The organism is Sphingopyxis sp. Geo48, from assembly GCF_949769155.1.
Lineage (GTDB): Bacteria > Pseudomonadota > Alphaproteobacteria > Sphingomonadales > Sphingomonadaceae > Sphingopyxis.
On the sequence record NZ_CATKPA010000002.1, the window covers coordinates 614,297 to 671,967 of the forward strand.

Annotated in this window: 51 protein-coding genes (2 of these 51 running past the window's edge); 21 read left to right on the forward strand and 30 right to left on the reverse strand. The window is 65.7% G+C overall.

All coding sequences use genetic code 11. From position 1 onward, the window contains the following. The 5 genes from topA to plsY all read right to left on the reverse strand — a co-directional run. Nucleotides 1–2,311 carry the 5' portion of a type I DNA topoisomerase gene (gene topA / locus QOL79_RS09750; protein ID WP_283419470.1) on the reverse strand. 242 nt of this gene lie to the left of the window's left edge, so the window shows 2,311 of its 2,553 coding nt (coding positions 1–2,311); it begins with the start codon at nucleotides 2,309–2,311; its stop codon lies off the left edge, out of view. Between the two features lie 98 nt (nucleotides 2,312–2,409). Next, nucleotides 2,410–3,402 (reverse strand): hypothetical protein, encoded by a 993-nt coding sequence (locus QOL79_RS09755; protein ID WP_283419471.1) that lies wholly within the window; start codon nucleotides 3,400–3,402, stop codon nucleotides 2,410–2,412. Between the two features lie 150 nt (nucleotides 3,403–3,552). After that, nucleotides 3,553–5,154: a vWA domain-containing protein gene (locus QOL79_RS09760; RefSeq protein WP_283419472.1), complete on the reverse strand. Its 1,602-nt coding sequence runs from the start codon at nucleotides 5,152–5,154 to the stop codon at nucleotides 3,553–3,555. Between the two features lie 115 nt (nucleotides 5,155–5,269). After that, nucleotides 5,270–6,355, reverse strand: coding sequence for a DNA-processing protein DprA (dprA, locus tag QOL79_RS09765; protein WP_283419473.1), 1,086 nt, complete (start codon nucleotides 6,353–6,355; stop codon nucleotides 5,270–5,272). Next, nucleotides 6,352–6,957: a glycerol-3-phosphate 1-O-acyltransferase PlsY gene (gene plsY, locus QOL79_RS09770; RefSeq protein WP_283419474.1), complete on the reverse strand. Its 606-nt coding sequence runs from the start codon at nucleotides 6,955–6,957 to the stop codon at nucleotides 6,352–6,354. The genes dprA and plsY overlap by 4 nt, the downstream gene beginning before the upstream one ends. 122 nt (nucleotides 6,958–7,079) lie before the next feature. Here plsY and murI point away from each other — a divergent pair, with 122 nt between their 5' ends. The 3 genes from murI (at nucleotide 7,080) to QOL79_RS09785 (ending at nucleotide 9,914) form a co-directional block, all read left to right on the forward strand. Then, nucleotides 7,080–7,889, forward strand: a complete 810-nt coding sequence (murI, locus tag QOL79_RS09775; RefSeq protein WP_283419475.1) for a glutamate racemase — start codon at nucleotides 7,080–7,082, stop codon at nucleotides 7,887–7,889. Between the two features lie 124 nt (nucleotides 7,890–8,013). Continuing rightward, the gene (gene hemA, locus QOL79_RS09780) at nucleotides 8,014–9,228 is read left to right on the forward strand and encodes a 5-aminolevulinate synthase (RefSeq protein WP_204992937.1); all 1,215 of its coding nucleotides are present in this window, start codon (nucleotides 8,014–8,016) and stop codon (nucleotides 9,226–9,228) included. Next, nucleotides 9,225–9,914, forward strand: a complete 690-nt coding sequence (locus QOL79_RS09785; RefSeq protein WP_283419476.1) for a nitroreductase — start codon at nucleotides 9,225–9,227, stop codon at nucleotides 9,912–9,914. The genes hemA and QOL79_RS09785 overlap by 4 nt, the downstream gene beginning before the upstream one ends. A gap of 3 nt (nucleotides 9,915–9,917) precedes the next feature. On the opposite strand, the gene QOL79_RS09790 is transcribed toward QOL79_RS09785, so the two are convergent. From QOL79_RS09790 to QOL79_RS09810, 5 genes are all read right to left on the reverse strand, one after another. Further along, nucleotides 9,918–10,508: a GNAT family N-acetyltransferase gene (locus QOL79_RS09790; protein WP_283419477.1), complete on the reverse strand. Its 591-nt coding sequence runs from the start codon at nucleotides 10,506–10,508 to the stop codon at nucleotides 9,918–9,920. Nucleotides 10,509–10,541: 33 nt separating this feature from the next. Beyond that, the gene (locus QOL79_RS09795; RefSeq protein ID WP_283419478.1) at nucleotides 10,542–11,180 is read right to left on the reverse strand and encodes a class I SAM-dependent methyltransferase; all 639 of its coding nucleotides are present in this window, start codon (nucleotides 11,178–11,180) and stop codon (nucleotides 10,542–10,544) included. A 2-nt stretch (nucleotides 11,181–11,182) separates the two neighbouring features. Further along, on the reverse strand, nucleotides 11,183–12,403 hold the full coding sequence (locus QOL79_RS09800; RefSeq protein ID WP_283419479.1) for a BtaA family protein: 1,221 nt from the start codon (nucleotides 12,401–12,403) through the stop codon (nucleotides 11,183–11,185). A gap of 125 nt (nucleotides 12,404–12,528) precedes the next feature. Beyond that, complete coding sequence (locus QOL79_RS09805; RefSeq protein WP_283419480.1) at nucleotides 12,529–12,981, reverse strand: hypothetical protein; 453 nt, start codon at nucleotides 12,979–12,981, stop codon at nucleotides 12,529–12,531. A 43-nt stretch (nucleotides 12,982–13,024) separates the two neighbouring features. Next, nucleotides 13,025–14,014, reverse strand: coding sequence for a threonine ammonia-lyase (locus tag QOL79_RS09810; protein WP_283419481.1), 990 nt, complete (start codon nucleotides 14,012–14,014; stop codon nucleotides 13,025–13,027). A gap of 65 nt (nucleotides 14,015–14,079) precedes the next feature. Between QOL79_RS09810 and QOL79_RS09815 the strand changes: the two genes are divergently transcribed. From QOL79_RS09815 to QOL79_RS09830, 4 genes are all read left to right on the forward strand, one after another. Continuing rightward, entirely contained in the window at nucleotides 14,080–15,288 is a 1,209-nt protein-coding gene (locus tag QOL79_RS09815; protein WP_283419482.1) for a saccharopine dehydrogenase family protein, read from the forward strand. Between the two features lie 53 nt (nucleotides 15,289–15,341). Then, complete coding sequence (locus QOL79_RS09820) at nucleotides 15,342–15,692, forward strand: DMT family protein (protein ID WP_204992944.1); 351 nt, start codon at nucleotides 15,342–15,344, stop codon at nucleotides 15,690–15,692. A 41-nt stretch (nucleotides 15,693–15,733) separates the two neighbouring features. Next, nucleotides 15,734–16,732 (forward strand): glycosylasparaginase, encoded by a 999-nt coding sequence (locus tag QOL79_RS09825; protein WP_283419483.1) that lies wholly within the window; start codon nucleotides 15,734–15,736, stop codon nucleotides 16,730–16,732. Nucleotides 16,733–16,814: 82 nt separating this feature from the next. Further along, nucleotides 16,815–17,987, forward strand: coding sequence for a carboxynorspermidine decarboxylase (locus tag QOL79_RS09830; protein ID WP_283419484.1), 1,173 nt, complete (start codon nucleotides 16,815–16,817; stop codon nucleotides 17,985–17,987). Here QOL79_RS09830 and QOL79_RS09835 read toward each other — a convergent pair. Beyond that, nucleotides 17,968–19,638, reverse strand: coding sequence for an FAD-dependent oxidoreductase (locus tag QOL79_RS09835; protein ID WP_283419485.1), 1,671 nt, complete (start codon nucleotides 19,636–19,638; stop codon nucleotides 17,968–17,970). The genes QOL79_RS09830 and QOL79_RS09835 overlap by 20 nt on opposite strands. A gap of 251 nt (nucleotides 19,639–19,889) precedes the next feature. Here QOL79_RS09835 and QOL79_RS09840 point away from each other — a divergent pair, with 251 nt between their 5' ends. The 4 genes from QOL79_RS09840 to QOL79_RS09855 all read left to right on the forward strand — a co-directional run bounded on the left by QOL79_RS09840 (nucleotide 19,890) and on the right by QOL79_RS09855 (nucleotide 23,335). Beyond that, nucleotides 19,890–21,083 (forward strand): type III PLP-dependent enzyme, encoded by a 1,194-nt coding sequence (locus QOL79_RS09840; RefSeq protein ID WP_283419486.1) that lies wholly within the window; start codon nucleotides 19,890–19,892, stop codon nucleotides 21,081–21,083. Nucleotides 21,084–21,214: 131 nt separating this feature from the next. Beyond that, nucleotides 21,215–22,372, forward strand: coding sequence for a CaiB/BaiF CoA transferase family protein (locus tag QOL79_RS09845; RefSeq protein ID WP_283419487.1), 1,158 nt, complete (start codon nucleotides 21,215–21,217; stop codon nucleotides 22,370–22,372). Between the two features lie 64 nt (nucleotides 22,373–22,436). After that, a complete protein-coding gene (locus tag QOL79_RS09850; protein ID WP_204992950.1) occupies nucleotides 22,437–22,868 on the forward strand; it encodes an MAPEG family protein in 432 nt (143 codons plus the stop codon). Between the two features lie 14 nt (nucleotides 22,869–22,882). Next, a complete protein-coding gene (locus QOL79_RS09855) occupies nucleotides 22,883–23,335 on the forward strand; it encodes an MAPEG family protein (protein ID WP_058456418.1) in 453 nt (150 codons plus the stop codon). On the opposite strand, the gene QOL79_RS09860 is transcribed toward QOL79_RS09855, so the two are convergent. The 8 genes from QOL79_RS09860 to QOL79_RS09895 form a co-directional block, all read right to left on the reverse strand. Then, on the reverse strand, nucleotides 23,332–24,531 hold the full coding sequence (locus tag QOL79_RS09860) for a class I SAM-dependent RNA methyltransferase (protein ID WP_283419488.1): 1,200 nt from the start codon (nucleotides 24,529–24,531) through the stop codon (nucleotides 23,332–23,334). The genes QOL79_RS09855 and QOL79_RS09860 overlap by 4 nt on opposite strands. A gap of 1 nt (nucleotide 24,532) precedes the next feature. Further along, the gene (locus QOL79_RS09865; protein ID WP_283419489.1) at nucleotides 24,533–25,885 is read right to left on the reverse strand and encodes an NAD(P)H-hydrate epimerase; all 1,353 of its coding nucleotides are present in this window, start codon (nucleotides 25,883–25,885) and stop codon (nucleotides 24,533–24,535) included. A gap of 37 nt (nucleotides 25,886–25,922) precedes the next feature. Beyond that, nucleotides 25,923–26,315 carry a hypothetical protein gene (locus QOL79_RS09870; RefSeq protein ID WP_283419490.1) on the reverse strand — a complete coding sequence of 131 codons (393 nt, stop codon included), beginning with the start codon at nucleotides 26,313–26,315 and terminating at the stop codon, nucleotides 25,923–25,925. Next, nucleotides 26,312–28,168, reverse strand: a complete 1,857-nt coding sequence (gene ilvD / locus QOL79_RS09875) for a dihydroxy-acid dehydratase (RefSeq protein ID WP_283419491.1) — start codon at nucleotides 28,166–28,168, stop codon at nucleotides 26,312–26,314. Before ilvD ends, QOL79_RS09870 begins: the two co-directional genes overlap by 4 nt. A 59-nt stretch (nucleotides 28,169–28,227) precedes the next feature. Further along, complete coding sequence (locus tag QOL79_RS09880) at nucleotides 28,228–28,959, reverse strand: N-formylglutamate amidohydrolase (RefSeq protein ID WP_283419492.1); 732 nt, start codon at nucleotides 28,957–28,959, stop codon at nucleotides 28,228–28,230. Beyond that, nucleotides 28,956–29,807 carry a 4-(cytidine 5'-diphospho)-2-C-methyl-D-erythritol kinase gene (locus QOL79_RS09885; protein WP_283419493.1) on the reverse strand — a complete coding sequence of 284 codons (852 nt, stop codon included), beginning with the start codon at nucleotides 29,805–29,807 and terminating at the stop codon, nucleotides 28,956–28,958. Before QOL79_RS09885 ends, QOL79_RS09880 begins: the two co-directional genes overlap by 4 nt. Further along, the gene (locus QOL79_RS09890) at nucleotides 29,804–31,369 is read right to left on the reverse strand and encodes a tetratricopeptide repeat protein (protein ID WP_283419494.1); all 1,566 of its coding nucleotides are present in this window, start codon (nucleotides 31,367–31,369) and stop codon (nucleotides 29,804–29,806) included. Before QOL79_RS09890 ends, QOL79_RS09885 begins: the two co-directional genes overlap by 4 nt. A 91-nt stretch (nucleotides 31,370–31,460) precedes the next feature. Beyond that, nucleotides 31,461–33,116, reverse strand: coding sequence for an electron transfer flavoprotein-ubiquinone oxidoreductase (locus QOL79_RS09895; protein WP_283419495.1), 1,656 nt, complete (start codon nucleotides 33,114–33,116; stop codon nucleotides 31,461–31,463). A 140-nt stretch (nucleotides 33,117–33,256) separates the two neighbouring features. Between QOL79_RS09895 and QOL79_RS09900 the strand changes: the two genes are divergently transcribed. The 5 genes from QOL79_RS09900 to QOL79_RS09920 all read left to right on the forward strand — a co-directional run bounded on the left by QOL79_RS09900 (nucleotide 33,257) and on the right by QOL79_RS09920 (nucleotide 37,854). Beyond that, nucleotides 33,257–34,021: a uracil-DNA glycosylase family protein gene (locus QOL79_RS09900; RefSeq protein ID WP_283419496.1), complete on the forward strand. Its 765-nt coding sequence runs from the start codon at nucleotides 33,257–33,259 to the stop codon at nucleotides 34,019–34,021. A 12-nt stretch (nucleotides 34,022–34,033) separates the two neighbouring features. Then, on the forward strand, nucleotides 34,034–35,791 hold the full coding sequence (locus tag QOL79_RS09905; protein WP_283419497.1) for a lytic transglycosylase domain-containing protein: 1,758 nt from the start codon (nucleotides 34,034–34,036) through the stop codon (nucleotides 35,789–35,791). After that, nucleotides 35,781–36,305 (forward strand): molybdenum cofactor biosynthesis protein B, encoded by a 525-nt coding sequence (gene moaB, locus QOL79_RS09910; RefSeq protein WP_204992960.1) that lies wholly within the window; start codon nucleotides 35,781–35,783, stop codon nucleotides 36,303–36,305. The genes QOL79_RS09905 and moaB overlap by 11 nt, the downstream gene beginning before the upstream one ends. Nucleotides 36,306–36,421: 116 nt before the next feature. Beyond that, nucleotides 36,422–37,510, forward strand: a complete 1,089-nt coding sequence (locus QOL79_RS09915) for a PA0069 family radical SAM protein (RefSeq protein ID WP_502957483.1) — start codon at nucleotides 36,422–36,424, stop codon at nucleotides 37,508–37,510. Between the two features lie 53 nt (nucleotides 37,511–37,563). Continuing rightward, entirely contained in the window at nucleotides 37,564–37,854 is a 291-nt protein-coding gene (locus tag QOL79_RS09920; protein ID WP_283419682.1) for a GIY-YIG nuclease family protein, read from the forward strand. 46 nt (nucleotides 37,855–37,900) lie between these two features. On the opposite strand, the gene QOL79_RS09925 is transcribed toward QOL79_RS09920, so the two are convergent. The 11 genes from QOL79_RS09925 to tpiA all read right to left on the reverse strand — a co-directional run bounded on the left by QOL79_RS09925 (nucleotide 37,901) and on the right by tpiA (nucleotide 51,259). Then, the gene (locus QOL79_RS09925) at nucleotides 37,901–39,505 is read right to left on the reverse strand and encodes a long-chain fatty acid--CoA ligase (RefSeq protein WP_283419498.1); all 1,605 of its coding nucleotides are present in this window, start codon (nucleotides 39,503–39,505) and stop codon (nucleotides 37,901–37,903) included. A gap of 73 nt (nucleotides 39,506–39,578) precedes the next feature. Further along, nucleotides 39,579–43,067: a DNA polymerase III subunit alpha gene (gene dnaE, locus QOL79_RS09930; protein ID WP_283419499.1), complete on the reverse strand. Its 3,489-nt coding sequence runs from the start codon at nucleotides 43,065–43,067 to the stop codon at nucleotides 39,579–39,581. Nucleotides 43,068–43,106: 39 nt separating this feature from the next. Then, nucleotides 43,107–43,583 carry a glutathione peroxidase gene (locus QOL79_RS09935; RefSeq protein WP_058456405.1) on the reverse strand — a complete coding sequence of 159 codons (477 nt, stop codon included), beginning with the start codon at nucleotides 43,581–43,583 and terminating at the stop codon, nucleotides 43,107–43,109. A gap of 1 nt (nucleotide 43,584) precedes the next feature. Then, nucleotides 43,585–44,187: a hypothetical protein gene (locus QOL79_RS09940; RefSeq protein ID WP_283419500.1), complete on the reverse strand. Its 603-nt coding sequence runs from the start codon at nucleotides 44,185–44,187 to the stop codon at nucleotides 43,585–43,587. A 26-nt stretch (nucleotides 44,188–44,213) separates the two neighbouring features. Next, a complete protein-coding gene (locus QOL79_RS09945; protein ID WP_283419501.1) occupies nucleotides 44,214–44,891 on the reverse strand; it encodes an ABC transporter ATP-binding protein in 678 nt (225 codons plus the stop codon). Further along, complete coding sequence (locus QOL79_RS09950) at nucleotides 44,884–46,134, reverse strand: lipoprotein-releasing ABC transporter permease subunit (RefSeq protein WP_282947886.1); 1,251 nt, start codon at nucleotides 46,132–46,134, stop codon at nucleotides 44,884–44,886. The genes QOL79_RS09945 and QOL79_RS09950 overlap by 8 nt, the downstream gene beginning before the upstream one ends. A 473-nt stretch (nucleotides 46,135–46,607) precedes the next feature. Then, nucleotides 46,608–47,237 (reverse strand): PEPxxWA-CTERM sorting domain-containing protein, encoded by a 630-nt coding sequence (locus tag QOL79_RS09955; RefSeq protein ID WP_283419502.1) that lies wholly within the window; start codon nucleotides 47,235–47,237, stop codon nucleotides 46,608–46,610. 227 nt (nucleotides 47,238–47,464) lie between these two features. Continuing rightward, nucleotides 47,465–48,151 (reverse strand): Crp/Fnr family transcriptional regulator, encoded by a 687-nt coding sequence (locus tag QOL79_RS09960; protein WP_058456400.1) that lies wholly within the window; start codon nucleotides 48,149–48,151, stop codon nucleotides 47,465–47,467. A gap of 39 nt (nucleotides 48,152–48,190) precedes the next feature. Beyond that, entirely contained in the window at nucleotides 48,191–49,822 is a 1,632-nt protein-coding gene (pyrG, locus tag QOL79_RS09965; protein ID WP_058456399.1) for a CTP synthase, read from the reverse strand. A gap of 110 nt (nucleotides 49,823–49,932) precedes the next feature. Next, nucleotides 49,933–50,391, reverse strand: coding sequence for a preprotein translocase subunit SecG (secG, locus tag QOL79_RS09970; RefSeq protein ID WP_283419503.1), 459 nt, complete (start codon nucleotides 50,389–50,391; stop codon nucleotides 49,933–49,935). A 118-nt stretch (nucleotides 50,392–50,509) separates the two neighbouring features. Continuing rightward, nucleotides 50,510–51,259, reverse strand: a complete 750-nt coding sequence (gene tpiA, locus QOL79_RS09975) for a triose-phosphate isomerase (protein WP_283419504.1) — start codon at nucleotides 51,257–51,259, stop codon at nucleotides 50,510–50,512. 170 nt (nucleotides 51,260–51,429) lie between these two features. Between tpiA and QOL79_RS09980 the strand changes: the two genes are divergently transcribed. From QOL79_RS09980 to QOL79_RS10000, 5 genes are all read left to right on the forward strand, one after another. Then, complete coding sequence (locus QOL79_RS09980) at nucleotides 51,430–53,376, forward strand: peptidylprolyl isomerase (protein WP_282947877.1); 1,947 nt, start codon at nucleotides 51,430–51,432, stop codon at nucleotides 53,374–53,376. 8 nt (nucleotides 53,377–53,384) lie between these two features. Next, complete coding sequence (gene trpE, locus QOL79_RS09985; RefSeq protein ID WP_283419505.1) at nucleotides 53,385–54,902, forward strand: anthranilate synthase component I; 1,518 nt, start codon at nucleotides 53,385–53,387, stop codon at nucleotides 54,900–54,902. 35 nt (nucleotides 54,903–54,937) lie between these two features. Continuing rightward, nucleotides 54,938–56,002 carry an alpha/beta fold hydrolase gene (locus tag QOL79_RS09990; RefSeq protein WP_283419506.1) on the forward strand — a complete coding sequence of 355 codons (1,065 nt, stop codon included), beginning with the start codon at nucleotides 54,938–54,940 and terminating at the stop codon, nucleotides 56,000–56,002. A 5-nt stretch (nucleotides 56,003–56,007) separates the two neighbouring features. Further along, nucleotides 56,008–57,015 carry an NADP-dependent oxidoreductase gene (locus QOL79_RS09995; RefSeq protein WP_283419507.1) on the forward strand — a complete coding sequence of 336 codons (1,008 nt, stop codon included), beginning with the start codon at nucleotides 56,008–56,010 and terminating at the stop codon, nucleotides 57,013–57,015. A gap of 69 nt (nucleotides 57,016–57,084) precedes the next feature. Continuing rightward, nucleotides 57,085–57,671 carry the 5' portion of an anthranilate synthase component II gene (locus QOL79_RS10000; protein ID WP_204992970.1) on the forward strand. It continues 4 nt past the right edge of the window, so 587 of the gene's 591 nt are visible here — the first part of the coding sequence; its start codon is at nucleotides 57,085–57,087; its stop codon lies off the right edge, out of view.

The following is a 57,671-nucleotide window of genomic DNA, read 5'->3' on the forward strand; positions in this document are numbered from 1 at the left end:
CGCCGCTCGTCGGATGCGGCCCGAAGGTCTTCAGCGGCTCGGCCTTACCTCGCGCGCCGCGCCCGCCGCCATTCGCAGCGTCAGCGATGCGCGCCACGGCAGCGTTCATGCCGATATCGAAGATTTCGGCGGTGCCCGTCAGCTTCGCATATTTGCCGTCGTGGAGCAGATAGGGGCCATAGCGACCCAGCCCGGCCATAATGACCTTGCCGCTCTCCGGATGCGTCCCGACTTCGCGCGGCAGGCTGAGCAGCCGCAGCGCATAGTCGAGGTCGAAATCCTCGGCCGGAATATCCTTCGGGATCGACGAGCGTTTCGCCTCTTTCCCGTCGCCGAGCTGGATGTACGGGCCGAAGCGCCCGCTGCGCTTCGACACTTCCAGCCCGCTTTCGGGGTCGGTACCCATCACCTCGGGGCCGCTGTCGCCAGCATCGGAACCGCCCGGCTGCGCAAATTTCCGCGTGAACTTGCAGTCGGGATAGTTGCTGCACGCGATGAACGGCCCGAACTTGCCGCCGCGCAGCGCGAGCCGCCCTGTGCCGCAATTGGGGCAGAGCCTGGGATCGCTGCCGTCGCCCTTGTCGGGGAAGAGGTACGGGCCGAGAAACTCGTCGAGCGCCGCGGTGATCTCCGACGGTTTCTGCTCCATCACCTCGCCGGTGCGCGGCTTGAAATCGCGCCAGAAACGCTCGAGCACCGCCTGCCACTGCGCGCGGCCACCCGACACGTCGTCGAGCTCTTCTTCAAGGCCCGCGGTAAAGTCATATTCAACGTAGCGATTGAAGAAACGCTCGAGGAACGCCGTCAGCAATCGCCCGCTCTCCTCGGGAATGAAGCGGTTCTTCTCGACGCGCACATAGGCGCGGTCCTTCAAGACCTGCAGGATCGCGGCATAGGTCGACGGGCGCCCGATGCCGAGCTCTTCCATCTTCTTGACGAGGCTCGCTTCCGAATAGCGCGGCGGCGGCTGGGTTTCGTGCTTCTCGACCTCGACCCCGGTCTTCGCGGGTGCGTCGCCCTTGCTCATTGCCGGAAGCAGGCGCGCATCTTCATCTTCGGCGTCGTCGCGGCCCTCGTCGTATAGCGCGAGGAAGCCAGGGAATTTCACCACCTGCCCCGTCGCGCGCAGCACGGTCTTCCCCGTGCCGTCGGAGAGATCGACGCTGGTGCGTTCGAGCCGCGCCGAGGCCATCTGGCTCGCAAGCGCGCGCTTCCAGATCAGTTCGTAGAGGCGCGCGTGATCGCCGCCGCCGACCTTGTCCTTCGAGAAATCGGTGGGACGGATCGCCTCGTGCGCTTCCTGCGCGTTCTTCGCCTTGGTCTGATATTGCCGCGGCTGGTCGGGAACATAGCCGCCGTCATAGCGATCGGCGATCGCCTTGCGCGCGGCGCTGATCGCGCTGCCGTCCATCTGGACGCCGTCGGTACGCATGTAGGTGATCGCGCCGTCCTCATAGAGATCCTGCGCGACGCGCATGGTATGGCTGGCGGAGAAGCCGAGCTTGCGTGCCGCTTCCTGCTGCAAGGTTGACGTCGTGAAGGGCGGCGGCGGGTTGCGCGTGAGCGGCTTGGTCTCGACCGTGTCGACGGTGAAATGCCCCGCCTTCACATCGGCTTCGGCGGCGCGCGCATCGGCCTCGGTGCCGATCGAAAGCCGCTCGATCTTGTTGCCCCGCCAGCGCGACAGGCGCGCCTTGAACGGCGTGCCCGCCATTTCGAACAGGCCGGTGACCGACCAATATTGCTGCGCAACAAAGGCCTCGATCTCGCGTTCGCGCTCGACGATCATGCGCAGCGTGACCGACTGGACGCGGCCCGCCGATTTTGCACCGGGGAGCTTGCGCCACAGCACCGGCGACAGGGTAAAGCCGACCAGATAGTCGAGGGCGCGGCGCGCGCGATACGCATCGATCAGGTCGGTATCGAGCTCGCGCGGGTGCGCCATCGCGTCGGTGACCGCCTGCTTGGTGATCGCGTTGAAGGTCACGCGGTCGACCGCCTGCGGCAGCGCCTTTTTCTGGCGCAACAGTTCCTGCACATGCCAGCTGATCGCCTCGCCCTCGCGATCGGGGTCGGTCGCGAGGATCAGGCGGTCGGCGCTCTTCGCCGCGTCCTGGATGTCCTTCATCCGCTTCGCCTTATCGGGATACATCTGCCACTGCATTGCGAAGCTGTCGTCCGGATCAACCGAGCCGTCTTTGGGCGGCAGGTCGCGGACATGGCCATAGCTGGCCAGAACCTTGAAATCGCGACCGAGATATTTCTCGATCGTCTTCGCCTTGGCGGGCGATTCCACAATCACCAATTGCATTGAAAAACCTGTTCCCCGATTACTCTCACGTACACGCGCGAGGGTGGCGGGCGCTCCGGCCCTCCGTCAAGCGGATTTAGGAAGCGCCCGCGCCGGGGTCAACGGAGAGCGCCCAGCCGTCCGATGAGGAGTTCGCTGGCAAGGCTCGCCGCCTTGGCTGCGCCCTCCTCATAATTGCCTGCCTTCGCCGTGAATTCGAACTTGCGCGTCTTTCCGAAGCGCAGGCCACCGAAGCCCATGACGGCCGCCACACCGCCCGCAACGTTGGCGCCCGATTGCAGCGCTTTGTCCGTTCCGCTCGACGCGTCGCTCTTCTCGACGAACTCGCCCTCGACAGCCACCGGCGCCTTGATCGTAATCACCGACTGCTTGCCGTTCGGCGCGATGAGCGTCATGCGCGAATAGTCGGCGCTGACCGACAGTGCGCTGTTCACCTGCAGCCCGCCAAAGCTGAACGCGCCGGGGCGCTTCTGCTGCGAAAAATCGATCAGATAGACGACATCGACGACGCCGACGCCGCTTTCGCGCGCATAATTGTTGAGCGCCATGCTCGCCTGCCCCGCAGACATGTTGATCCCCATGCTGCTCATCCCCGACCCGAGGAAGTCGCCCGGGATCATCAGCAGCGAGGGAAAAGCGGTCGGCTTGAAATAGGTCGCCTTGCCCTTGCTGCCCTTTTCGAGGGCGATATTGATGTCGAGCGGTACGTCCTGCGACTTGGTCTTGGCGAGCGCGCCGTGCCCGAACAGCTCGGCTGTCGGCTGCACCGTGTAGCCGCCTGCCGCGAGTTGCTGCACGAAGTCGGCATAGGCGGCGTCGGTCACCGCTTGCATCATCTCGGGTGTCACGCCGACGAGCGCGCTTTTGGCCTTTGTTGTCCCGCCGAACGCTCCCATCAGCCCGCCGCTTGCAGCGGTCTGGTCGATCGATTCAAAGATGAAGCCGACGTTGAAGGCGCCGATGGCGACTGTGGTAACGCCCTTCGCATTGGCCGGTCCCGAAATCTTGACCGGCTCGACATCCTTGGCGTTGGCGATGACAGGCTGAACCAGCAGCGCCGCGATCGCGGCAGCCGACAGCAATTTCCTCATGGGTCATATCCTCCGACCCCTCACTCCGCCAGCCGACCCCACCGACCGAAGAGAAAGGTTCATCGAAGCAACCCACGCCCCCGCATCGGTCAGATGTGGGGGCGTGTCAATGCCGGTATCGGAGCCGGCATCTCGACCGGCGTCGCTGCGTCAGCCGTTCTGCCATTTGAAGTCGGCCGGCAGGATGCATTTGCCCGCGTCATATTTGCCGACGCTGCGGATGATCTCCTTGTCGTCGGGCTCGATCCGCCGCCCGCTGATCTGGCTGTCGACAACACGCCGCACCAGCGCATCGAGCCGCGTGACGAGATAGCAATCGATCGCCGGCGGCGCGTGCGGATTGCCGACCCCGCTGTCGTCGGTCAGGAACAGGTAGCGCGACTGGGTTGCCGCGGCCATCGCGCGCATCGCATATTCGGCCTTGTCGGCGACACCCGACGCCGCGACCGGGGTGATGTGTATCCGTTTGGCGCGCGCGACTTCGGCGGCTTGCCAGGTTCGCCCGAACAGTTCGTCGTGCGGCGGCGCGTCGGCGACGAGCAGCAGCGATTTGACCGCATCGGGGCGCCAGTCCTGCCCGACCGCACGGATCAGCGCCTGGTCCATCGCCTCCGGATAGTCGCCGCCACCGGTCGCATATTGCTGCGCCAGCGAGCCTTGCGCCGCGCCGACGTCGCGAGTGAAAGCAACCGTGCGCGTGACATAATCGTCGCCCAGATCGCGGTAGAAAACGAAGCCGATCCGGATGTCGAGGTTGCGGTGCTTTTCGGTAATCGATGAAATGATGGAGCGCAGTTCGGACTGGAGATAGCGGATCTCGTCGCCCATGCTGCCGGTCGTATCGACGACGAGCATCAGGTCGAGCTTCGTCGCCTTCACCGCCATCTGGTTCGCGGTCAGGCCGACCATCTGACCACCCGCCGCGCCGCTGACGAGCACGGTGCGCGCGTCGGCGATCGTGCGCCCGGCCTTCCGCGCCGAAATGGTGATCCGTTCGCTGAGCCGGTCGAGGCCGGGGAAGAAGACCGCGCTGCCATCGGCCTGCGTCGCCATCGTTATGCTGTTGCCATCGCTGCAGGTCACGACGACATCCGCGAAGGGGATCGGCTGACCGCTGCGGTCGTTGACCTTGACCGTCACGACCCGCGTCGTGTCGACGCGCGGCACGGTCCGGATCTCCTGCCCCAGGTTGCTGCGGTTCACATAAGCGGCGTAGAGTTCGGGATTGAGCAGGTCGTCATGTTCGCCCGCGGTCAATATGCCCGACTGCGGTTGCGGATAGGGGCGCGGTGGGACTCTCGAAACCTCGCTCCGTCCCTCGAAATCGGCCGATGAGCCCGCGCTGATGCCTTCGACCGGCGGCGTGGCGCTGACCGGCGCCGACGCCGAACCGACCGCACTGCCGGTCACGACCATCTCGCGCGCCGCACCGTCGGCCATCGGCGATGGCGGCGCCATCGACGGCGGGGGTGGAGGTGGCGGGGGCGGCGGAGGCGGCGGTGCTTCAGGCATCGGCAGCGCCTCGGCCATATCGTGGGCGCGGTCGCGACCGCCGCGCGTTTTGTACGCCCCGTCATTCTGCTGCGGCTGCGGCCTCACTTCGGGGTCGAGACGCGGTAGCGGGCCGGCATTGCGGCAGAAGCCCTGCTGCGGATCGATGGTTCGGGCATTGGCGTTCGCGAGAGGCAGCGGAGCAGGCCCCGAAGCCAGCACCGCAAACATCGTGACACCCGTCAGTAATCGGCTTCGCATCGTCCAACTCCCCGGCATGAGATACAATATCATGAACCTGTCGGTCGGCCGCTGAACCGTGGCTGAACCGCGATGAGTTGTTAGAATAGAGGACGTTAGGCCGCTGTGCAGCCGATCACATCAACGAAACCCGTGCGCCGGCGTGGCGCGCGACGCGGCCCGCGAGTTCGAGTTCGAGCAGCACAAGTTGGACCGCAGCCGCAGGACGTCCGGATTGCCGCACGATCTCGTCCACCGCGACCGGCGTCGGGCCGAGAAGTCCGGCCACAGCATCGCGATCCCCGTCCCCCGTCTCGACCACCTGCGCCATCTCGAACGACGCGCGGCGCGGTTCGCGCGCCATGCGATCGTCGATCGGACCCAGCGCTTCGAGCACATCGTCGACGGTCTGCACCAGCGTTGCGCCCTCGCGGATCAATTGGTTGCACCCTTGCGCGCGCGGATCGAGCGGCGACCCCGGCACAGCCATGACCTCGCGCCCGAAATCGCCTGCGCGCCGCGCCGTGATCAACGACCCCGAACGCGGCGCCGCCTCGATCACCAGGGTTCCGTGCGCAAGGCCTGCGATGATGCGGTTGCGCGCGGGGAAGTGCCGCGCCAATGGTTCGGTGCCCGGCGGCTGCTCGGCGATCAGCAATTGGTCGCTCGCGATCTTTTCCTGCAACGCGGCATTTTCGGGCGGAAAAGCGATGTCGATCCCGCTCGCGATCACCGCCGCGGTCGATCCTCCCAGCGCACCGACATGCGCAGCGGTATCGACCCCTCGCGCCAGCCCGCTGACCACGGTCACCCCGCGCGCGGCAAGATCGGCCGCCATCTGCCGCGCAAAGCGGCACGCGACGGCCGAAGCGTTGCGCGCGCCGACGATCGCGACACACGGCCGCTGGAGCATCGCCATGTCGCCGCGCACGATGATGACGGGCGGCGCGCCCTCGGCCTCGCGCAGCAGCGCGGAATAGCCCGCGTCGTCGCTGAACACGTGCCGCGCGCCCAATTTGGAGACGCGCTCGATTTCGCGCTCTGCGAGTTCGGCGGAGGCGATGCGCGGTTTCCCTGCGCCGCCCCGAAGCACAAGGTCCGGCAACGCCTCGAGCGCCGCCTCGCCCGAACCGAAGCGCTGCATCAGATGGTGCCAGCTCACAGGACCGACATGCGGCGTGCGGATCAAGCGCAGCCGTGCCAGCCGTTCAGCAAGCGTCACGCGGCTGTGTCCTTCTTTGCGCCGATGCGCGGCTCGGTCCCGGCGCGCAGCCGCACGATATTTTCGCGGTGTCGCCACAGCACGACGACCGCCAGTCCCGCGAGACCGGTCGCATAGACCGGATAGCCGAGCGCCAGCGCGGCGACCGGCGCCGATACTGCCCCAACCATGCCGCCCAGCGACGATATGCGTGAAAGCAACGCCGCCGCAAGCCAGACGACTGCAAACACGACGCCGATCGGCCACGCGAGCGCGAGCGACAGGCCAAGCAGCGTCGCAACTCCTTTACCGCCGCGAAATTTGAGCCACACCGGATAACAATGGCCGATCATCGCTGCAGCGCCCGCGATCATCGCACCGTCCTGCCCCAACTCGGGTACGAAATGGCGCGCCAGGAACACCGCGACCGCGCCCTTTGCGCCGTCGAGGATCAGCGTTGCCGCCGCCAATTCCTTGCGGCCCGTCCGCAGCACATTGGTCGCGCCGATATTGCCCGACCCGATCTGGCGCAGGTCGCCCGCGCCGAACAGCCGCGTCAGGATGATCCCGAAGGGGATCGACCCCAGCAAATAGCCCATCACGGCCAAGGCGATGATCGTCACGCGGCGCTCCCCAGCTTGCCGGACTCGCCTCCGGCTGCGAGCGCCTTTTGGCGGCACCTGGGGCCGTGGGTCAACGCCAAGCTTGCCGTGCGGCGGGCGTTTGGCGTATCGCCGCGTCCGATATGGATCATTCCCCCGACCCGGACTCCCCCCTCCTCTTCTTCGACAGCGGTCTCGGCGGGCTATCCGTGCTCGGCCCGACGCGCGCGCTGCTTCCGACCGCACCGTTCGTCTATGCCGCCGACTATGCGGGCCTGCCCTATGGCAAGAAGACGAACGAGGAACTGGCCGCGCGCGTTCCGGCGCTGCTCGGCCGCCTTGTCGAACGCTACCAGCCGCGGCTCGCGGTGATCGCGTGCAACACTGCGTCTACGATTGCGCTGCCGCACGTTCGCGCGGCACTCGATCTGCCGATCGTAGGGACGGTCCCCGCAATCAAACCCGCTGCCGAGCTGACCGAAACCGGCGTGATAGGCGTCCTCGGCACCGAGGCGACGGTGCGCCAGCCCTATGTCGACGATCTCAGCGCCAAATTCGCGAGCGACAAGACGGTGCTGCGCCACGGCAGCCCCGGGCTGGTTACCGCGGCCGAAGCAAAGCTCAACGGCAAAGCCTATGACCCGGCAGCCATCGAGCGCGCGATCGCAGGATTGCGCGACCAGCCCGGCGGCGATGCGATGGACGTCATCGTCCTCGCTTGTACCCACTTCCCGCTGCTCGCCGAAGAACTGCAGGCGGTTGCCGGCCCCGGTGTTCGCCTGATCGACGGCGCGGCAGGGATCGCCCGGCGGGTCGCCTATCTGACCGACGGCCAGAAGTGGCCTGCCGAGCCCGCTCCTGGTATCGCGGTGTTCACGCGCAGCGGCGATCGTCCGCCCCCGCCACTCGCGGCGCTCGCGCCCTATGGCATCGGGTCGATCGAGACAATTTGACCCGGCTGCTGCGAATCGTTCGCACTGGATTTCGCGGCGTTTCGCGGTTATTGCGGCGCCGAAAACCGTCGCCGGAGGGAGCGGCGCCGAAAGCCGAACTGGCACCTGACTGCGGGGCTGAGACGTGAACTATAACGATATTTTCGCACGCGCGATCGACCGGCTGCACGAAGAAGGACGCTACCGCGTCTTCATCGATATTCTTCGCAACAAGGGCGCGTTCCCGAACGCGCGTTGCTTCGCGGGCCACAACGGGCCGAAGCCGATCACCGTCTGGTGCTCGAACGACTATCTCGCAATGGGCCAGCATCCCAAGGTCATCGAGGCGATGGAAGAGGCGCTGCACGACGTCGGCGCCGGATCGGGCGGCACCCGCAACATCGGCGGCAACACGCACTACCACATCGACCTCGAGCATGAGCTTGCCGACCTGCACGGCAAGGACGGCGCGCTGCTCTTCACTTCGGGCTATATCTCGAACGAGGCGACGCTCGGCACGCTCGGCAAGCTGCTGCCGAACTGCATCATCTATTCGGACGAGCTCAACCACGCCTCGATGATCGCGGGAATCCGCAACTCGGGCTGCGAAAAGCGCGTATGGCGTCACAACGACCTCGATCATCTCGAGGAACTGCTCGCCGCCGACGATCCAGAGGCGGCCAAGCTGATCGCGTTCGAGAGCGTCTATTCGATGGACGGCGATGTCGCGCCGATCCACGCAATCTGCGACCTCGCCGAGAAATATAATGCGCTCACCTATTGCGACGAAGTCCATGCCGTCGGCATGTACGGCCCGCGCGGCGGCGGCATCACCGACCGCGACGATGCGGCGAGCCGCGTGACGATCATCGAAGGCACGCTGGGCAAGGCATTCGGCGTGATGGGCGGCTATATCGCCGCCGACAAGAATATCGTCGACGTCATCCGCTCTTACGCGCCGGGCTTCATCTTCACCACCAGCCTGTCGCCGGTGCTCGTGGCCGGAGTCCTCGCTAGCGTCCGTCACCTCAAGGCGTCGAGCGTCGAGCGCGACGCGCAGCAGGCAGCCGCAGCCTATCTCAAGCAATGCTTCCGCGACGCGGGCCTGCCGGTGATGGATTCGACGACGCACATCGTGCCGCTGATGGTCGGCGACCCGGTTCGCGCGAAGAAGATCAGCGACATATTGCTCGCCGAATATGGCGTCTATGTGCAGCCGATCAATTTCCCGACCGTGCCGCGTGGCACCGAACGCTTGCGCTTTACGCCCGGCCCGGCGCATGACGAGGCGATGATGCGCGAACTGACCGACGCACTTGTCGAAATCTGGGATCGTCTCGAGCTGCGCAAGGCCGCGTGACGAGCGCCCCCGGTTATGACGCGGTCGTCCGGGGCCGCCGTTCGATCCGCGGCTTCCTCGACAAGCCCGTCCCGAAACAGCTGGTCGCCGAGATACTCGAAGTCGCGATGCGCGCGCCCTCGTCGTACAACAATCAGTGCTGGAATTTCTCGGTCGTAACGGGCGCGCCGCTCGATGCGATCCGGCGCGGCAATACCGAGGGTATCCTGGCTGGCAAGCCCGACAGCCGGGAATTTCGCCGGTTCGACGGCGGAGCGGACATGCACCGGGCGCGTCAGATCGAGGTTGCCAAGCAATTGTTCGGCGCGATGGGCATCGCGCGCGACGACAAGGACGCGCGGCAGGACTGGGTGCTGCGCGGCTTTCGCCAGTTCGACGCGCCGGTCAGCATCGTCGTGACCTATGACCGCGTCCTGCTCGGCAGCGACATCGCGCCCTTCGATTGCGGCGCCGTCACCAATGCGCTGGTCAACGCCGCCTGGTCGCGCGGGCTCGGCTGCGTGATCAACAGCCAGGGCATCATGCAAAGCCCCGTCGTGCGCGAACATGCGCGCATCCCCGACAACCAGGTGATCATGATTTGCGTCGCGATGGGCTGGCCCGACGAGAACTTCCCGGCCAACGCGGTTGTATCGAACCGCAAGAGCATCGAAGAAGCCGTCCGCTTCGTCGGCTTCGACGACTGAACATCAGGTCGGCTGCCGCATCATGCCCCAGAAATGCGGGCCGCCGGGTACGTCCCACTCGGCCTGTGTAACGAAGCCGAGCCGCTCGTAGAGCCCCACATTTTCCGGCGTCGCGGTTTCGAGCCAACAAGGCAGCCCTTCGCGGTCCGCCACCGCCGTCTGCGCGCGGATGATCCGCCCGCCATGGCCCTTGCCCTGATGCGCGGGCCGGACGCCGACATAGTGGAGATACCAGAACCGCCCCTTGGGCCGGTGCGCGTCGATGCTGCCCTGCACCTTCAGCCCGCGCGGCAGGGCCGTGCCGAAGGTCGCGATCAGCGGAAGGACGCTGCGCAGGAATTCGAGTGTGCCGCTGTGAGCCTGTCCGGGCGCGCGCCAGAGAGCGGCGGCCTCGTCGCCGTCCGACCGCAGCGCCACGCCCGCACGGAAATCGGCAGGCACGAGCACATGAAACAGGCTTCGTAGCGCCCGCGCGCGGTGATCGGGGTCGGGCAATATCCACGAGAGCGCCGGGTCGGTCTGGAATGCCTGCGCCAGCGTCTCCATCACCGCAGGGAGCTGCACCCGCTCCGCCTGTCCGATCGTCTCGCCCATTCGCCCCTCCTTTTCGAGGACGATAGCAGCAAATCAGCCGCGTGCGAGGCCGCCGCGGATCGCATAGCCGCGATAGAGGCTGCGGCAGTGGCCGACGCTGCCCGTTTCTTTCGCCAGCGCCGCGATGACCCGGCCGAGCTCGGCGCGCGGCGCGACATGGAATTGGGCGAGCCAGCCGAACAGCGCGCGCCGCCAGAGCCCGGGCAACCGGTCCTGCTGGCCGAAGTCGACGACCTCGAGCCGCCCGCCCGGCGCGACGCAGCTTGCGGCCTGTACCAGCGCCGCCTTCCAGTCGGGGATCATCGACAGCGCATAGCTGATGAACACGCGGTCGAAGGTCGCGCGGCCGAACAGCGCCTGCGCGTCGAAATCGCACGCGTCGCCCTGCGACAGCGTCGCGGTGACACCGGCCTTGGCCATCGAACCCCGCGCGGTCTCCAGCATCGCTTCCGAAATATCGATCCCGAACAGCTGCGCCCCCGGCCACGCCTTGCCCACCGCGATCAGGTTGCGCCCGGTGCCGCATCCGATTTCGAGCACGCTCCCGCCCGGCGGCGGCGCGAGATCGGCGATCAACCCGTCGCGGCCGAGCAGATAATATTTGCGGGTCAGGTCATAGATATGCCGCTGCGTGCGATAGACGCTGTCCATCAACTCGCCATGCGCCGCCACGCTCAGGCGTCTTTCAACACATAGAGATGAACCCCGCCGTAAATCGCCGAGCGATCGCGGCGCGTGTAATCGAGCGACGCGTCCTCGCGATAGTCCCAGCGGCGCAGCAGATCGTCGGGAAGGCGGCCGGGCAGCAGCGTGGGCTCGGCGGCAGTGCGGAAGAGAACCCGCGCACCCGGACGCGCCGTGCGCGTGACTTCGGTCCAGAGGGCGGCGAGTTGCGCGTCGCTCATCCAGTCCTGCGCGTCGAGGAAGATATAGCGATCGAAGCTCGCAGCATCGTTCGCGGCGAGCATGTCGGTCATGTTCGCGTGCAGCATTGTCACCCGCTCGGCGCGCGCGCGCACCGCGGCATAATGACCAGCCTGCAGATAGGGCGGCAGCGGCGCTGCCTTCCCCTTGCCATAGGCGCGCCCGAACGCCTGCCAGGCGAAATAATTCTCCTCGAGCGGAAAATCGCAGGCGAGCTTCTCGAGCCGACCGCGCAGCACATCGGCCATCGGCTTGCCGTCGGCAAGTGCATCATATTGGGCTGGCGGGATGCCGAGCCCGAAGAGCGACGAGCGCTGGTCGGTGATCCAGCGGATCAGCTTGCGGTCGAAGAAGGGCGCGAATTTCTCGTCGAAGATCGCGCGCTGCTCCTCGATCGTCTTCGCGTCCAGAAATTGCTTCAGATCGATCCGGTGCATCCGCGCTATCAGATGCGCGAGCCCGATGAAATTGCCGAGCAGTCCGCGCTTGTAGAGGCCACTGGCGAAGCCGTTGATCCGGCGGCGCCCGACGAGATCGCGGCCTTCCCAATAGCGGCGGCTCGTCTCGTCGAGATGCGGGCGGATGAAGGTGCGGTAGTCGGCGATATTGGCCACGCTGTCGGCTTCGGCGAAGAAGCGGCGGAAGCTCTCGTAATCGGGCAGCCGCTGCGCCGCGACGCGCTTCAGATTGTTGAGCGCGACATGCGCGGTGTTGAGGTCGACCGCGACGATCTCCGCCGGGTCGGCGGTCAGATAGGACAGCGCATTGCAACCGCCGCTCGCGATCGTCGCGATCCGGTTGCCGGGCTCGATCGCCAGCGCCTCCATGTCGACGACCGGATCTTCCCAGATCTGCGCATAGACCAGCCCCTTGAAAGCGAGCGCAAAAGCGCGGTCGAGCAAGCGCTGCTTCTGTTCGGCATCTTCGCGAACGACGGCGGCGGCGATCTTGCGATTGGGCTGGCTGGCCATAGGTCATGGTCTCCCGGAGAGAGGTGGATCCGGGGCCGCGCATGGCAGCGTTTGTTGCGATTCCCGCGTCGTTTCGATGACAAAACGGCGACAGTGTCAAAAAAGCCCTGTCGCCGTTTCGAAGATCAGTCGCGGCAGTAGCCCTCGCCCTCTTTGACGATCAGGCACTCCTTCTTGCCGGCGAGATATTTGAGGCCGGTTTCGTCACCGCTACCACGGCGGAGAGACAGCTCTTCGCTGCCGCGCTTGAACTTGATGCCATGCTCGCTGTCCTCGCCGTCGTAAGTGCCCTTGGTGTCGAGGTCCGACTGCATTTCCAGCTTGTACTTGCCAGGCTCGGTAGGAGTGATCGTCGCGTACATCCCCTCGACGCCGGTCCATTTCCCGGCCCAGTCGGCAAAGCGGTGGGGAGCAGTTGCGGGATCGGTCGCCTCGGCTCCCTCGGCCGGAACGGTTTCGACCGGCACTTCCTCGGTCGTCGTCTGGGTATCGGTGGGCGCCGGCGCTTCGGCCTTCTCGCATCCCGTCAACAGGACCAGCGCCATCGCGCTCGTCAGGATCATGCTCTTCTGCATCATACGTCTCCTTCTCCATCCCAACGCTTGCGCCGCGACAAGTTTCCTATTCGGTAATAATCTCCGCGAATTTCAGCGGGTCGACATTGCCGCCCGACAGCGTGACCAGCGTCGCATCGGTCACCGCGACCTTGCCCGCCACCACGGCCGCCAGCGCGGCGGCGCCACCGGGCTCGACGACGAGATGCAGTCTTTCGAAGGCGAGGCGCACGGCGTCGCGAACCTCGCTTCGCGTCACGACCACGCCCCGAACCCCACGCGCCTCAAGCACCGCAAAGTTGATCGGCCAGGTCTGGGGCGTCTGGAGCGCGTCGCATTCGGTCGGATAGGCAAGGTCTTCGACCGACAGGATTTCCCCCGCGGCGAGGCTGCGTGTGACGTCGTCCCAGCCCTCGGGCTCGACCGCCACAATCTCGGCATCGGGCAGCGCCAGCGCCAAACCCGCCGACAGCCCGCCGCCGCCGCAGCAGGCGATCACCTTGTCGGGTCCGTCAATCCCGCGCGCCTGCATCTGGGCTTTCGCTTCGATCCCCACGCTACCCTGCCCCTCGATGATCCACGGATCGCCATAGGCATGGACGAGCGTTCCACCGCGCTCGCGGAGCAACTTGGCGGCGACGACATCGCGCGATTCGGTCACGCGGTCATACAGAACGACCTCGGCCCCGAGTCTGCGCGTCGCTGCAAGTTTCATAGCGGGAGCATTGCTCGGCATGACGATCGTTGCCCGGATCCCCAGCCGCTTGGCCGCCCAGGCAACACCTTGGGCGTGGTTGCCGCTCGATACGCCGACAACGCCGGCGGCCGCCTCCTCAGGCGTGAGATCGCTCATCCGGTGCCACCCCCCGCGAATCTTGAACGAGCCGATCGGCTGCAGGCATTCGGCCTTGCACCACACGGTTTGGCCGTCGACTTCGAGCGGCAGCAGCGGGGTTTGCGGCAGCAAGGCAGCGACTTTCGCCGCCGCGCGTTCGACCCCTGCGAGCGTGGGCGCGCGATCCGGATCGATCAGGGCTTCGGGGCTTTGCTGTGTCATCGCTTCGTCCTATAGGCCGCGGCATACAACACAAGCCGCATAGCTAGGCGCAGGAGATTTTTCACATGAGCAAGGTTCTGGTGATCGGCGCAGGCGGCGTCGGTTCGGTCGCGGTGCACAAGATGGCGATGAACCCCGACATCTTTCCCGACATCACGCTCGCCAGCCGCCGCAAGTTCAAGTGCGACGCGATCGCCGAGTCGGTGAAGACGCGCACCGGCGTCACGATCAAGACCGCCGAGGTTGACGCCGACCATATCGATGCGACCGCGGCGCTGATCCGACAGGTCGGTGCGACGCACGTCGTCAACCTTGCGCTTCCCTATCAGGATCTCACGATCATGGAGGCGTGCCTGTCGACCGGCGCGCATTATCTCGACACCGCCAATTATGAACCGCGCGACGAGGCGAAGTTCGAATATCACTGGCAATGGGCCTACCACGACCGCTTTAAGGATGCGGGGCTGATGGCGCTGCTCGGTTCGGGCTTCGACCCCGGCGTCACCAGCGTGTTCACGACCTGGCTCAAGAAGCATCATTTCGATCGCATCGACACGCTCGACATTCTCGACTGCAACGGCGGCGACCACGGCCAGCATTTCGCGACCAACTTCAACCCCGAGATCAATATTCGCGAAGTGACCGCGGTCGCGCGTCACTGGGAAAATGGCGACTGGGTCGAAACCCCGCCGATGTCGGTGAAGCAGACCTTCGACTTCGAAGCTGTGGGACCCAAGAATATGTACCTCATGTATCATGAGGAGATCGAAAGCCTGAAGACCCACCTGCCCGAGATCAGGCGCATCCGCTTCTGGATGACCTTCGGCGACGCCTATATCCAGCATCTGACCGTGCTGCAGAATGTCGGCATGACGCGGATCGATCCGGTGATCTACGAAGGCAAGGAAATCATCCCGCTGCAATTCCTGAAGGCCGTTCTCCCCGAACCTTCGAGCCTCGGCGAGACGACCAAGGGCAAGACCAACATCGGCGTGATCGCAACCGGCCTCGGCAAGGATGGCAAGGAAAAAACGCTCTACCTCTACAATATCTGCGACCATGAGGACGCCTATGCCGAAACCGGCAATCAGGCGGTCAGCTACACGACCGGCGTCCCGGCGATGATTGGTGCCGCGATGATGGTAACCGGCACATGGTCAGGCGAGGGCGTGTTCAACATGGAGCAGATGGACCCCGATCCCTTCATGGACATGCTGAACAAGCATGGCCTGCCGTGGCAGGTGAAGGAACTGGACGCGCCGCTCGATTTCTGATTGCTGCTGCGGGTGCCGGCCAGTGTCGGCGCCCGCGTCTGCAAGGGAATCCCATGACGGCCTATATCCTGCCTATCGGGCTGCTGTTCGTCTCGAACATCTTCATGACCTTCGCCTGGTACGGGCATCTTGGCGACCTGTCGCGGCCGGTATGGCTGGCGGTCCTGGTCGCGTGGGGCATCGCCTTTTTCGAATATTGTCTTGCCGTCCCGGCGAACCGCGTCGGTCACGCAGTCTATACGACCGCGGAGCTCAAGACGATTCAGGAAGTCATTACCCTGATCGTCTTTGCCGGCTTCGCGACCTTCTGGCTCGGCGAGCGGCTGACGGTGAACCATCTGATCGGCTTCGCGCTGATCTGCGGCGGCGCCTTCTTCATCTTCAAGGCGCCGATTGCAGCCTGACGCCCCGCCCGCTAGCCTCGCCGCGAGCGAGAGGACAGGCGATGACGGATAAAGCGATTTCCAGACGGTTTTTCGGCGCGGCAGCAGCGGGGCTGGCCGCGCTGGGGATTACAGGCGCCGCGGCGAAATCCCCCGCGCCCAAGGCCATTCCAACCGGCAAGCCCTTCATCCTGACGACATGGGATTTCGGCCCTGGCGCCAACGCCGTCGGCTGGCCGATGCTCGCAAACGGCGCATCGGCGATCGACGCGGTCGAGGCGGCGATCAACCATGTCGAACTGCTCGGCGACTATTGGGTCGGCGCCGGCGGCGTCCCCAACGAGATCGGTGAAACGACGCTCGACGCGATGATCATGTGGGGACCGACGCATGATCTCGGCGCGGTCGGCTGCCTCAAGCGTGTCAAAAAGGCGATCTCGGTCGCGCGCAAGGTGATGGAGGAAACCCAGCACAGCCTGATCGTCGGCGACGATGCGACCCGCTTCGCCGCTCGCATGGGCTTCACCGAAACCTCGCTGACCAGCGTCGTGTCGCAGCAGGCGTGGGACAAGTGGGCCGCGAAGGGCGAAAAAACAGACGCCTTCGATCCCGAACCGATCCGCAAGGGAGACCAACTCGTCGGCCATGACACCGTCGGCAGCATCGCGCTCGACGCCGCTGGCAATCTCTGTGTCGGTTGTTCGACCAACGGACGCGAGTTCAAGATTCCCGGCCGCGTTGGCGACTCGCCGATCGCGGGAGCCGGCGCCTATGTCGATCAGGCAGTCGGCGGCGCGGTCGCGACCGGCAATGGCGACGTCATGATGCGCTTCCTGCCTACCTATCACGCCGTCGAACTGATGCGCGGCGGAATGACGCCCCAGGCCGCCGCCGAAGCGGCGATCAAGCGGATCGAGGATGCAGGCTACAGCATCGGGGGCGGCATCGCGGTGATCCGCCGCGATGGCGTGCATGGCGGCGCCAAAACCGGATGGGAGGACACACCTTTCAGCTATTCGGTGCAGACCGCGGCGGGCAACGTGAAAACCCCGGTGTCTTGAAAGCGGCCCGTCGCGCCCTCACCTTGCGCTCCGCGGATCCGATCCGCTTTCATCATCCCGCGAAACACTCTAGAGGCGCGCCATGGAAACCAGAGCCGGCGATCCCGGGGCCTTTGCCCATTTCGACCTGACCCGCGTCCCCTCGCCCGCTTTTGTGGTCGATGCTGCGAAAGTGCGCGCGAACCTTACCGTGCTGCGTCATATCGGCGACCAGTCGGGCGCGCGCGTACTCGCGGCGCTCAAGGCCTTTTCGATGTGGTCGCTGGGATCGACCGTCACCGACTATCTCGACGGCGTCTGTGCGTCAGGGCTCTACGAGGCCAAGCTGGGACGTGAAGCATATGGCGGGGAGGTCGCGACCTATTGCGCCGGCTACAAGGAAGCCGACCTCCCCGAAATCGCCCGCCTGTCGGATCATCTGATCTTCAATTCGCCCGGCCAGATCGCGCGCTTTCGTCCGCTGCTCGACGAGCTGCGCGCGAAAGGCGAGCGCTTCGACATCGGCCTGCGCATCAACCCGATGCACAGCGAGGGAGAGGTCGCGAAATACGACCCGGCCGCGCCGTGCAGCCGCCTCGGCTTCCCGGTCACCCAATTGCTCCCGGAGCATATGGCGGGCGTCGACGGCATCCATATGCACAGCCTCTGCGAACAGGATTTCCCGCCGCTTCAGCGCACTTGGGCGGCGGTGCAGCCAATGCTGCGCCCCTTCTTCGGCCAGCTCAAATGGATCAATTTCGGCGGCGGCCACCATGTTACCCGCGCCGACTACCAGACGGACGAGCTGATTGCATTCCTGAAGCAGGTTCGCGCCGCGACGAATTGCGACGTGATGATCGAACCCGGCGAAGCGGTCGCACTCGACGCGGGCATCCTCGTCGGCGAAGTGCTCGACCTGTTCGATAACGGTATGCCGATCGGCATTACCGACATCAGCGCGACCTGCCACATGCCCGACGTGATCGAAGCCCCCTATCGCCCCGCGATGCTGGGGGAGAGACCGGATGGAATGCCGACGCGCCTTGGCGGCCCGTCCTGCCTCGCCGGCGACGTCATCGGCGACTATCGTCTGCCCGGCGACGCGCATATCGGCCAGCGCTTCGCCTTCCTCGATCAGGCGCATTATTCGATGGTGAAGACCAACACCTTCAATGGCGTGCCGCTGCCATCGATCTGGCTGTGGGACAGCGAGAGTGACGACCTCAAGCTGGTCCGCGAGTTCGGCTACGAGGATTTCAAGACGCGCCTGAGCTGACGTCGGCAATCACCTCCGCAAGCGCCTGGTGGATATCGCTCACCACGACCGATCCTTCGCCGACCGACGAAGCAACGCGCTTCACCGATCCCTTGCGCACGTCGCCTACCGCATAAATGCGCGGCCAACTCGTCTCGAAGCGGCTCGGCATCCGGTCGAGCGACCAGCCTGCGCGTACGAGTTCGAGCGGAGCGATATCCGTGCCGGTCTTCACGAAGCCCTTTTCGTCGCAGACCATTTCCTTCGGCAACCACCCTGTGTTCGGGTTCGCGCCGAGGAAGAGGAACAGGAATTTGCAGTCGCAAAGATCCTCCGCGCCGGTCTCACGGCAGCGATAGGTCAGCCCGTCGAGCTGCCCCTCGCCGCGCAGTGCCACGACATCGGTCGATCCGATGATCTCGATATTCGGATGTTCCTCTAGTCGCTTGACCAGATATTCGGACATCGTCTCGCGCAGGCTCTTACGCCGGAAGATGACATAGACCTTCTTCGCGACGCCCGCGAGATAGATCGCCCCCTGCCCCGCCGAATTGCCCGACCCGACGACCGTCACTTCGGCGTTGCTGCACAGCTGCGCCTCCATCGGCGTCGCGCCATAATAGATGCCGCGACCCTCATAATTCTCGATCCCCTCGATCGGCAGGCGCTGATATTGCGCCCCGCTCGACACCACGACCGCGCGGCTACGCAGCTTGCGCCCGTCGGCGAGATGCAGGCAATAGGCATCGCCGTCGCGTCCGATCGATGCCGCACGCACCGGCGACACCAGCCGCGCGCCGAACTTCTGCGCCTGCACCGTCGCACGGCGTGCGAGCTCGTTGCCCGAAATGCCGGTCGGAAAGCCGAGATAATTTTCGATCTTCGAGGACGTCCCCGCCTGTCCGCCCGGCGCAAGCGCGTCGATGGCGATCACGGTCAGCCCTTCGGATGCGGCATAGACCGCCGCGGCGAGCCCGCCTGGCCCGCTGCCGACGACGAGCACGTCCGCGGTCGACCCGTCGGGGAGCAGGTCGAGCCCCAGTGCCTGCGCCAACTGTTCGGGCGTCGGCTGGATCAGCACTTCGGCGGCGCCCAGAATCGCCACCGGCAGCTGATCCTCGGTCAGCCCGCGCTCGGCGAGCAGATGCCCGGCGACAGGACCGTCGGCGGGGTCGAACCAGCGATGCGCGACGCCATGCTTCATCAGCAGGTCGCGCATCGCATAGACACTGCGATCCATCGCCGCGCCGATGATGATGGTGACCGCAAAGCCGCGATGCTTGCTGAACTCGCGCCGCGCCGAAAGCACGCGGACAAAAATGTCCGAATAATGCGAATTGCCGGCGATCAGCCGCTGGAAATCGGCGTGCGCAATGCGGATGATCTTGCCATCCGCCCCCATCTCGACACGCGACAAATGGCGCTGTCCGGTCAAGACCGACAGGTCGCCCGCGAACTGCCCGTGCTCCATCCACCCGACGCGTTTGCGCCCCTCGTCGGTCGAGGCAAAGATATCCGTGTGACCCGACAGGGTGATGATGCAATCGGGCGCCATCGCGCCCTCCTCGACCAGCACGTCGCCCGCCTTGTGCGACTCAACCGTCCCGAACGCCTTGAGTTCGTCGAGCTCCGCGTCGGTGAAATTGTGATTGACGTCGGCGCGGGAGGTCATGCGGGTCAGTCCTTTCGGCTATCATTGGCAAACAGGTCTAGCGCAGGCACGCGCATTTGTCTCGTTTTCGGCCCTTCGGCGCAGCCCTGCCCCGTTTCAGCGCGAGTGTTACCGTGGCGTTACAAAATTGCGCGATAGGGTCTTTACAGGGGGGACCCCCCTGCATATATCGCGCTCCGCTGCCCCAGGGGGACTTCCAATAACCGCAAGGCAGCCTTTGTGTTGAACGTTATTTTTGGGGGTCCCTTGAGTTGCACCAGCATCATAGCGCCCACGGGCTGATTCAGGCACTTTCGCCGGTCGAACCTGTTACGCTTGTCCGCCCGCACGCCGCGGCGCGCGCAGCGCGTTTCTTCATCGAGCGATTTCCCGGCACGACCATGTACGCGGTCAAGGCGAATCCCTCGCCCGACCTCTTGCGCGTGCTGTGGGATTCGGGCGTCACGCATTATGACGTCGCGTCGATCGCCGAGGTCCGCCTCGTCGCGCGCACGCTGCCCAAGGCAACACTCTGTTTCATGCATCCGGTGAAGGCCGAGGAAGCGATTTCCGAAGCCTATTGGAAGCATGGCGTGCGCACCTTCTCGCTCGACACGATGGACGAGCTCGAAAAGATCGTCCGTGCGACCGAGGGCGCGCAGGATCTGAACCTGCTCGTGCGCCTGCGCGTCTCGTCCGACCATTCGAAGCTCAGCCTCGCCGCAAAGTTCGGCGCCGAGCCCGAGGATGTTGCCGAACTGCTGATGGCGACCCGTCAGGCGGCCGACGCCCTCGGCATCTGCTTCCATGTGGGCAGCCAGGCGATGACGCCGCACGCCTACGCCCAGGCGATGGAGCGCGTCCGCGCCGCGATCGTGGCGGCTGCAGTCACCGTCGACATCGTAGATGTCGGCGGCGGCTTCCCGTCCTCCTATCCCGGCATGGAACCTCCGCCGCTGGGCGCCTATTTCGAGACGATCCACCGCAGCTTCGAAAGCCTGCCGATAAGCTATTCGGCCGAACTCTGGTGCGAGCCCGGCCGCGCGCTGTCGGCCGAATACAGCTCGCTGATCGTTCGCGTCGAAAAGCGCCGCGGCGAAGAGCTCTACATCAACGACGGTGCTTACGGGGCGCTGTTCGACGCCGCGCATGTCGGCTGGCGCTTCCCGGTGACGTTGCTGCGCGAGCCCGAAAGCAATGCGGAATTGGCCGCGTTCAGCTTCTACGGTCCGACGTGCGACGACCTCGACCATATGGCGGGGCCCTTCTTCCTGCCGGCGGATGTCAAGGCTGGCGATTTCATCGAGATCGGCATGCTCGGCGCCTATGGCTGCGCGATGCGCACCAGGTTCAACGGCTTTGGCGCGGAGGAAATCCACGTCGTCAGCGACGAGCCGATGGCGAGCCTGTACACCGGCGAAGCCGAACCCGAACGCCGCAGTGCGACGGTGACGAAGCTTTTCTGAACGAAGTAGAATGATCGATCCAGAGGCCGGTGCAGCGATGCGCCGGCCTTTTTCTTCGCGCGCAATTGCCTTTTCCGTTTTCTTCCGCAACGATTCTGTCGTGGCGCAAAGAGGAGAGGCACACCCACCGCATGACCATACTCGCCGGTATCCGCATCGTCGACCTGACCACGGTCATTTTCGGCCCTTATGCGACGCAGATGCTCGCCGATCTCGGCGCCGAGATCATCAAGGTCGAAGCCCCCGGCATCGGCGACATCTCGCGCTATCTCGGCTCGGGTGTTCCCGATCCGACGATGGGCTCGACGCACCTCACCGTGAACCGCGGCAAACGTTCGATCGCGCTCGATCTCAAAAACCCCGACGATGCCACGGTACTCCGCGACCTGATCGCGACCGCCGACGTCTTCTTCCACAATGTGCGCGGCAAGGCGATCGCGCGGCTCGGCTTCGATTACGAAGGCTGCAAGGCGATCAAACCCGACATCATCTATGTCCACGGCACGGGCTTCGGACAGGATGGCCCCTACGCCGATCTTCAGGCGTATGACGACGTCATCCAGGCGGCGACGGGTACGACCAGTCTGCTGCCCCGCGTCGACGGCGATCCGCGCCCGCGCTACCTGCCCTCGCTGATCGCAGACAAGATTGCCGGCCAGTTCGGCGCGCAGGCGATCCTCGCCGCGCTCGTGCACAAACTGCGTACCGGCGAGGGTCAGGCGGTCGAGGTCCCGATGTTCGAATGCTTCGCCGCCTTCATGCTCACCGAACATCTGCGCGACGCCACGCTCGATCCGCCAATAGGCCCCGCGGGCTATCCGCGTCAGCTCGATCCGACGCGCCAGCCCTTCCCGACCGCCGACGGCTATATCGCGGTCGTTCCCTACACGCCCGAATCCACGGCGCGGCTGATGTGTCTGCTCGGCAGCGAAACTTTGCTCGGTTCTGCCGAATTCGAGGCAGCGAAGGCCAAGGGCAAGCATATGCAGCTGGTCTATCGCGAGATCGCCCGGAAGACGCCAACGAACACCACCGCCGAATGGCTCGATCTCTTCGCCGCAAACGACATTCCCGCCATGCCGGTCCGCGATCTGCAAGATATCAAGGAGGATCCGCATCTGGTTGCCACCGGCTTCTTCCGCCACCGCGAGCATCCGCAGGTCGGCGGTTTCTGGGAAATGCAGCCGCCGGTCAGATATAGCGCCGCCCCGCCCCGCGACCTCGGCTTTGCGCCCACGGTCGGCGGCGACGGCGACGCGATCCGGGCGGAGATCGCCGACCGCCGGTAAACTTCGGCCGTTGCATTGTCGGCCGGGCACCTTAGCATGGCAGTAAATCATAAGGGGGAGCCATATGTCGGATAGTTTGCTCGCACCCGGTGCGGTGCTCGCGCTGTGGACGATCGTCATGCTGACCTGGGCCGGCGTGACGCGCTTTCAGGCCTTTTCAAAGATCGGCATCGACATCAAGGCGGCACCGCCGGGCGGCCGCGGCGTCGATCTGGAGGGCGTGCTGCCGCCGGAAACCAACTGGAAATCGCACAATTACACGCATCTTTGCGAACAGCCGACGATCTTTTACGCGGTCCTCGTCTTTCTGCAGCTGTCGGGCGGCAACACCGAGCTGACGCGCGGGCTCGCCTGGGCCTATGTCGTGCTGCGCATCGTCCACAGCCTGTGGCAGTCGACGGTGAACCGTATTCCGGTGCGCTTCGCCATCTTTTCAGTGGCAACGCTGTGCCTGCTGGCGCTGTCGTTGCTCGCGGTGATCGCGACTTTGGGTTGAGGGGGGAGACGATAATGGGAACGAATGCAATTTTAGGGCCGGTCGCGACGCTCGCGCTCTGGTCGATGGTCATGTGGATCTGGATGTATGCGACGCGCATCCCCGCGATGCAGCGTGCCAAGATCGATGCCAAGAATCTTGTCGGCACCACCGGCCGCGGCCTCGACGAGGTGCTGCCCGCCGAAGTGCAGTGGAAGGCCCACAATTATAACCATCTGATGGAACAGCCGACGGTCTTCTATGCCGTTGCGCTGGCATTGGCGGTCGGCGGCATGGGCGGCGGGCTCAACGCGCAGCTTGCCTGGGCCTATGTGGGCCTGCGCATCCTGCACAGCCTGATCCAGGCGACGGTCAACCGCGTCATGTGGCGCTTCGGCGTGTTCGCGCTCGCGAGCCTCGCGCTGATCGCGCTATGCGTCCATGCGTTCATGGGCTTCGTGCTCCACTCGGGAATGCTCGCCCACTAGCGTCTGAATCGCGCGGCCAGTTCCACATGGGTCGACCATCGGAACTGGCCGACGGGCTGCGCCCAGTCGAGGCGATAGCCGCCTGCGACGAGCAACCTGGCATCGCGCGCGAAGCTGGCGGGGTTGCAACTGACATAAGCAATGGCCGGCACAGTCGAGGCCGCAATCTGTTTCACCTGCTCCTCGGCGCCCGCGCGTGGCGGATCGAGGATCACCGCGCCGAACCGATTGAGCTCGGCGGGAACGAGCGGGCGGCGAAACAGATCGCGATGCTCGGTCGCGACCAGCGCCCGCGCGCGGTTTGCGGCACCGGTCAGCGCCGCGATCGCATCGCGCGCGCCCTCGGCGGCATAGACTTTCCGCCCCGCCTGCACCGACAGTGCGAAGGTTCCGACCCCAGCGAACAGGTCGGCCACCGCCGCCGCATCGCCGATCGCGCGCCGCACCGCGTCGACCAGCGCGGCCTGCCCCGTCGCGGTCGCCTGCAGGAAGGCGAAGGGCGGCACTTCGACCGCTATGTCGCCAAAGCGCACCGTCGGCGGCTCGGGTTGCCAGACCGTTTCCAGCCCGTCGCCCTGATCGATCGCCAGCCGCGCCAGCCGATGCTCTCCGGCGAAATCCTGCAGCGCCATCGCCGCGTCCAGCCCGGCGGCCTTTACGCCCTCGACGATGATTTCAGCGCCCTGGTCGAGCATCTGCAACTTGACCTTCACCGGGCGGCGCTGGGGCGCGATTGCGTCGAGCAGGGTGCGGACCGGCGCGACGAGCGCGAACAACTCGGGCAGCAGCAGCGGGCACATGCGCATGTCGACGATCTGGTTGCTCTGCGCGGCGTTGAAACCGAGGGCGACCTGCTTGCCGATCTTGAGTGCGGTCAGCGCCGCGCGCCGCCGACTCGCAGGCGGCGAGATCAACGCCGGCAGTATGTCGCCCGCCTCGACCTGCTGCCCTTCCAGAGCGCCGACGACGCGGTCACGCACAAAATCGGCGAGCGACCCCTCGGCGACATGCTGCAACTGGCAGCCGCCGCACTTTCCGAAATGGCGGCACACCGGCTCGGCGCGGTTCGGACCCGGCACCAGCGTCCCGTCGGCAGCAAGCCGGTCGCCCGGCACGCCGCCTGCAACATGGCGCCCGTCGGCAGTCACGCCATCGCCGCGCGCGGCAATGCGCTCGATCAGCCCACTGTCTATCATTCTATTCCCTAACCAGATCGTCGGCGACAAGGCCGGGGCCTATATGCGCCGCGCGCGCAATATGCCAGCCCACCGCGGCGACGGCCGCATCGAAGGGGTCGCCGCCGCGCGCCAGCATCGCCCCGCAGGCGCCCGCCAGCACGTCCCCGCTGCCCGCCGTCGCCAGCCACGGACTGCCCGGCCATGCCGCGACAACGCGGCCGTCGGGCGCGGCGATGACGGTATCGGCGCCCTTGTAGATGACGACCGATCCCGTTTCCTTGGCGGCGACCAACGCTCGGTCGATCTTGCTCCCCTCTGCGCCCGGAAACGCGCGCACAAACTCGCCCTCATGCGGCGTCAGAATAGCCGTCACCCCACCCCCGCGCAGGCGCGGCAGCGCGGCATCGATCGCCGCCGCATCGAGTACCAGCGGCTTGGCGCTGTCGATCGCGGACGCGACATCGCGATCGAGCGCCATGCCCGCCGGATAGCCCGGACCGATGACCACGGCCCCGACGCGTTTGTCGCCCAGCCGCTCTCGATAATTGGCGCCATCCTCGACGATGATCGCGAACAACGGCGCTGTATCCGCTCCGCTCAGCACCGCATAACCCGCCCCGGCGCGCAGGCCTGCAGCGGCAGCGAGCGCAGCGGCGCCCGGCATCGCCCCCGCGCGAACGAGCATCATCCCGCGATTGAACTTATGCGACGTCACGCCGGGCGCCGACGCGCGCGGGCGCGGCAGGCTGCGGATCGTCGCATCGCACGCGATCCCGATCCCGGCGAGCAGGACGCGTCCACAATGCTGCGCAGCGGGCAACAGGACGTGCGCGGGCTTCAGCGCACCCAGCGCCACCGTCACATGCGCGGGAAGCGGCGGCACCCAATCATGCTTGCCATCGGCATCGACCCCGCTTGGCACATCGACCGCGATCACGCGGCGAAAAGCCAGCGCTCGAAGCCGCCCGGTCAGGTCGGCCGCCAGCGGCCGCGTCAACCCGACGCCGAACAGGGCATCGACCACCACGGGCGCTGCGACAAGATTCTCGTCGATCGGCTCGACCGCCCCCGCCCACTTTGCCCGCGCCGCCTTCGCGAGATCGGTGGTCGGCGGCGCCAGTGCGGCGACGCGTACATTCGCCCCGCGCTCACTGAGCAGTCGTGCCGCGACATAGCCATCGCCGCCATTGTTGCCGGGGCCGCACAGGATCAGAACCGGCGCCGCCGCTGCCATCCGCCACGCGGTCTCGGCCACAGCAGCACCCGCACGGTCCATCAGCTCGGAAAGCGGGGTGCCCGACGCGGCACACGCCGCTTCGGCGTCACGCATCGCTCTGCTGGTCAGGATCGGGGCGTCGGCGGGAAGGGACATAGGACCCGACCCTAGCACGCCCGAACCAAAAGTCGCGCTACTTCGGCCCCTTCGTGTTCGCAGGCAGGCGATAACGGTCGCCGCCAACCGCGACCTCGATGACCCCGTCGCCGATGATCATGACCTTGGCGGGCTCCGACCCGTCGGCCGCTATCACGCCGCGCCCGTCGGTCGCGATCTGCAACCGGCGGTATCCCACGTCGGGCTTGCCCACGACCAGGATCGTCGCGTCGTCACCGCTCATCTCGTCGATGGTACAGGTGCGGTCGAATGCCTTCGCCCCTTCGAGCGCGCATTCGATGCGCCCATCCTTCAGGGCTTGGTTCGACCCGTGCGCCTCGGCTTCGGCCAGCGCGCCATTGTCGGGCGCACCGTTGCAGCCCGACGCCAGCAGCAATGCGCTGGCCGGACCGAAAAGGCGCCCGATCATTTGCGCCGAAGCTGCGACAAATCGCGCACCGCGCCGCGCGCCGCACTTGTCGTCATCGCGGCATAAGCCTCCAGCGCGACCGAAATCTTGCGCGGGCGCGGCTTCGCCGGCTGCCAGCCGGCCTCGCCCTTCGCATCCATCGCGGCGCGGCGTTCGGCCAGCACGCTGTCGCCGACCATCAGGTTGATCGCGCGCGCGGGAATGTCGATCTCGATCATGTCGCCATTCTCGACCAGCCCGATCGCGCCGCCCTCGGCCGCCTCGGGCGAGACATGGCCGATCGACAGGCCCGACGTGCCGCCCGAGAAGCGCCCGTCGGTGATCAGCGCGCAGGCTGCACCGAGCCCCTTCGATTTGAGGTAGCTCGTCGGATACAGCATTTCCTGCATCCCCGGCCCGCCCTTCGGCCCTTCGTAGCGGATGACGACGACGTCGCCGGCCTCGACCTGTCCGGTCAGGATGCCGGCCACTGCGGCGTCCTGGCTCTCATAGACTTTTGCCGGACCCGAAAATTTCAGGATGCTCTCATCCACGCCTGCGGTCTTCACGATGCAGCCGTCGAGCGCGATATTGCCCGACAGCACCGCAAGCCCGCCATCCTTGCTGAACGCATGATCCGCCGAACGGATCACCCCGCCCTCGCGATCCAGATCGAGCGAGTCCCAGCGCCGGTCCTGGCTGAACGCGGTCTGCGTCGGCACGCCGCCAGGCGCCGCGAGGAAGAATTTCTGCACGTCGGGATCGTTCGTCCGCGCGATATCCCATTTGCTCAGCGCATCGCCTAGCGTCGCGCTGTGCACCGTCGGCAAATGCGCGTGGAGCAACCCCGCGCGATCGAGTTCGCCGAGAATCGCCATAATCCCGCCCGCGCGGTGGACATCCTCCATATGCACGTCGCTTTTCGCGGGCGCGACCTTCGACAGGCACGGTACGCGGCGCGACAGGCGGTCGATATCTTTCATTGTGAAATCGACCCCTGCCTCGTGCGCGGCGGCGAGCAGGTGGAGCACCGTGTTCGTCGAACCGCCCATCGCGATGTCGAGGCTCATCGCATTCTCGAACGCCTCGAAGCTCGCGATCCTGCGCGGCAGGACGGCCTCGTCATCCTCTTCATAATAGCGGCGGCACATTTCGACGACGATCCGCCCCGCGCGCAGGAACAGCTCCTCGCGGTCGGCATGTGTTGCCAGCGTCGAACCATTGCCCGGCAGCGAAAGCCCCAATGCTTCGGTCAGGCAGTTCATCGAGTTCGCGGTGAACATCCCCGAGCAGCTGCCACACGTCGGGCACGCCGAACGCTCGATCGCCTGCACTTCCTCGTCGGTGTATTTTTCATCCGCGGCGGCGACCATTGCGTCGACGAGGTCCAGCGCGACCTCCTTGCCCTTCAGCACCACCTTGCCCGCCTCCATCGGTCCCCCCGAGACGAACACCACCGGGATGTTGATCCTGAGGGCCGCCATCAGCATCCCTGGCGTGATCTTGTCGCAGTTGGAGATGCACACCATCGCGTCGGCGCAATGCGCGTTGACCATATATTCGACGCTATCGGCGATCAGGTCGCGGCTCGGCAGCGAATAGAGCATCCCGTCATGCCCCATGGCGATGCCGTCATCCACCGCGATCGTGTTGAATTCCTTGGCGACGCCGCCAGCGGCCTCGATCTCGCGCGCGACCATCTGGCCGAGGTCTTTGAGATGCACATGGCCGGGCACGAACTGGGTAAAGCTGTTCACCACGGCGATGATCGGCTTGCCGAAGTCGCTGTCCTTCATCCCCGTCGCGCGCCAAAGCCCGCGTGCGCCCGCCATGTTGCGGCCGTGGGTGGTGGTTCGCGAACGATAAGAAGGCATCTTGGAACTTTCTGATAATTTTATTTCAAATATTCGTGGAGAAAGGCGCCATTACACGCCTATTCGGCGACATACAATGCCACTTTCTTGCACATGCGTCCCAATCGTTCGGCGAACCGCGCCTGACCCGCCGCATCGCGCACCAGATCCTGTCGCATCTCGATTCCCACATAAGGAATATCGTTTGCCTCGGCGTGCCGGTTCATCGTCGCGTTGAGCAGCTTGCCCGAATAGGGAAGCTGGTCGCCGACAGTCAGCCCCTCCTCGGTCAAGGCGGCGATCGCCGGACCCGCTAGCCGGTCGTCCTGATTGTAGAGAACACCGACGTGCCACGGGCGCGCGTGCGCCGGATCGCTCGCCAGCGCCGGCGTAAAGCTGTGCAGCGACAGGATCATCGCCGGACGATGCGCCGCGATCGTCGCCGCGATATGCGCATGATACGGCCGGAAGAAGCGCGCCAGCCGCGCCTCACGCCCCGCATGGTCGAGCGCATTGCCGGGAATGGCGTGGCCATCGCTGGCGATCGGAATGGCGCCGGGCACGTCCTCGTCACGATTGCAGTCGACGACCAGCCGCGACACGCCGCCGAGGATCGCCGTATCGACAACGCTCGCCTCGACGAGCAGCGCTGCCACTTCGGAAACGCCAAGATCGATCGCGATATGCTCGCGCAGCAACGCGCGATCGATGCCGAGATCGATATCCGGCGGCACATGCGCCGACGCATGATCGCCGATCAACAGGATACCGCCGGCACGCGGCGTCCCGAGCTGACGCCACGCCTCGCTCATCGCAGCGTCCCTGCCATCTGCCACCAATGCGGATGGCTCTCCGCGAGCCGCACCGCTGCGGCATCGCGCTCCGCAGGCGCGTCGAACAGCGCAAAACAGGTTGCGCCCGATCCCGACATGCGCGCCAGCCACGGCCTGAGCGCGCCAAGCTCGGTCAGCAAGTCGGTAATCGCCGGGCATTGCGCGATCGCCGCGCGCTGCAAATCATTGCGCGCCGCGAACAGCTGCGCGCGCATGTCGGCGCCGGTGAACAGCGGACCACGATCGACGCCGTCCCATGCCGCGAACACCGGCCCCGTCGATACCGGCTGACGCGGATTGACGAGCAGCACGGGGGTGCCGGTCAGGGCCAGCTCGGGGACCGGGCTCAATTCCTCGCCGACCCCGACGCCAAGGCATGTCGTGCTGGCGATGCAGGCGGCAATATCGGCGCCGAGCGGGCTCACCAGCCGCGCCAGCGTCGCGTCGCCCAGTTCGGGCAGGAAATGTCGCCGTACGAGCCGCGCCATCGCCGCCGCATCCGCCGACCCGCCGCCGATCCCCGCCGCGACGGGGAGCCTTTTGGTCAACGTCAACGCCAGCGGCGGCACGCGATCGCGTCCATAGCGCTCGCGAAGCAGCGCCAGCACGCGCAGCACCAGATTGTCGGCACCATTGCCTAGCCCCTCGGCAAACTCTCCGTCGATCGACAGACTGTCAGAGGAGGCCGGCGCCGCGGCGATCGTGTCGCCATGATCGACAAAGGCGAACAGCGTTTCGATCAGGTGATAGCCGTCGCTCCGCCGCGCGCGAACGTGGAGCGCGAGGTTGATCTTCGCCCAGCCGCTTTCCTGCATGTCGGCCATCATGGCGCCGTGGTGGCGGCGCTCAGCCCGTCGCGCAGCTTCGCCTCGATCCGCGCCGCCATGTCGGCCTCGGCCAACAGCGCGGCAGCGCGCCACGTATAGCGCGCCTGGAACCGACGCCCCGCCTGCCAATAGGCATCGCCCAGATGCTCGACGATCACGGCATTGCCCGGATCGCCGCGCTGCGCCAGTTCGAGCAAAGGCACCGCATCGTCGATGCGGCCGGTCAGGAAATAGGCCCAGCCGAGCGAGTCGGTGATGCTCGCGCTTTGCGGTTCGGCCTTCCACGCCGCCTCGATCCGCGCGAGCGACTGTTTTACGTTCTTGCGGCGCTCGAGCGCCGAATAGCCCGCGAAATTCAGGATCGTTGCATCGCCGGGGCGCAGGTTGACCGCCTTCTCCATCAGTGGCGCCGCGCCATCCCAATCCCCGGCCTGCAACTTCAACTCGGCGCGAGCAATCAGCAGCGAGCCACGCAGCGGTGCGTCGTCCGCGATATCTCCCAGCGTCGCTTCCAGACCCAAATAGGCGCGTTCCGCGGCAGCGGGATCGTTCGCACGGCGCGCGATATCGGCAAAGCGGATAAGCAGGCTGCGCGCCGCCGGCTCGCTACGCGCGGCAGCGTCGGCGAGTTTTACCGCGCTCGTCATATCGCCCGCCTCGGCCAGCAGTTCGGCATGACGCATCTGCAGCGCCGGCGGCTGCGCGGTCCGGCTGCCAGCCAGCAGCGCCATCGCATCGCGCTCCTGCCCGTTGCGATCGAGTGCCTCGACGAGCGCCGAGCGTACCGCCCAATCCTGATCGCTTAGCCAATAAGCCGCACGCGCGAACAACAGCGGCAGCTTCGGACTGCCATTTGGGGTCCGCGCCAGCCCGTCGGCAAGCAGCCCGAGCCAGTGCGCCGCACCACCGCGCGCCGTCGTCACCGGCTGGCCCGACAGCAGCAGCATCGGGTCTTCGCGCCCGCCCGCCGCCATCGCGGTCCGCCCGCGCAGCGCCTTCGCGGCGTCGGCCTGCCCCGCAGCATCGAGCGTCGCCGCCAGCCGCAGCGCGACGAGTTGGCTCGTGCGATCGCTCAGCACCGTGTCCGCCGCCAGCTTGGCCCCTTCGGTGGGCTGTTTCGCCGCGACCCTGACCAGCGCCGCTTCGAGCGCCAGCGTCGGTTCGAGCCGCCCGGGCGCCAGCGCCGCTATCAGGTGCCGCTCGGGTGCCTTCTCGCGCGCGCCGACGTCGATCCAGCTGTTCAGCGCCGGCGTCACCAGATTGGCGATCGCATCGCCGCCGGTCTTGTCGGGCCGCCCCCCCAGAAAGGCGCGCGCGCCCTTCCAGTCGGCCCGTTTCATCGCGTCGACGACAAGCACAAGCTGCGCGTCGAAGCGGCGCTCGCCGCTTGCCCAGAGCTGCGCAGCGGCGCCGCGCGCCGCGACCAGGTCGCCCGCCTGGATCGCCTGTTCCAAAATCCGCCCGCGAAGCCCCGGTAGGTCGGGCGCCGCGCTGGCGGCGCTGGTCAGGGCAGACAGCGCCGCGGCTGGATCGCCCGCATCCTCGGCCAGCCGCGCCCGCACCAGCGCATTGACCGCCGCGCCGCCTTCGCTCGCGGCTTCGGCCGGAACGGCCGCCGCAAGAAAGCCGACGGCCAGGAGCCAGCAAGCGGACTTACATGTTCGGGTAATTGGGGCCTCCGCCGCCTTCGGGAGTGACCCAGTTGATATTCTGGGTCGGATCCTTGATGTCGCACGTCTTGCAATGGACGCAATTCTGCGCGTTGATCACGAACTTCGGATCGCCCTCGTCCTGCCCGACGATCTCGTAAACGCCTGCCGGACAATAGCGCTGCGCCGGCTCGTCATACACCGGCAGATTATATTCGACCGGGATCGACGGATCCTTGAGCTGCAGGTGGACCGGCTGGTCCTCCTCATGATTGGTGTTCGACAGGAACACGGACGAGAGGCGGTCGAAGGTCAGCACGCCGTCGGGCTTTGGATAATCGGGCTTAGGCATCATATCGGCGCGGTAAAGCGTCGTATTGTCGGGATGATGCTTCATCGTGAAGGGGACGCGAATCCCCAGCGTTTCGAGCCACATCGTCATGCCTGACAGGATCGTGCCTGCAAGGTCGCCGAATTTCTCGACCAGCGGCAGCACGTTGCGGACGACGCTCAGTTCCTTCTTCACCCAGCTTTCGTCATAGGCCGCCTGATAGGCGTCGAGCGTGTCGGACCCGCGGCCCGCGCTTAACGCGGCGAATGCCGCTTCGGCCGCCATCATGCCCGACTTCATCGCGGTGTGCGTGCCCTTGATACGCGGGACGTTGAGGAAGCCCGCGGTGTCGCCGATCAATGCGCCGCCCGGAAATGCCAGCTTCGGCACCGATTGCCAGCCGCCGTCGCTGATAGCGCGCGCGCCATAGGAGACGCGTTTGCCGCCCTTCAGGATCTTTGCGATCTCGGGATGCGTCTTCCACTTCTGCATCTCCTGAAAGGGGGAGATGTGCGGGTTGCGATAGTTGAGCCAGGTCACGAAACCCAGCGCGACCTGCCCGTTTGCCTGGTGATAAAGGAAACCGCCACCGTTGGCATGCGCGTCGAGCGGCCAGCCCTGCGTGTGGATGACGCGACCCTGCGCATGATTCTCGGGCCTGATGTCCCAGAGTTCCTTGATCCCGATGCCATAAACCTGCGGCTCGCACTCGGCGTCGAGCGCGAATTGCGGCTTGAGCATCTTGGTCAGGTGCCCGCGCACGCCCTCGGCAAAGAAAGTATATTTCGCATGGAGTTCGAGGCCGGGCGCATAGTCGGGTTTGTGGCTGCCGTCGCGCGCGATCCCCATGTCGCCGGTCGCGACGCCTTTTACCGAGCCGTCCTCGTAATAGAGGATTTCGGCGGCCGCGAAGCCGGGGAAGATTTCGACGCCCAGCCCCTCGGCCTGCTCGGCGAGCCAGCGGCAGAGATTGCCCAGGCTGCCCGTATAGGTCCCCTTGTTGTGCATGAATCCGGGGGTGATGAAGTGCGGAACGCCGAACTTCTTGTTCTTCGTGAGCACCCAATGCTGGTTGTCGTTGACCGCGACTTCTGCGAGCGGGCAGCCCTGCGTCCGCCAATCGGGGATCAGCTCGTCGAGCGATTTGGGATCGATCACCGCGCCCGACAGGATATGCGCGCCGACTTCGGAACCCTTTTCGAGGACGCAAACCGACAGCTCGCTGCCCGCCTCGTTCGCCAGCTGCTTCAATCGGATCGCCGCCGAAAGCCCTGCAGGCCCCGCCCCGACGATCACGACGTCATAGGGCATCGATTCCCGTTCGCTCACCGCAATCACCTTTCTGCCGTCCCCGCGCCGATCATTCATCGTGTCCGGCGCTCATTCTGTCACGAAACGCGATGCCCGCCAATTGACGCGCCCGTCAACTGTCTGTTTGAAACAAATTCATGGGTGGGCGAAATTCAGCCTTGCTGGCCGAAAGCTATCATGACTGGTGGTCGCTGGCCGGGGTGGACGTGCTCGTCGGCGAGGCGCCGGCGGGCTGGCTCGATGTGCCTGCCGCGAATGACGCCGCGGCAAAGCCCAAAGCCTCACCGATTGCGGGGCCCGAGCCCGCCCCCCTGCCCGCCGCGCTCCAGCGCCCGGAAGCGCCCGCAGAGGCCGGAGCAAAGGGTCCGGTTGCCCTTCCCGACGCGTGGGACGAGTTCCAGAGCTGGCTCGCGTCAAACCCCGATGTTCCCGGCAGCCAGTGGGACGCGCGCCGCGTGCTGCCCGTCGGCAACGCCGGGGCGCCATTGATGCTCCTTACGGCGTGGCCCGAAATCGACGACCAGCGGGACGGAGCGCTCTTCACCGGTCCCGCCGGCCAATTGCTCGATGCCATGCTCGGCGCGGTCGGCGCGACGCGCGGCGACTGCTATCTCGCCAGCCTCGCGATTACCCGGCCACCGGGCGGCCGCATCGACGAGCGCGACGCCGCCGAACTCGACCGGCTGCTGTGGCACCATCTGCGCCTCGCGAGGCCCGGCCGCCTCCTGCTCATCGGCAGCGACATCGTCCGGATGGCGGCGAAACTCCAGCTTGCCGACGCGCGCGGAAAGTTACTCGATATTAACCAAGATGGCGGCAAATTGGAGGCGGTGGCAGTCGCGCATCCCGCGATGCTGCTTGCCCGGCCCGCCCAGAAGGCGGCCGCCTGGGACAGTCTGAAACTGTTCAACCGGGGACGTTGACAGATGAGGAATATGACCGCGAAACTCCTGTCCTGTGCCGTCGTCGCGCTTGCGGCCGGCTCGGTGCCCGCGCTTGCCGCCGATGCGAGCCCGTCCGATTTCCGGGCCGCTCCGCAAACGGTGCCCGACATCCTCTCCGCCAAACAGAAGCAGCTCTACACGCAGGTGCTCGCCGCGATCCGCGGCCAGCGGTGGGCCGAGGCGAAGGCGCTGATCGGCGACGACAATGGTCCGCTTGCGGACTTTCTGCGCGCCGAACTGCTGACCGCCGCGAACAGCCCGCGCGCCGAGGTCGCGGACATCATGCCGATCCTTTCGCGTTCGCCGCAATTGCCGCAGGCCGACCAGCTCGGCCGTCTTGCGGCGAAACGCGGCGCGACCGACATTCCGACGCTGCCTTCGCAGGCGCGGCTCGCCTGGGCAGGCAGCGCGCCGCGCCGCGTCGGCGCGGACAGCATCGGCGATCCGTCGGCGTCGGGCCTGGCGCGTTCGATTCCCGACCGGATCAAGAACGACGACCCCGCCGGGGCCGAGGCGCTTTACAGTGCCGCGGCCGACAAGCTGACGCCCGAGGCGCGCGACGAATGGCAACAGAAGATCGCCTGGTCCTATTATATCGAAAATGACGATGCGAACGCGCTTCGCCTCGCGATCGCCTCGGCGCAGGGCCGCAGTGCTTGGGCGACGCAGGCCGCATGGGTGCAGGGTCTCGCCGCGTGGCGCCTTCGCGATTATCGCACCTCGCTCGTCGCCTTCGATCGCGTCGCCAAGGAAGCGCCCGACAGCGAGTTGCGCGCCGCGGCCTATTATTGGGCCGCGCGCGCCGCGATCGCCTCGGGCGAACCGGCATCGGTTCAGCCGCGTCTCCGCGCCGCCGCGGCGAACGAGGAAACGCTTTACGGCCTGCTCGCCGCCGAGACCCTGGGGGTCGAAACCGATCGCCAGCGCGAGAATGTCCGCCCCGATCGCAGCGCCTGGCGCGCGCTCGAGGATCTGCCCAACGTCCGCGCCGCGATGGCCTTTGCCGAAATCGGCGAGGATGGATATTCGGACGAACTGCTCCGCCATCAGGCCCGCATCGGCGACCCGCGCCAGCACGAACAACTGATCGGCATGGCGCAGGCGCTCAGCTTGCCCGAAACGCAACTTTACCTGGCGCACAACACGCCGCAGGGGCGCAAGCTTTCGGCCGCGACGCGCTATCCGCAGCCGAGGTGGGAGCCCAATGGCGGCTGGCGCGTCGATCCGGCGCTGGTGTTCGCCCACACGCTCCAGGAATCGCGGTTCCAGCGCAAGGCGGTCAGCCCCGCAGGCGCGACCGGGCTGATGCAGGTGCGTCCCGGGACCGCATCGGACCTTGCGCGCTGGAACGGCGACGGCCGCGCGCCCGGCGACCTCAAGATTCCCGCCGTGAACATGGACTTCGGCCAGCGCTATCTGCAATATCTCAGCAAGGACAGCTCGACCGGCGGCCAGCTTCCGAAAGTCATCGCTGCGTATAACGCCGGCCCCGCGCCGATCGCACGCTGGCAGACCGAGATCCGCGATGGCGGCGACCCCCTGCTCTACATCGAATCGATCCCCTATTGGGAAACGCGCGGCTATGTCGGCATCGTGCTCCGCAATTACTGGATGTACGAAGCGCAGCAGGGCAAGCCCTCGGTCAGCCGCGCCGCGCTCGCACAGGGCAAATGGCCGCGCTTTCCCGACAGCAAGGACCGCGTGCGGCTGACCTGGGCCGGACCCGCTGGCCTCGCCAATGCCGATTGACGAAAGCCTGCCGTTCAGGCCGGTCCGCATCGCCGTTCTGACCGTGTCGGACAGCCGCAGCGCGGCCGACGACAAGTCGGGCGACAAACTCGAAGAACTGCTGACGGCGGCGGGCCATGTCCTCGCCGATCGCGCCATCGTCCGCGACGACCGCGACCAGATCGTCTCGCGCCTCCACAACTGGATCGACAATCCCGAGGTCGATGTCGTCCTCACGACCGGCGGCACCGGCGTCACCGGCCGCGACGTCACGCCCGAGGCGCTGCACCGGCTCGACGGCAAGGATATCCCCGGCTTCGGCGAGCTGTTTCGCTGGATCAGCTTTCAGAAGATCGGCACTTCGACGATCCAGTCGCGTGCCTGCGCCATCGTCGCGCGCGGCACCTACATCTTTGCCCTTCCCGGCTCGACCGGCGCCGTCACCGACGCATGGGAGGGGATTTTGTCGACCCAGCTCGACAGCCGCCACAAGCCTTGCAACTTCGTCGAGCTGATGCCGCGGCTGACCGAATAGATCCGACCTTTATGCCTCCCCCGCGCGACCGCGTCTGAAATGAGGAGCCATACGGATCATTCGGCGATCGCGGAATTGTTCTTTATTTGTTCTCGCGGGTTCACTATCCTGCGACGGTGGAACCAACCAAGCCCCTGCCTCCCATTTCGGGCCGCGGCGCGCCGACCAATTTGCGCCCGACCCGCACCGGATCGCTCGACCGTTCGCCCGATGGCGACTGGCTCGACGTGGCCGAGGACGTCGATGGCGCGCCCCCGCCGCTGCGCACGACGGTCACCGTCGAGCGCCCCCGGACGATCATTTCGCGCAACAACTCGCCCGACATTGGCTTCGACCGTTCGATCAACCCCTATCGCGGTTGCGAACATGGCTGCATCTATTGCTTCGCGCGGCCGACGCACGCCTTTCACGATCTGTCGCCCGGTCTCGACTTCGAAAGCCGGCTGTTCGCCAAGCCCGACGCCGCGAAGCTGCTGCGCGCCGAACTCGCCAAACGCAACTACAAGGTCGCGCCGCTCGCGATCGGCACCAACACCGACGGCTATCAACCGATCGAGCGCGAATGGGGAATTACCCGGTCGATCGTCGAGGTGCTTGCCGAAACACGGCACCCGCTGCTGATCACGACCAAGTCCGACCGCCTGCTTCGCGACATCGACCTGCTCGCCGCTATGGCGCGCGACAATCTGGTCGGCGTCGCGATTTCGGTGACGACGCTCGATCCCGGGGTCGCACGGACGCTCGAGCCGCGCGCGCCGCACCCGCGCCGACGCGTGGCTGCGATCCGCAAGTTGATCGACGCCGGCGTGCCGACGCAGGTTAATATCTCGCCGATCATCCCCGCGATCACCGATCACGAGATCGAGGCGATCATGGCGGCCGCGGCGGAGGCGGGAGCGATCCGCGCCTCCTACATCCTGATGCGCCTGCCGTTCGAGGTCGCGCCGCTATTCCGCGCCTGGCTCGCGGCGCACTATCCAGATCGCGCCGACAAGGTCATGCATATGGTGCAGGACATTCGCGGCGGGCGCGACAACGACCCCGATTTCTTCACGCGGATGAAAGGACAAGGCGTCTGGCCGCAGCTCATCCGCCAGCGCGTCAAGCGTGCCGCGCGCGAACATGGCATGGACAAGAGCTTCCCGCCGCTCCGCAGCGACCTGTTCCGTCCGCCCGAACGAGACGGGCAGATGGAATTATTTTGAAGCCCGTCGCCCCCGCGAAGGCGGGGGCCGCCGACGTCATGGAGCAATGGCCGATGAGAAACGCCTATGTTTACATCATGACAAACAAACCGATGGGCATCCTCTACGTCGGCGTCACCGACAATTTGCCGGCCCGGATCTTTGCTCACCGATCGGGAGCGGGATCGGAATTCTGCAGAAGATGGAACTTGAAGCGGCTGGTTTATGCCGAACCGTTTAGCCGCATTGACGAGGCAATCTCCAGAGAGAAAGCCCTGAAGAAATGGAATCGCCTTTGGAAATTGCGCCTGATTTCGGAAGCCAATCCGGAATGGACTGACCTGTTCGAAAGGCTCAACGCTTGAGCGAAGAACACAACGGCCCCCGCCTTCGCGGGGGCGACGATCTTGTTTACGCCGCAGTCAGCGACTTCAGCTTGTAGTCCTTGAAATCGTCGCGGATCTGGCGCTTCAACAGCTTGCCCGTCGCGGTGTGCGGCAGTTCATCGACAAACACGACCTCGTCGGGCAGCCACCATTTGGCGACCTTGTCCTTGAGGTAATCGACGACACTCGCCTCGGTCACATCGGCACCGGGCTTCTTCACGATCAGCAGGATCGGCCGCTCGTCCCACTTGGGATGAAATACGCCGACCGCTGCCGCTTCTTGTACCCCCGGCGCGCCGACCGCGGCGTTTTCGAGTTCGATCGACGAAATCCATTCACCGCCCGACTTGATGACATCCTTCGCGCGGTCGGTGATCTGCATCACGCCGTCGGGATGGATGACCGACACGTCGCCGGTGTCGAACCAGCCGTCGTCGTCGGCGGCATCCTCGCCTGCCTTGAAATAGCGCTGGATGATCCACGGCCCGCGAATCTGTAACCGCCCACTCGTCACTCCGTCGCGCGGAAGTTCCTTGCCCTCGTCATCGACGACGCGCAGTTCGACCCCGAATGGAGGACAGCCTTGGCGGCAGACGATATCGACGCGCTCGTCGAAGGCCATCTCGTCCCAGTTCCACGGGCGCTTGCCCATCGTACCGATCGGCGAGGTTTCGGTCATTCCCCACGCGTGACCGACGTCGACCCCGGCCTTCATGAAGCGTTCGATCATTGCGCGCGGCGCCGCCGATCCGCCGATGATCACGCGATACAACTTCCCATAGTCGATGCCGGTCGCGTCCATATGCGCGAACATGGCCAGCCACACCGTCGGCACGCCCGCGCTGTGCGTCACGCCCTCGGCGTGGATCAGGTCGCAAAGCACCTGCGCCTCGTTGGTCGCCGAAAACACCAGCTTTGCGCCGACCGTCGCCGCCGCGAAGGGAATGCCCCAGCTGTTCGCATGGAACATCGGCACGATCGGCAGGATCACGCTGCGGTTCGACATGTCGAAAACGTCGGGCTGGATTTCGGTGATCGCGTGGATGACGTTCGAGCGATGCTCGTAGAGAACGCCTTTGGGATTGCCCGTCGTGCCGCTGGTGTAGCAAAGCCCGACCGGATCGCGCTCGTCCAGTTCCACCCACTCGAAGCGCCCGTCCTCGGCGCCGATCAGATCGCGGTAGGATGTATAGTCGCCCTGCGCAGGCGCATCGAACAGCACGAAATGTTCGACCGTGGGAAGCTGGTCGCGAAGCCGCTCGACGATCGGCAGGAACATCGCGTCAAACAGCAACACGCGGTCCTCCGCATGATTGACGATATAAACGAGCTGCTCGTCGAACAGCCGCGGGTTCACGGTGTGCAATACCCCGCCCATTCCCGCGGTGCCGTACCAGCTGACGAGATGGTGACCATGGTTCATCGCCAGCGTCGCGATGCGGTCGCCTTTCTGCATTCCCAGCCTGACCATCGCGGCGGCAAAGCGGCGGGCGTCCGCGCCCACCTCGCCCCATGTCGAGCGCGTGATGCTGCCATCGGCCCAGCGCGAGACGATCTCGCGCTCCGCATGTTCGCGCGCGGCATGGTCGATCAGGCTAGTGACGAGCAGCGGCTGACCCTGCATTCCCATTTTCGGCATCCTCGATTATCGTTGCCGCCTAGGGATAGGGCGGGAATCGAGCGCTATGCAAGGGTGAAGCGGACTATCGCGCCCTGAAATCGCGCGGCGCGACCAGCGAAAGAGCGGGTTCGGTCACGCCTGCGATCATTTCAAGCCGCGAGACGGTGTCGGGGCCGAGGGCGAAGCTCCGGCCAAGCTCCACCCGGACATCCTCATCGGTCAGCGGATCGCGCGTTGCGATGACCACCTTGCCGCGCGCATCGTCGCGACGCTCCAGCAGTTTAGCGATTTCCGCGACCGCATCGGCCAGTTCGACCCGGCAGGTCAGCTGCAACGCCGCCGTCGCCGCGATTTCGGCGAGCGACTGCGCCCCGCGCACGGTAACACGCGGCGTCTCCTCGCCTTCGAGCAGGTCGAGCTCGACGGACAGGATCGCGCAGCCGCCGTCAGCCGCCAGCGCCTCGAGCACCCTCCCCGCCTGCTCGTCGAAACAGCTCGACTGGAATTGCCCGCTGCGGTCGGACAGGGTCAAATTGAGGAAGCGGTTGCCACGCTGCGACACGCGCGGGCGCGCGCTTTCGACCATTGCCGCCATCACCATCGGGATGCGCGTTCCCGGCGTCATTTCGACATTTTCGCAAATGTCGCCGTAGGAGCGCGCGCCGCGTGCCGCGACGATCGCCTCATATTGCTCGACCGGGTGGGCCGAGAAGTAAAAACCGAACGCCTCCTTCTCGCGCGTCATGCGCTCCGCGAGCGTCCAGGGCTCGGCCGCCGACAGCTGAAGCACCGGCGCGATCGCGACATCGCCGCCGAACAGGCCGCCCTGCCCCGTCGAGCGCTCGTGCGCCGAGCTGTTCGCACAGGCGAGCAGCGCCTCGGCGCCGGCGAAGGCGGTGGGCCGGTCAGGCTCGACGCAATCGAACGCGCCGCCGGCGGCCAGCGCCTCGATCTGCCGCCGGTTGAGCAGCTTGGGATCGATGCGCGCCGCGAAATCGTCGAGGCTCGCAAAATCGCCCTTCGCATGGCGCTCGGCGACCAGTGCCTCCATCGCCTTCTCGCCAACGCCTTTCAGCGCGCCGAGTGCGTAGCGCACGGTCAGCCCATCCTCGCCGCGCCCGACCGAGAAATCGGCTTCGCTCTCGTTGATCGAGGGCGGCGACACCTCGACCCCCAGCCGCCGCATATCGTCGATGAAAATCGACAGCTTGTCGGTCTGGTGGCTATCGAACGACATCGACGCCGCAAAAAACTCGTGCGGATAATGGGCTTTCAGCCAAGCCGTCTGATACGACAGCAAGGCGTAAGCCGCCGCGTGGCTCTTGTTGAATCCATAGCCTGCGAATTTGTCGATCAAGTCGAACAGCTCGTTCGCGGCCTTGGCGTCGATGCCGTTGTGCTCGCCGCAGCCCTTGACGAAGGTGTCGCGCTGCGCGTCCATCTCCGCCTGCACCTTCTTGCCCATCGCGCGGCGCAAGAGGTCGGCGCCGCCGAGGCTGTAGCCGGCGAGAATCTGCGCCGCCTGCATCACCTGTTCCTGATAGACGAAGATGCCATAGGTTTCGGCAAGGATGCCTTCGAGCAGCGGGTGCGGATAGGCGATCGGCTCGCGGCCGTTCTTGCGCGCCCCGAACAGCGGGATATTGTCCATCGGACCCGGCCGATAGAGCGCGACGAGCGCGATGATGTCGCCGAAGTTGGTCGGCTTCACCGCCGACAGCGTGCGCCGCATTCCTTCGGATTCCAGCTGGAACACCCCAACGGTCTCGCCGCGCTGGAGCAGTTCGTAAACCGCCGGATCGTCCCAGCCGAGCGCGTCGAGGTCGACATCGACCCCGCGCAGCGCGAGCAGCCGTTTGGCTTCCTTGAGCACCGACAGCGTCTTGAGGCCGAGGAAATCGAACTTCACCAGCCCCGCGGTCTCGACATATTTCATGTCGAACTGCGTCACCGGCATGTCCGAGCGCGGGTCGCGATATAGCGGAACGAGTTGGTCGAGCGGCCGGTCACCGATCACCACGCCCGCCGCGTGGGTCGAACTGTGCCGCGGCAGGCCTTCCAGCTGGCGCGCCATGTCGAACAGGCGCCGCACCCCGTCGTCCTGCTTATATTCGGTCATCAGCTCGCTGACGCCATTCAGCGCGCGTTCGAGCGTCCAGGGATCGGTGGGATGGTTCGGCACCAGCTTCGCCAGCCGGTCGACCTGGCCATAGCTCATCTGGAGCACACGCCCGGTGTCCTTGAGCACCGCGCGCGCCTTCAGCTTACCGAAGGTGATGATCTGCGCGACCGTGTCGCGGCCGTATTTTTCCTGCACGTAGCGGATCACTTCGCCGCGCCGCGTTTCGCAGAAGTCGATGTCGAAGTCGGGCATCGACACGCGCTCGGGATTGAGGAAGCGTTCGAACAGCAGGCCGAGCTTCAAGGGATCGAGGTCGGTGATCGTCAACGCCCAGGCGACGACGCTGCCCGCACCCGACCCGCGCCCCGGCCCAACCGGAATATCGTGCGCCTTTGCCCATTTGATGAAGTCGGCAACGATCAGGAAATAGCCGGGAAAACCCATCTGGGTAATGACGTCGACCTCGAAATCGAGGCGCTCGACATAGGCTTCGCGTTCCTCGGCGGAAAGGTCGGGATAATGCGCGAGCCGCGCCTCCAGCCCCGCATGGGCGTCGGCCTTGAGCTGCGCCGCCTCACCCTCGCGGTCGCCTGCAAGACTGGGCAGGATCGGCTTGCGCTTGGGCGCCATGAAGGCGCAGCGCTGCGCGACGACGAGCGTATTGTGCATCGCCTCGGGCAGGTCGCTGAACGCATCCTCCATTGCCTCGGCGGGCTTCAGCCACGCCTCCGGATTCGACACGCGCCGATCCTCGCTCTCGACATAGGCCGATTGCGCGATGCACAGCATCGCGTCGTGCGCAGCGTGGAATTGCGGCTCGACGAAGTTGGCGGGATTGGTCGCGACGATCGGCAGCGCCCGGGCATAGGCCAGATCGATCAGCGCGTTCTCGGCGGCCATTTCGGTTGCGTCGTTTCGCCGCGACAGCTCGATATAGAGCCGCCCCCCGAACAGCGCTTCCAATTGCTCGACATAATCGTCGGCCGCCATTTTCTGCTCGCCCGCAAGCAACCGCGCGAGCGCCCCTTCGCCGCCCCCGGTCAGGCAAATGAGGCCGTCGGTCTTCCCTGCCATGTCGGCGAGCGTGACATGCGGATCCTGCTCGACCGGACGGCCGAGATGCGCCGCCGACACCAGCGCGCAGAGATTGTTGTAGCCCGTGTCGTCCTGTGCGTAGAGCGCGAGCCAGTCGATCATCGGGGCGCCGTTCGCCAGCCGCTGTCCCGGCCGCGCAACGCTCAGGAAGGCGCCGACGATCGGCTGCACCCCTGCGGCCTTGCACGCCTCGCCGAACGCCATGACCCCGTAGAGCCCGTTGCGATCGGCGACCGCGATCGCAGGAAATCCTCGCTCGCGTGCGGCTTTTGCAATCGCCTTGGGCTCGATCGCCCCCTCCAGCATCGTGAAACTGGAAAAGACGCGCAGGGGAACGAAGGGGCTGTAGGCCATCGGATGACGCTACAGTGACAGCGGCGATTCTGCCAACGGTTAACCCAACAATTCCTCAATCTCTTTGCGCAGCTGCTCGGGCTTGGTCGTCGGCGCGTGGCGCGACACCACCTTGCCGTCGCGATCGACGAGGAATTTGGTGAAGTTCCACTTGATGCCGCTACCCAGCAGCCCGGTCTGCTCGTCCTTCAGATGTTTGAAGATCGGATCGGCGTTCGATCCGTTGACGTCGATCTTCGCCATCAGCGGGAAGGTCACATCATAGGTCAGCGAACAGAAATTCGCGATCTCCTCTGCATTGCCCGGTTCCTGCGCGCCGAACTGGTTGCACGGAAAGCCCAGCACCTCGAACCCGCGATCCTTGTAATCGCGGTACAGCTCTTCCAGCCCCTCATATTGCGGGGTGAAGCCGCATTTCGACGCGGTGTTGACGATCAGCAGCACCTTGCCCTTGTAATCGGCCAACGGCTGCTCGCCGCCGCCCGGCAGCTTCGCCGAAAGATCATAGAGGCCCATATTATTTCTCCCCCGCCCTGCGCGGTCTGTAAATGAAGTCGAAGCTCGTCGTCCATGTCAGCCCGTGGTCGGTCGATTGCTCGCCATGCTGGCGCACCGATCCGTCGGGCTGTTTCGAATAGGTCATACGAATAAGGCCGTCCTGACCCTTGGCAACGACATTCGCCCAATGGCCGGTCAGCACCATCCTGCCATCGACCGGACCGCCATCGAAATCGACCCGCGCGCCGGTCGCGTCGACCCACGCCTGCCGCCAGTAGCGGCGCTCGGCATCATAGTGGCTGAACGAGCCGCCGCCCCCGCCTTTCAGCGGTTTCCAAGTCTCGCGGATCGCGCAGCCGAGAAACATCGATTCGATGCTGCTCGTCGCGACCTGCGTGCTGCTGCCGTTCGGGAATACATCCCATTCGCCGACCCAGAAATCGAAGGCATGATAGTCCGTGCCCGCGCACGGAAGCTGGACCAGCGGCGCGGGTTGCGACGGAATAGCCGGCGGCGGTGGCGGAAGCTGGACCGGCGGAGGCGGCGGAGGAGGAGACTGAAATCCGGCGTGCGCCGGGGCGGCCATAAGAGCCAGTGCCGCAAATGATAGCGAACGGATCATTCGTCCCCTCCCGCAGAATCGCAACGCTACGCCTCGATATGCCCCTCATGCAAGCGCAACACCCGGTCCATCCGCGCCGCCAGCCGTTCGTTATGCGTCGCGACCAGCGCCGCCGAGCCATGGTCGCGCACCAGCTGCACGAACTGTTCGAACACGCGGTCGGCGGTGGCCTCGTCAAGATTGCCCGTCGGCTCGTCGGCGAGCACGAGCAGAGGCCGGTTCGCGAGCGCGCGCGCCACCGCGACGCGCTGCTGCTCGCCGCCCGACAGCTTGCTCGGCTTGTGATGCAGCCGCTCGGCGAGCCCCAGCCGCCCGAGCAGTTCGGTCGCGCGGGCCTCGGCATCGGCCTGGCTGGCGCCGCGGATCAGCTGCGGCAGCACGACATTTTCGATCGCGGTAAAGTCCGGCAGCAGATGGTGGAACTGATAGACGAAGCCGATCTTCTCGCGCCGCGTCCTCGTCCGCTCCCCCTGGTCGATGCGCGTCACATCCTCGCCGTCGATACGGATCGTGCCGCCGAAGCCGCCTTCGAGCAGGCCGACGGCCTGCAGCATCGTCGACTTGCCCGACCCCGACGGCCCGAGCAGCGCGACGATTTCGCCGCGTTTCAGGTTCGCATCGACGCCGCGCAGCACCTCGATGGTGACGTCGGCCTGGGTGAAGCTGCGCTTCAGGCCGGCGAGTTCAAGGACCACATCACTCATAGCGCAGCACCTGCACCGGATCGGTATTCGCGGCCTTGTACGCGGGATAGAGCGTGGCGAGGAAACTGAAAACGATCGTCATGACCGCGATCCCCGTGATCTCGAACGGATCGGGCTTCGACGGCAATTCGGTGAGGAAGCGGATCGAGGGATCCCACAGCGATTGCCCGGTAAGGATCTCGAAGCCGCGCAGGACATTCTGGCGGAAGAAAAGCAGCCCGAACCCGATCGCCATACCCGCGACCGTGCCTGCAACGCCGATCGAAAGCCCGATCGCGATGAAAATCCGCATCACCGAATCGCGCGGGGCGCCCATCGTGCGCAAGATCGCCATGTCGCGCGTCTTCGCTCGCACCAGCATGATCAGCGACGAAATGATGTTGAACGCGGCGACAAGGATGATCAGCGACAGGATCACGAACATCGCGACGCGCTCGATCGACAAAGCCTCGAACAGGCTCGCGTTCATCGATCGCCAGTCGGAAATGACCGCTTTCGCCGCGACCTTCTCCGCCAGCGGCTGCAGCGTTTCGCCGACCCGGTCGGGATCGGTCACCTTGACCTCGATCATCCCCACCTGATCGCCGATCAGCAGCAACAGTTGCGCATCCTCCATCGGCATCACGACATAGGCCTTGTCGAAATCATACACCCCGATCTCGAAGATCGCCGACACCCGATAGGCAATCTCGCGCGGCACGGTGCCAAAGGGCGTTGCCCGTCCCTGCGGATTGATGATCGTGACGGTCGATCCGACCGTCGCGCCCAGATTGCGCGCCAATTCGCTGCCGAGCGCAATATTGCCCGAATTGGGGGTCAGCGCGTTCAGGCTGCCTTGCAGCACCTTTCCGCCAAGCACGTCATTCTTGCGAATGTCCTGCACGGTCATCCCCCGCACCAGCACGCCCTCGACACGCCCGCTGAAGCTCGCCAGCAACGGTTGTTCGATCAGCGGCGTCGCCGACACCACGCCGGGGGTCGCCTTCGCCTGCTTCAGCACATCCTGCCAGTCGTCGAGCCGCCCGCCGAAGCCCTGCACGACGGCATGGCCGTTGAGCCCCACGATCTTGTCGAACAGGTCGGAGCGGACGCCGTTCATCACGCTCATCACGATCACCAGCGCCGCGACGCCGAGCGTCACCGCAATGAAGCTGAAGGCCGCGGCGACGAAGATGAAGCCCTCGCCGCGCTGCGGCAGAAGATAGCGTTTGAAGATGGCGCGTTCGTAAGGACGCAGGATCATCGGGCGGGCGGCCTTGGAAGCGCGATACGCGGTGCGGTCATGCCGTCGCTTTAGGGAGCGCGGGCGATGCTGGCAATGGTCACGAATTCACGCAGTACTTGCGAACGATTCGCACAATATGTTGCCCAACGGCCACAGGGCGGACGCAAAAGAAGGCGTCATCGCGCGCGGAGGGTGACAAAGCGCCGCCTTCGACCTACCCACATGGCTTCTGGTTCAACGCGGCCAAACGGCCCGGCTCCAGGGAGTGCAGATCCTTCGCCGGTCTGCGCACAAGGGGGATGGCGAGTGTTCGTCACAGGCGCCCGGGTCTCGGAAGAGGCCCGGGCGTTGTGATTCCGGCCCCACGACGCATCTCCGTTTAGCACTGGGGCCGGAACGAAGGCGTTTGGGGCAAAATGGCTGGGACGAATAAGAAAGGGCGCCCCGGCCAAAAACCGGGGCGCCCTGTCGCGCGCTGAAACGAAACCGGATCAGGCGGTCGCGTAGCTCGTCGTGAAATGCCGCTTGCGACGCATCGCAAAACCGACGGCGCCGAAACCGAGAAGCATCATCGCCCAGGTGGCGGGCTCGGGAACAGCCGAGGTGGTCGGGAAGTTCGCGGTCCAATAGCCGGCCGTCGGGAACCCTGCATAAGGCGATCCCATCTTCAGTGCGTTGAACTGATCGGCAACGCCCGTGAAGCTCGAGTTGGGATTCCCGACCGTGATCGACAGAAAGCTGTCCGAAAACAAACCGCCCTCATATCCGATCACCGCGAGACCCTGATTGACATTGTTAAAGATGAACGCCCCGGTCGCGGGATCCACATAGGATGCGAAATCCAGCCCGGTTGAGCTCGCCGCATAGGCATTGAACGTCAATCCGGGGTAAGCAAACTGAATATTGCTGATATCCGAATAGTTGATCTTTCCTGCAAGCACGGAGGACAGCGGCACTTGGAACGTCGCCGATGTCGGCTGCGACACATGCGACCCAAAGCCCGCATTGGTGGTCGTCCAGCTATAGGTCACGAGTTCGGCGGCCGCCGCTGGCGATAGCCCGATCGCGCATGCCGCAACGAGCGACAGCCAGAACCGTCCGAATAGCTTGAAAATCAACATCGCCTTACCCCCAAAATGCAGCAGATATCGTTACGGCCTCCCATGCACGGTTAATTTGGTCAACCAAATGTTAATTGGCCCCATGTGTGTTTTCGATATCGTCTTGATATGGCACAGGCACCGTCGAAGTCATGCTCCTGTCACGAATCATCCGGCTGGCATCACTCATGTTGACGACGTCGGTGGTGGCATAGACGCTCGCGAGCGAGGGGCGTTTTGCGGCGCCCCTACCCCTCGCACTCGCTGATATCCTCCAGCATATCCGCATCGAGCACGCGCACGCGGCCCTGCTCCAGCGAGATCACACCCGACTCTTCCCAGCTCTTGAGCTGGCGGTTGATATGCTCGCGGCTCATCCCGGCGAAATTGCCGAGTTCGGTCTGACTGAGTTCGACACGGTGCGACTTTTCGGCACTGTCCTTGCGGATCAGGCGCTTGAGGTAACGCGCGAGCCGCGGGCCCGAGGCATAGGCGCGGTCGCTTTCGATCGTCTGGTCGGCGGTGCGCAGCCGCCGCGCGAGCTGCTGCATCAGCGACCAGGTGAATTCGGGATGGCTCGCCGCGAAATCCTTGAGCGCGTTACGGCCGAGCTGGAGCGCACTCCCGGCGCTCGTTGCAGTCACCGACGCCGTGCGCTCGCCGCCGTCGAGCAGCGCAATCTCGCCCAGCACCGCGCCGGGTTCGGCATAGGCGAGCACGATCTCGCGCCCGCCCGCGGTCAACATCGACACGCGCGCCGTGCCTTCGGTCAGGATCAGCATCATGTCGCCCGGATCGCCCTGGACGAGCAACTCCTTGCCCTTCACGAAGCTGATCTGCACCGACCGGCTGGCGATTTCGGCCCAGTCCTCGACGCTCAGACCGGAAAAGATGCTGTCGGGGCCCTGAAGCTCGGCGAGTCTCGCGTGATCCATGCCCCTGTCGTCCCTTTCCTGTCGTCCGCCCCGCAGATCTCAGACGAGCCGGCTCTGTTTCACCGCCGCTTCGATGAATCCCCGGAACAGGGGATGCGGATCGAAGGGTTTGGATTTCAGTTCGGGGTGGAATTGCACCCCGATGAACCACGGATGGTCCGGCCGCTCGACGATCTCGGGTAACATGCCATCGGGAGACATGCCAGAAAAGACAAGTCCGCCCTTTTCAAGGCTGTCGCGATAGGCGCCGTTCACCTCGTAGCGGTGGCGGTGACGCTCGCTGATGTCGTTCGCGCCGTAAATCGCCGCGACATGGCTGTTCGGCGACAGCTTCGCCTCATAGGCGCCAAGCCGCATCGTACCGCCCATGTCGGTGTTCGCGCCGCGCTGCTGCAACCCCTCGGCACTCATCCATTCGGTGATCAGGCCAACGACCGGCTCGCTCGTCGGGCCGAATTCGGTGCTCGACGCCTTTTCGATGCCGCTCGTGTTCCGCGCGCCCTCGATACACGCCATCTGCATTCCGAGGCAGATGCCGAAGAAGGGCACATTGCGCTCGCGCGCGAAGCGGACGCTCTCGATCTTGCCCTCCGACCCGCGTTCGCCGAAGCCGCCGGGGACGAGAATGCCGTGCATCGGCTCGAGTTCGTTCGCGAGGTCGTCGCCGCGCTCGAACATTTCGGCGTCGAGCCAGCGGATATTGACCTTGACCCGGTTCGCCATGCCGCCGTGGACGAGCGCCTCGTTGAGCGACTTGTACGCATCGGGCAGCGAGACATATTTGCCGACGACGCCGATCGTGACCTCGCCCTCGGGGTGCTGCTTGCGGTCCATGATGTCGTACCACGCCGACAGGTCGGGATCGGGCGCGTCATGGATGCCGAAGGCGCGCAGGACTTCGCTGTCGAGCCCCTCGCCATGATATTGCACCGGGACCGAATAGATGCTGTCGGCGTCGAGCGCCGGGATCACCGCTTCCTTCCGCACGTTGCAGAATTGCGCGATCTTGGCGCGCTCGCCTTCGGGCAGCGGTTTTTCGCAGCGGCAAAGCAGAATGTCGGGCTGGACGCCAAGCGACGCGAGTTCGCGCACGCTGTGCTGCGTCGGCTTGGTCTTCAGCTCGCCCGCGGCGGCGATGTACGGCACCAGCGTGACGTGGACGGAGAGCGTGTTCTCGCGCCCCTCCTCGTTCCTCAGCTGGCGGATCGCTTCGATGAAGGGCAGCGATTCGATGTCGCCGACCGTGCCGCCGATCTCGCACAGCACGAAATCGAGGTCGTCGGTCTCGGCGCGCGCGAACGCCTTGATCGCGTCGGTGACGTGCGGAACGACCTGCACCGTCGCGCCGAGGTAATCGCCGCGACGTTCCTTGGTGATGATCTGCTGATAGATGCGGCCCGAGGTGACATTGTCGCTCTGCCGCGCCGCAACGCCGGTAAAGCGCTCGTAATGGCCGAGGTCGAGGTCGGTTTCGGCCCCGTCGTCGGTCACATAGACTTCGCCATGCTGATAGGGCGACATCGTGCCCGGGTCGACATTGAGATAGGGATCGAACTTCCGGATGCGAACACGGTAGCCACGCGCCTGCAACAAGGCAGCGAGGCTAGCCGCCATCAAACCTTTGCCAAGCGAGGAGACCACGCCGCCGGTGATAAAAATGAACCGCGCCATGGGAGGAAAGACTTACTCAACAGGAGGGTGACGGCGCAAGCCGTCGAATCGCTTGCGGCGGAAAAAATTCCGCCGCCGCGCGTGCGATGCCGGTGGCCGAAGCCGCCGGTCTATTTCTTGGCAGGGGCCTCGGCGGGTGCCGGAGCGCTCTGGCTGGCCGCTGCAGCGGCTGCTGCCAGCGGATCGTCCGAGGCCGGAGCAGTCTGGGCCGGCGCAGTCTGGGCCGGCGCAGTCTGCGCCGGAGCCTGTGCCGGGCCGGTGAGCGACGAGGTCGGCGCGCCGCTGCTCGGCTGCGCCGATTTCGACAGCGAGGTATCGATGGCCGAACCGCCAGCGCTACCTACCGACGCGAGCGCCGCGAGCAGGATCGACAGTCCGACGAACAGGCTGGCGAGAACCGTCGTCGCCCGGGTCAGGAAGTCCGCCGCGCCGCGCGCCGACAGCAGGCCCGCAGGGCTGCCGCCGACGCCAAGGCCACCACCTTCCGACTTCTGCATCAGGATGACGCCGATCATCGCCGCGGCAACGAGCGCCTGGACGACGAGCAGGAAGGTGAAGAGGCTGGACATCGAATTTTCCCGGACTTGCGCGGTCCCACACGGACCACGCCCGCGGCGCACATAGAGATGAAGTGCCAGGGGTTCAAGCCTGCATACCGTCGCCCCGCCCTCGCGGGGGCGACGATCATCAGAGCCCCGCGCCCACCGCGATGATCGGCACGAACTTGACCGCCGTCAGGCTGGCGCCGCCGACCAGCGCGCCGTCGACATCGCCCGCACCCAGCAATTCGGCGGCATTCTCGGCATTCACCGAACCGCCGTAGAGAATGCGCATCGTGCCCGCCGCACCGCTACCCGCGAGTTCGCCGAGCTTGGCGCGGATCGCGCCGTGCATCGCCGCCACATCATCAACCGTCGGCACCAGCCCGGTCCCGATCGCCCAGATCGGCTCGTAAGCGATGGCAAGCCGCGACGCATCGAAGTCCGTCGGCAGCGATCCCGCGACCTGCGCCAGCACATAGTCGATCGCGCCGCCCGATTCGCGCACCTCGCGCGGCTCACCGACGCACAGGATCACCGACAGACCGGCGGCGAGCGCCGCTTCGGCCTTGGCCTTCACATCGGCGTCGCTCTCACCAAAACCTTCGCGGCGCTCGCTATGCCCGACGATGGCGAGCGTTGCGCCGATGTCGGCCAGCATCGCCGCCGCAACCGATCCGGTGTAAGCGCCCGATACCGCGCTATGGCAATCCTGTCCGCCGACCGCCGCGCCCGGCGCCGCCGCAAGCATCGGCCCGATCAGCGTAAAAGGCGGACAAAGCGCCACATCGACGGCGGGATGCGCTTTCGCGGCGTCGAAAATCGCCTGCGCCTCGCCCAGCGCGGCCGTCAGCCCGTTCATCTTCCAGTTGCCGACCACATATTTGCGCCGCGCCATTGACCCGATCCTCCTGCCTGTCGTCGTGATGCCCGCCCCTAGCGCCCGGCGGCGTTCCAATGCAAGCGCGCGCCGCTTCGCGCTTTCCCGCCTTGAAGCCTGCCCGCCTCCCGCCTAAAGCAGCGCCCAAACCGCGCCCGAAGGCGCCACGCCGAAAGTATAGTCGTTTCATGATCACGTCTCTCCGCCGTCTGTTCGGATCCACCCTGGGCAAGATTATCGCGCTCGGCTTCATCGCCCTGATCGGCGTGCTGTTCGCGCTCGGCGACGTCACCGGCAACGCCTCGTTCGGCGGCCTCGGCGGCGCCAATGTCGCCAAGGTCGGCAAGAGCCAGCTCGGCGTCGGCGAGCTTCGCGAACGCGTTCGCCTCGCCTACAACCAGGCGCGGCAGCAGCAGCCGGGCCTCACGATGGCGGCCTTCGTCGAATCGGGCGGGCTCGACCAGGCGCTCAACCAGATGGTCGACGGCATCGCCTTCGAACAATTCGCGACCGAGCTCGGCTTCAGCGTCAGCAAGCGCCAGATCGATGGCCGTATCGCCGACATTCCCGCCTTTTCGGGGGTGTCGGGCAAGTTCGACCAGAAGACGTTCGAAAATTTCCTGCGCCAGCAGGGGATGACCGAGGCGCAGCTTCGCCGCGACATCAAGCAGCAGCTGCTGCTCGAACAGATCGGCGCGCCCATCGGTAACCTGCCGCGTATCGCGACGGGCATTGCCAGCCCCTATACCGCGCTGCTGCTCGAACAGCGCAGCGGCCAAGCAACCTTCATCCCCGCCAGCATCTTCGCACCGAAGAATGATCCGGGCGACGCCGCGCTGCAAAGCTTCCTTGCCCAAAACAAATCGAAGTTCACGGTCCCCGAACGGCGCGTGCTGCAATATGCGCTCTTCGACCGCAGCTCCGTTGCGGTTCCCGCGGTCAGCGACGCCGAAATCGAGAAGGCGTATAAGGCAAACGCCGCCCAATATGCCGCCAGCGAGACGCGCCGCTTTGCCCAAGTGATCGCCCCCGATCAGGCCACCGCCAACAGCATCGCGGCAAAGGCGCGCGCCGGCACGCCGCTCGCCGCCGCCGCGCAGGCATCGGGGCTTTCGGCGTCGACGACGGGCGAACTCACCCTTTCGGCCTACGCCGCGACGACCAGCGACGCGATGGCCAAAACGGCCTTCGCGGCCAAGCGCGGCGACATTCTCGGCCCGACCCAGACCGGCCTCGGCTGGGCGGTCGCACGGGTCGAGGCGGTGACCGCGAAGCCCGCGCGCAGCCTTGCCGACGCGACCCCCGAAATCCGCGCCGAACTCGCCAAGAACAAGGCAAACGAGGCGATGGTCGACTATTTCAACGCGATCCAGGACGCCGTGAACAGCGGCGCCTCGCTGGAAGAGATCGCGGCCGACCGCAAGCTGAAGGTCGAGGAAACCCCCGCCCTTCTCCCCAGCGGCCGTGCCCCGAAGGTGGCGGGCTTCGCGCTCGCTCCCGAACTCGCGCCGATGGTCAGCGGCGCCTTCCAGGGTAGCGGCGAAGGCGAAAGCCAGATCGCAACGCTGGTCGAGAACGAGAAATTTGCCGTCTATTCGGTGAAATCCATCCTTGCGGCCGCACCGCCGCCTTTTGCCGAAATCCGCCCCGCCCTGCTCGAGGAATGGCGCTTCGCCGAGGGGCAGAAGGTCGCCCGCGACAAGGCGCGCGCCATCGTCAAGGCGGTCGAAGGCGGCAAGAGCCTCGCCGAGGCCGCGCGCGCCGCCGGCCCCAACATCGGCAGCGTCCAGACGATCGGCGGCCGCCGCTCCGAACTCGGCCGCGACGGCAAGGGCGTCCCTCCCGAACTCGCGCTGCTCTTCTCGATGGCGAAGAACAGCGTCAAGACGCTCGAAGTCCCCGGCAACCGCGGCTGGATGGTCATCGCGCTCGACAAGGTCGATCGCCCCGATCCCAAGTCGATCGAACCCGCGCGCGTCGCCGCGCTCGCGCAACCGCTCGCCTCGGCATTCGGTAACGAGCTGGTCGAACAACTCGCCGCCGAGGCGAAGCGCCGTGTCGGGGTGACGATCAACAAGGACCTGGTCGATCAGCTCCGCAAAGAGCTGACCGGCGCCGCGCCGGCCGGCGAATAAGCGCAGGCGTGGCGATCGAGGGCAGAGCCGCGGCGCTCGAGGCGCTGGCGCAGGGCCGCGGCGCGGTCGTGTGGCAGCGGCTGATCGCCGACGTCGAGACCCCGGTGTCGGCCGCGCTGAAGCTCATCGAGCCCGGACGCGGCGACTGGGTGCTCGAATCGGTCGAGAGCGGCGAGACGCGCGGTCGTTACAGCCTGATCGGGCTCGACCCTGACCTGCTCTTTGAGGTCACCGGCGACTCGGCGCGCATCAATCGCAACTGGCGCCGCGACCGCACCGCGTTCCAGCCGCTCGATACGGGCGCGCTGCAGGCGTTGCGCGACCTCGTTGCCGAATGCCGCTTCGACGTACCGGACGCGCTGCCCAAGGCGCTCGCCACGCTCGTCGGCTTCTTCGCCTACGAAACGATCGGCCTCGTCGAGCGTATTCCGCGCGCGCCGGGCGCGGGCCTCGGCCTGCCCGACATGGTGTTCATGCGCCCGACGGTGATCCTCGTCTTCGACCGCCTCGCCGACGAGCTCTTCCTGATCGCGCCGATCTGGCCCGATCCCGACGGCGCCATCGACCGGATGATCGAAGCGGCGCAGGACCGGCTCGACGATGTCGCCGCGCGCCTGTCGAGCGCGAGCGCGCACGCCGACCGCGCCACGACCGATGCCCTGCCCACCGACATTGCCGCGAACCCCGCGACGACGCCCGCGCAGTTCGCGAAGATGGTCGCGGCGGCGAAGGAATATATCGCCGCGGGCGATATCTTTCAGGTCGTCCTCTCGCAGCGTTTCTCGACCCCGTTCGACCTGCCGCCCTTCGACCTCTATCGCGCGCTTAGGCGCATAAACCCATCCCCCTTCCTCTATTTCCTCGATCTGCCCGGCTTTGCGATCATCGGCTCGTCCCCCGAAATCCTCGTTCGCGTTCGCGATGGCGAGATCACGATCAGGCCCATCGCAGGCACCCGCCCGCGCGGCCGCACGAGTGCCGAGGATGCCGAAAATCGCGAAAGCCTGCTTGCCGATCCCAAGGAACGCGCGGAGCATCTGATGCTGCTCGACCTAGGCCGCAACGACGTCGGCCGCGCGGCGACCGGCGGAACCGTGACAGTGACCGACAGCTACACCGTCGAATTCTACAGCCACGTCATGCACATCGTCTCGAACGTCATCGGCCGCATCGCGCCCGACAAGGACGCGATCGACGCGCTGTTCGCGGGCTTCCCCGCCGGCACCGTCAGCGGTGCGCCCAAGGTCCGCGCGTGCCAGATCATCGCCGAACTCGAAGCCGATGCGCGCGGGCCCTACGCCGGCGGCGTCGGCTATTTCGCGCCCGACGGCAATATGGACAGCTGCATCGTCCTCAGGACCGCGATCGTGAAGGACCGCGAAATGCACGTCCAGGCAGGCGCGGGCATCGTCGCCGACAGCGACCCCGCCTATGAGCAGCGCGAGTGCGAGGCCAAGGCCGGCGCGCTCTTCGCCGCCGCGCGCGAAGCGGTGCGGCTCGCCGGAACGCCGGGCTACGGGCAATAGCTTGACCGCGCCGGGACGCGCGCTAGCGTCCTGCCATGTACAAGATACTCGCCCCGCTCGCCCTGCTGCTCGCCGGCACCGCCCCCGCCCATGCCCAGACAGCCGATGGCGCCGTCGAGGGCGACGCGATCCTCAAGGATTTCGCCTTCCACACCGGGGAGAAACTGCCCGAAATCAAGATGCATTACACCACGCTCGGAAAGCCCCGGCGTGACAAGCAGGGCCGCATCGCCAACGCGGTGATGATCCTCCACGGCACCGGCGGCACCGGCAAGCAATTCTTTCAGCCGCAGTTCGCGAACGAACTCTTCGGCCCCGGCCAGCTTCTCGACACCAGCAAATATTATGTGATCCTGCCCGACAATCTCGGCCACGGCGGCTCATCGAAACCCAGCGATGGGCTGCGCATGCAATTCCCCAAGTACGACTATGACGACATGGTGGCGGCGCAGTACCGGATGCTCACCGAAAAGCTCGGCGTGCAGAAGCTCAAACTGATCCTCGGCACCTCGATGGGTTGTATGCACGCCTTCGTCTGGGGCGAAACCTACCCCGGATTTGCCGAACGCCTCGCGCCCCTTGCGTGCCAGCCGGTCGAGATAGCGGGCGAGAACCGCATGTGGCGCACCCTCTCGATCGACGCGATCAAGGCCGATCCGCTGTGGGAGGATGGCAATTACACCGACCCGCCACTCTCGGGCCTGCGCACCGCCGCTTCGCTCTCGATGATCGCGGGTGCAAACCCCTATGCGCTGCAGGCCCAATATCCGACCCGCGTCGCGGCGGAAAAATATAAGGACGAGGCCTTCGCGCGCACCTTTGGCCGCAACGATGCGAACGACACGATTTACCAGCTTGATTCGTCGCGCAATTACAACCCGTGGCCGAACCTCGAAAAGATCACCGTGCCGGTGCTCTGGATCAACTCGGCCGACGATTTCATCAACCCGCCGGGCTTCTCCTACCCCGCAGAGGGCGTGAAGCGCATGCCCCGCGCGCGCTACATCCTCATCCCTGCGAGCGCCGAGACCAAGGGCCACAGCACGCACACCTGGGCGAAATTCTGGAAAGACGATCTTGCGAAGCTGATGGCGGAGTGACACGGATGCAGGGCTTTGTTCTTAATCGCTACGGCGGCGCTGAAGCGACCGGGTTGCAGGAAGTCCCGTGTCCCGTTCCCGGTTCCGGCGACGTCCTCGTCCGCGTCCACGCCGCGGGCCTCAACCCTGTCGATTTCAAGACCCGCGACGGCATGCTGAAGGTCGTGCAGGGCTATGATTTCCCGGTCGTCATGGGCAATGAACTCGCCGGCACGGTCGAAGGCATCGGCGAAGGTGTCACCGACTTCAAGCCCGGCGACCGTGTCTTCGCGCGCGTTCCGAAGAGCCGGATGGGTGCCTTTGCCGACTATGCCGCCGTTCCCGCGAGCCACATTGCGCTCCTGCCGGCGTCGATCGATTTCGATACCGCCGCGGGCATTCCGCTCGCGGGCCTCACCGCGCTTCAAGCGCTACGCGACGAATTGCAGCTCAAACCCGGCAGTCGCATCCTCATCCCCGGCGGCGCGGGCGGCGTCGGCACTCTCGCGATCCAGATCGCCAAATGGCTCGGCGCCGAGGTGACGACCACCGCCTCGCCACGCGGCCGCGCGCTCGTCGAACGCCTCGGCGCCGACCATATCATCGACTACACCACGCAGAATTTCGACGATGAAGTGCGCGACATGGACGGCGCCTTTGACCTGATCGGCGGCGACACACTCGAAAAATGCTTCGGCGTGGTAAAGCCGGGCGGCATGGTCGTTTCGGTCGCGGGAATGCCGGAACCGCTGACCGCACGAAAGGATCTCGGCCGCGGCGTCGGCCTCGCTGCGCTCTTCTGGTTCGCCAGCTTCGGCCTCCGCGCCAAGGCTCGCAAAAAGAGCGTGAGGTACCGCTATCTCTTCATGCATCCAAGCGGCGCCGAACTCGCCGAACTCGCGCAGCTCGTCGTCGACGGAAGGCTGGAGCCGGTCATCGACCGCACATTCGCCTTTGCCGAGATCGGCGATGCGATCGCCTATCTCGAATCCGGGCGTGCGAAGGGCAAGGTCGTCGTGCGCATGGTGGCCTAAAAGCCAGCATTGCGGCGCGAAAAGCTTCTATCCCTTCCCCAATTCCCGCAAAGCCGTTAGGGCGCCCCCATGATCCTCGTCATCGACAATTATGACAGCTTCACCTTCAACCTCGTTCATTATCTGATCGAGCTGGGGGCCGAGGTGCGCGTCGAGCGCAACGACGCGCTGACCGCCGCCGAAGCACTCGCGACGGGCGCATCGGCTTTCCTCATCTCGCCCGGTCCCTGCACCCCGAACGAGGCAGGCGTCAGCCTCGACCTCGTTGCCGCCTGCGCCGAGGCCAAGCGCCCACTGCTCGGCGTTTGTCTCGGGCATCAGGCGATCGGCCAGCATTTCGGCGGGATCGTGCAGCGCGGCCACCTGATGCACGGCAAGACCTCGCCCGTCTGCCACGACGGCACCGGCCTGTTCATCGACCTGCCATCGCCGCTCACCGCGACGCGCTATCACAGCCTCGAGGTCGTCGATATTCCTGCCGAATTGCTGATCAACGCGACCAGCGATGATGGCGCGGTGATGGGCTTCCGCCACGCAGAGCTTCCGATCCACGGGGTGCAATTCCATCCCGAAAGCATCGCGACCGAGCATGGCCACGCGATGCTCGCCAATTTCCTGCATCTCGCGGGACTGCCGGTGGCGGCGCGGCAGGCGGC

Coding starts and splice junctions, on each gene's coding strand:
- QOL79_RS09865 (WP_283419489.1), bottom strand. CDS start 25,885: ATGTCCCTTCCCGCCGACGCCCCGATCCTGACCAGCAGAGCGATGCGT.
- QOL79_RS09810 (WP_283419481.1), bottom strand. CDS start 14,014: ATGACACAGCAAAGCCCCGAAGCCCTGATCGATCCGGATCGCGCGCCC.
- tpiA (WP_283419504.1), bottom strand. CDS start 51,259: ATGGCGCGGCGCAAATATGTGGTCGGCAACTGGAAGATGAACGGGCTG.
- QOL79_RS09960 (WP_058456400.1), bottom strand. CDS start 48,151: ATGGATCACGCGAGACTCGCCGAGCTTCAGGGCCCCGACAGCATCTTT.
- QOL79_RS09790 (WP_283419477.1), bottom strand. CDS start 10,508: ATGGGCGAGACGATCGGACAGGCGGAGCGGGTGCAGCTCCCTGCGGTG.
- secG (WP_283419503.1), bottom strand. CDS start 50,391: ATGTCCAGCCTCTTCACCTTCCTGCTCGTCGTCCAGGCGCTCGTTGCC.
- QOL79_RS09800 (WP_283419479.1), bottom strand. CDS start 12,403: ATGGCCAGCCAGCCCAATCGCAAGATCGCCGCCGCCGTCGTTCGCGAA.
- QOL79_RS09835 (WP_283419485.1), bottom strand. CDS start 19,638: ATGACCTCCCGCGCCGACGTCAATCACAATTTCACCGACGCGGAGCTC.
- QOL79_RS09755 (WP_283419471.1), bottom strand. CDS start 3,402: ATGAGGAAATTGCTGTCGGCTGCCGCGATCGCGGCGCTGCTGGTTCAG.
- QOL79_RS09920 (WP_283419682.1), top strand. CDS start 37,564: ATGAGAAACGCCTATGTTTACATCATGACAAACAAACCGATGGGCATC.
- QOL79_RS09950 (WP_282947886.1), bottom strand. CDS start 46,134: ATGATCCTGCGTCCTTACGAACGCGCCATCTTCAAACGCTATCTTCTG.
- QOL79_RS09880 (WP_283419492.1), bottom strand. CDS start 28,959: ATGAGCGAGGCGTGGCGTCAGCTCGGGACGCCGCGTGCCGGCGGTATC.
- murI (WP_283419475.1), top strand. CDS start 7,080: ATGGATCATTCCCCCGACCCGGACTCCCCCCTCCTCTTCTTCGACAGC.
- QOL79_RS09830 (WP_283419484.1), top strand. CDS start 16,815: ATGGAAACCAGAGCCGGCGATCCCGGGGCCTTTGCCCATTTCGACCTG.
- dnaE (WP_283419499.1), bottom strand. CDS start 43,067: ATGGCCTACAGCCCCTTCGTTCCCCTGCGCGTCTTTTCCAGTTTCACG.
- QOL79_RS09805 (WP_283419480.1), bottom strand. CDS start 12,981: ATGATGCAGAAGAGCATGATCCTGACGAGCGCGATGGCGCTGGTCCTG.
- QOL79_RS09995 (WP_283419507.1), top strand. CDS start 56,008: ATGCAGGGCTTTGTTCTTAATCGCTACGGCGGCGCTGAAGCGACCGGG.
- QOL79_RS09870 (WP_283419490.1), bottom strand. CDS start 26,315: ATGATCGGGCGCCTTTTCGGTCCGGCCAGCGCATTGCTGCTGGCGTCG.
- QOL79_RS09820 (WP_204992944.1), top strand. CDS start 15,342: ATGACGGCCTATATCCTGCCTATCGGGCTGCTGTTCGTCTCGAACATC.
- pyrG (WP_058456399.1), bottom strand. CDS start 49,822: ATGGCGCGGTTCATTTTTATCACCGGCGGCGTGGTCTCCTCGCTTGGC.
- QOL79_RS09905 (WP_283419497.1), top strand. CDS start 34,034: ATGACCGCGAAACTCCTGTCCTGTGCCGTCGTCGCGCTTGCGGCCGGC.
- QOL79_RS09955 (WP_283419502.1), bottom strand. CDS start 47,237: ATGTTGATTTTCAAGCTATTCGGACGGTTCTGGCTGTCGCTCGTTGCG.
- QOL79_RS09825 (WP_283419483.1), top strand. CDS start 15,734: ATGACGGATAAAGCGATTTCCAGACGGTTTTTCGGCGCGGCAGCAGCG.
- QOL79_RS09815 (WP_283419482.1), top strand. CDS start 14,080: ATGAGCAAGGTTCTGGTGATCGGCGCAGGCGGCGTCGGTTCGGTCGCG.
- QOL79_RS09760 (WP_283419472.1), bottom strand. CDS start 5,154: ATGCGAAGCCGATTACTGACGGGTGTCACGATGTTTGCGGTGCTGGCT.
- QOL79_RS09935 (WP_058456405.1), bottom strand. CDS start 43,583: ATGGGCCTCTATGATCTTTCGGCGAAGCTGCCGGGCGGCGGCGAGCAG.
- QOL79_RS09980 (WP_282947877.1), top strand. CDS start 51,430: ATGATCACGTCTCTCCGCCGTCTGTTCGGATCCACCCTGGGCAAGATT.
- QOL79_RS09845 (WP_283419487.1), top strand. CDS start 21,215: ATGACCATACTCGCCGGTATCCGCATCGTCGACCTGACCACGGTCATT.
- QOL79_RS09885 (WP_283419493.1), bottom strand. CDS start 29,807: ATGATGGCCGACATGCAGGAAAGCGGCTGGGCGAAGATCAACCTCGCG.
- QOL79_RS09990 (WP_283419506.1), top strand. CDS start 54,938: ATGTACAAGATACTCGCCCCGCTCGCCCTGCTGCTCGCCGGCACCGCC.
- QOL79_RS09945 (WP_283419501.1), bottom strand. CDS start 44,891: ATGAGTGATGTGGTCCTTGAACTCGCCGGCCTGAAGCGCAGCTTCACC.
- QOL79_RS09940 (WP_283419500.1), bottom strand. CDS start 44,187: ATGATCCGTTCGCTATCATTTGCGGCACTGGCTCTTATGGCCGCCCCG.
- moaB (WP_204992960.1), top strand. CDS start 35,781: ATGCCGATTGACGAAAGCCTGCCGTTCAGGCCGGTCCGCATCGCCGTT.
- QOL79_RS09855 (WP_058456418.1), top strand. CDS start 22,883: ATGGGAACGAATGCAATTTTAGGGCCGGTCGCGACGCTCGCGCTCTGG.
- QOL79_RS09925 (WP_283419498.1), bottom strand. CDS start 39,505: ATGGGAATGCAGGGTCAGCCGCTGCTCGTCACTAGCCTGATCGACCAT.
- QOL79_RS09850 (WP_204992950.1), top strand. CDS start 22,437: ATGTCGGATAGTTTGCTCGCACCCGGTGCGGTGCTCGCGCTGTGGACG.
- ilvD (WP_283419491.1), bottom strand. CDS start 28,168: ATGCCTTCTTATCGTTCGCGAACCACCACCCACGGCCGCAACATGGCG.
- QOL79_RS09860 (WP_283419488.1), bottom strand. CDS start 24,531: ATGATAGACAGTGGGCTGATCGAGCGCATTGCCGCGCGCGGCGATGGC.